The sequence below is a fragment of the Mucilaginibacter sp. genome (genome assembly GCF_041663085.1).
In the GTDB taxonomy this organism is placed as follows: Bacteria; Bacteroidota; Bacteroidia; order Sphingobacteriales; family Sphingobacteriaceae; genus Mucilaginibacter.
Window position 1 is genome coordinate 57,672 of the sequence record NZ_JBAZRC010000002.1, and the last position, 57,671, is coordinate 115,342.

Here is a 57,671-nt window from a genome sequence, read left to right on the forward strand (position 1 = left end):
GCAATTCCTGTTCGGCCAATGCGGCCTTGTTTCGGACTGCAGGCAGCTCATCGTCTAAAAAAAGGAAAGACGCACTGGTAGCATCATATTTAACAATAAACTCATGCCATGCCCTGACATCCGCTGGTCTCGCCTCCCCGGTACAAACCACCGTTATCTTATCAAATGACCGGCACTCGTTGACAACAGATCGCATTTGGGCTTCCTTGTCCCTGGTTAAAATCCCCTTTTCGATCAGGCTGCCTTTAAGTCCGGCAGCGAGTTTATCCAACTTGCCATCCTGGATCAGCTTCCGTTCGCCGGAAGTAAGGCTATGCGATCTTTTTGAAAGATAGCTGAACAGCAATGCGGGCGCACCTGCAGCAGCTTCGTCGCCGATGATCTGGCAATAATCCGAAAGTGTCCATGTTATAATTGATGATTCCATACAAAATGCTTATTCCGGTTCATTCGATTTACACCGGAGGCGTTATCATGCAGCCTGCACATATTTACGTACTTTCGCTGTTAAGGCTTCTATGCTGCTAAAAAAAGAGACGTCGACCTCATCATCCTGAAACTCTATCTCGAATTCGTCTTCCAGCGAGGTTACAAAAACCAGGGCAAGCATTGATTCGGAGGTCAGAAGCTGAAGTTTTTCATCGTTAGTGATATCCGGGGGGAACAGGTCTTCGTATTCCCCCTCCGTCACCTCGGATAATACTTTAATAATGCGTAATGTAACTGGTGTCATTTTATTTTAATTTGAATTTCATGGCCAAACTTAATCGCTGTACTTTACAGATCCGGGTTGGGATCGAGCCCATGTGTTCGATGTCCCCCGGAAAGAAAACCAGCCGGCCGGGCTGAGGCAGGATGGCCAGGCGTGAGTCCTTTTCGGAATAAAAAAGGGTTTCTCCGCCATATTTATAGTTCCACTCTTTATTGACATAATATAATCCGGTAAGATCATCCTGTCCGACAGGACAATCCCGGTGAGGATATTCCACATCCCCGTAGGAGCACAAGTTGATGTAGGAGCGCATAAGCCTGTAAGCGGACCCGTTTGTAAACAGTTGCTCAAGAAGGGTCCGGGCTTTCCTGCCGATAAAAGTTTCCGTTTCAAATTTCTCAGGAATGAAGTCGGCACTGAAGATGGGAAATTCATCATAAGAAAGACTCTTTTCCAGCCTTTTATAGGGCAAGGCAATAGCATATTCATAAAAAGCTTCGATCTCATCCGGGCTAAATGCGTTATTGATGATATAAATGCTCTTACCGTCAACGGTTTCAGATGAAATATCCATAATTATGCGGTAACAAGTTTTAAACTGTTGAATCCTTCGGCTACGACCGCTTCGATATCTTCGTAATTCTTCTGGCTGCTTCCGGACCTGAAATATCCTTTGACAAGATCATAGTTCGTTTCATTGATGAAATTCTCCGTTAAGGAAATGCTTTTTTCGAGGTTGAGCACCAAATGATAACAGTCTCCCGGAACGAAAACCATCTCGCCCGGCTGCTGGACACAGGTCATCGGTTTATATCGCAGTGCCAGATAAGACATCAGGTCAATGTTCTCCAGCGGCAGCCGGTAGTCCGGCAGCGATTGAGCGATCTGGCGCGTATAGACCGCCGGGTAGACTATCCATAATTTTTTGCCGCTGATCAGGTAATTCCAGGCGCTTGTCCACCATATATCACGGTGTAGCTGAGAGCCTGTTCCCGGATGCCCTGCATAAAGCCAGGAAAGCGTCGTTTTTGGAGGACCGAGGCCGGTATTTGCATACCAGCAGTTAAACGGTGAAGGACTTGCAAAATCGTGTCGCAGTGCTGTTGACAAATGGCGTCCGGTTTTATAATAAAGACTTGCAGTCGGATTGGCCATATATTGCTCCAGCGTCATAGTGGCGGGTAACGCTCCAGGCGTACTTTCCATCACTTCAGGATACTGAAGCGCCTGGCTGAGATATTCTTCAGACCACTTAGTTCTGATCTCCCAGTTCCGGAAAGCCTTGGTAAAATTCACCGGCCGGGCAGGGTAACCGTAATTGTCATTAAAGTATTTTTTTGTAAGCAGGTCAATGTCATCATTGGCAATCGCTGTTGTGTCTCCTAAAAATGCTGCTATATTTTTCATTTTAATTGATTGAAAAGGTTTGCTGGATAAGTTCAAGGATCCGGCCGTGGTTCTTCGCATCCATGATATTGAATGTTGGTGCCGGTAACCGTTCATTATAATAGTTGAGCTTCTCAAGATATTCCTCATCCTGAAGCCGCTTGTAATACACATGCATTTGATTCAGCGAGTTAACTTTTAAATGGTACTCCCACGGTGTCAGCACGAAACAGATCACCGTGCATTTCACATAAGCTTTGATAACTTCGACGGTTTTCATGATGAAATCGATGGTATCGTTTGGGCTGATGGCACAAACCAGCGCGTCCGGATAAAACGCTTTGACGAAACTGAGCATTTCGGCCGCATTGGAGTCGTTCATCGGATGACGCGGAATGATACAGCCCTGGCTTCCGGTAACGATCACATCCGGCTGTCTTTTCCTTTCCATCAGCTGCGTTAGCAAGCGCAGGGATTTATTCCAGTCCCTGATATCCGTTTCGACGGTACCCTGATGACCGATGGGAAAGGCAAATTCGGCACCGAGAATGATCCCCTGCGGTTCTGTCGAGAGATGTGCAACTTTATAGCTGTTCGTTTCCAATATCTGCCTCAGTACAAGCTGGGTGGTAAATTTACCTTGTTTGCTGTTGGTGCCGACCACGCAAATGGACGGCACCGTTAACCGGTCATATTCCATGAGCGAGTAAAGCTTTTCTTTGTGCGCGGCCGTGAAAGCGGTAAGGAAGACCTCCCCCCGGTATTCGGTGCCTGTTTCTTTTATCACGGACCAGATCAGATCGTATACGTATTTATCCCATACGATGAAGTTTTTTTGCTTGAGTACACAATTGCGTATGAGTGTATAGCCGAAGTACGAGTTCTGATCCAGCAGCTTATCCAGAAAATAGCCGATCACAATGGTATCAAAACTGCTCAGGTCATTCTCCTCGGGCTGCCCGAAAAGATGCCGGATATTCAGTTTTTCCATCATGGCGACCGTATTGTCAATCTTGAGCGACCTTGGATATCCGATGGCAAGCGTAAGCTGGTAAGGCAGCAGATGATGGAATTCCAGTATTGATTTCATTTCTTTTTCTTCGAAAGGAAAAATCGCTATTGCCTTACCGCTGCATTTTGGCCGGAGGGCGGCGACGACCTCTGTTTCGGTTATTTCGGACATCCCGGACTTTTTAAGCCCGCTGATGTCCATATCATGTTTTGTAAAGCTGATGATATCCGCTGAAGCGTTATGCTTTATCCATCTCAAAAGATTTTCCCTGTCGTTCCAAAGGCCCTTATTAAAAGCATCGGCCAGAATTCCGGTAAAATGTGCGGTCGCCAAGCTTGTGCCGACACTGAACCGGAACTGATTTCCCGGGTAGGCCACTCTTTGCAGGCCGCCTTTGGCCAGGACGTCTGCCAGTTTGTTTTCAAGATAGCGGAATTTATATTTACTGTCCACAACCCCCTGTCCTACGCCGATCACTGTGCTGAAATGTGCCGGGTAGCAAAGTTTGTTATGGAGGTAATGAACAGCGGCTACAATCACCACTCCCTTGTAAAATGCATCAGAGCAGATTTGCTGCAAACCGAAGGATGGTGTATTGGTTTTGATACCCATGCTGATGTTGATCATCCGGACGTCAGTTTTTTCCAGCAGATAACGGATTCCTTTCTCCACCATTTCCTCGGTAACGCCCCCCACGGCAGCTTCCAGTTTAACAATAAAAAGCTCAGCTTCGGGTACGTGCTGAAGAACGATAGAAGCCACCCCTGTTCCATGGCCCTTTTGGTCAGCGAATCTATCCGCAACGAAGCCAATGCTGCCTGTTTCGTCCTTCAGTACCGTTATGCCGCTTATACGGTGACTGCTCAGCCTTTTATGCGTCACATCCGCTCCGGTATCTATTATCCCGATCTTCATCATGTGATCATTTGTTGGAGTGCCCGGTGTTCAGCGCTGACGCATTCCGCGGCTCGATCATCATTTCCGGACTGCCTTTCATCCGCAGATACTGTTCTTTCAGGTAGCTCTCTGTTTTATATTTCCACTCGGTGCATTGAGGAACGAGGTTTTTCAGCGCTTCAAAGGAACAGGAAATTTTATCACATACCGGCAGGTACTTACAGTTTCTGCAAACATCGTTATGCGTATAGCGGTTAAATGCGCTAAATTTGTCAAACTTGCTCGGATCATAAGGCTCAAAGACAGAAGTGGGAGCAAATGAATCGTCGTGAATGGTTTCCCAGCATTTGTGGATGAATCCGTTAGGATCTACAACAAGGCTGATCGGTGATGCCCATGTTGCGCAGGTAGACTGATAGGAAGGAATATCCCATTTAAGTTTACCCGGTCTCAATCCATGGAAATCTGCATACCTGTTGAAGCGTCCCAGCAGGCTTAGCCGGAAATTTTGTTTAAAATCGAAAAAATCATCAACATGCATTCTTAAACCTTTTTCCTGCGCATTCAACTGAATTTCTTCGTACGATCGCAACCACGCCGGGTCGAAACTCACCTGATCGTATTTAGCAGGCCATACGCCGAATTTCTCAAAATCATCCAGCAGTAACTCCGCAGAATCTGCGACCTCACGGTCAACGTTAAGCCTCACCGCAACATTGATCCCTTTTGGCAGCGCGGAAAGGTTACGCAGAATCCGGTAGTAATTTTCGGCATTTTTCTGCTTTAACGGCCTTTTCCGGTCATGGACGTCCCTTGCACCGTCGATCGTCACCTGTATCAGGCTTACGCGGTTAGCGACGAGAATATTCATATTTTCCTCAGTAAGGTAAATTCCGTTCGTAATGATCTTTGCAGAATATTTGATGTTGCATTCCGCAGCCAGATCAATAAGCCCCAAAGACATATCACTGATGGCCCTGACATTTAATAAAGGCTCGCCCCCATACCAGGTGACGGACAAGGTATGTACGTTATGCCCGGCATGTTTGATGATTTCCTTAACATAGGCCACCGTCTGCTTTTTCACCCGGTCATCTTTCAGTGTGTGATTCGGCTTGACAAATTCGAAGCAGTAGGAACATCCCATATTGCAGGATATCGTTGTTCCGATCGTCAGGTGAATCGTTCCCGCGTTTTTAAACTGGTGGTGCGCGATGTTGGATTCAAAGATTTCCACCATGTTTTTTTGGGATGGTATCAGGTATTCCCTGTTGATCAGGTAATCCATCAATCCGTCTTCGTTTGGAAACATTTCCCTGCTGAATGCTTTTAAAGCGATCAATTCGGCCATGAGCATGCCTTCTGATTCCTTAAGCTCCTCGATTCCTCCGTTGAGTGTATTGAATAACAGAAATTCGTTACGCTCCTCAACAGGGATCAATACGTTGTAAGGGCTTGACTTATATGTTTGTGTCATAACAGGCTATTTAAATCGGTTTTTAATTAATCATGCTGAACAGTTCACTTAAGCGTACAGCAACAAAAATTTGCTGCTGTACGCATCAAGCATATCTTAAAATAAGATATCATTTTCGCTGCCGATGTCACCATTTGCACGTGCAAGGTTACCGGTACAATCGAAAGTTTCGCATAAAGACTCTACTTCCTGAGCAAGCCTTTCTTCAGTGCTGTTTGGTTTTACTAACTCTCTTTTTAGTAAATCCTCTTTCAACGAATCTTTGTTCATCTTAAAGAAATTAAAGGTTAAAAAAATATTAATTATACTATTTACATAGTGTCTTGCAGCAGGAACAATAATGCTGTCACCGCCTGATTTCATTCACCGGGTCCCGAATTTTCTTTTCCCGGCTTTATATTTTTCTCCTGCATGCAAAGCAACCTGCAGTAGTTTATCGTCGTAAGGCGCAAGATCTGATACGGTATCCAGATGAACCATGATGTCGGGTAATAAGCCGGACTTTTCAATGGAACGGCCGTCAAGCAGGATCTCACCGGGGCTTAGCGCATTTGTTGTAAAAGCAACGTCGTCGCCGCCGGGCAGTACTACCTGATAGGTAAAGGCCAGTGCACCTGCAGATCTTTCGCTGCTAATGCGCAGCGTGTTGCTCCTGTACTTCGACAACGCATATAGGAGGAGTTCCGCCACGCAGGCGGAGTTTCTGTTGTACAGCAATACTAACTGACCCTTTTGGGGATAGGATACGGGCGAGAGCCCGGCTTCAGCGACCACAGAATCCATTTTTCCGGTAGCGATGGCCCGGAAATCAAAAAGCTTGCGGGCGCCCGGCACAAAACAGGATAAAAGCCTTGCCCCGGCAAAGAAGTCTCCGCCTCCGCAATTTCTGAAGTCAAGGATAAGCTTACGGCTATGGCTGATGGAGTCCAGATTCGAAATGAAATCATTCACAAACGCATCGCTGATACTGCTCACCCTGTAATAAGAACTGGTGTCGTTGATCTGTATGAATAGCCTGCTCCTATCCCTGCGGCCGGGCAGCGCGGGATAAGCGGCTTTTGTCAGATAGCGGACCTGCCCTTTACGCCCGCCGGCGTCTTTCAGGCCAAGTATGACCTCCTCGCCTGCCTTTTTGCGCAGCCAGTTATTCACCTGCAGGGCGGTAGCACCGGTTAAAAGCTGTTTGTCGATACCGCTGATTTCAGTTATCACACTGCCCAAAGCCACCTGAGTCTGCAAATCCCGGTCATTTACCGCTGCGATCACACATTTACCGTTAAGATCGTAGCAAACAATTGGGCTGACCAGGCTTTTATCAAACCTGGGCTGACACCTGGAATAGATGTAAAAATGCGGGTCGCCTATGGCTGCGCCGAGGAATTCATTCATCGCGTTGACGCGGTTACAAAGTGGCTCACTGTATTGTAATAAGCGCCTCGCGCGGTCAATAACCTGTTCCCTGTCCAGTGACCTGGTTTTATAGAACGGATACCTGGTCACGAGGAACATAAACACACTGTCCAGGTACGCAGGCGTGTCGTTTTGCGCACCTTCGATGAATATCGTCGCTTTGTAATCCTGTTCGGATTGTCCGGAGGGAAAGTGCCGGTACTGTCCCAGGTCTTCAAAAACAGTCTTGGGAGCAACAGATTTAGACTGGTTCCGGAACGGAAGGGTGGTGAACAGGTCTGAAGGTGAGTAATGTTGTACAATGCTTTGCTGATCAATGGAAAGATCCCCAAGAATGAGCGAAGCCCCCTTAGCAGTATCTGCCTTATGATAGCTGATCCGCACCACGATGCTGTCGGGCGGCGTTCTGAACAGTGAATCCGGCTTCAGTTCGACATCAAGCGGGTACTGGTAACCCTGCCGATTCGGCGCGAACCGGGCAAGCGGCAGCTCCACTCCCCTGTTAAGCATGGTGACGGTAACATTCAGCACATTCCTTGTAAAGAATCTGCCTGTCAGGTGCCACCCGGAAGCAGGCACCCGGACTTTTGTATCCGACAGCCGCAGCGACTGACCATTCTTCAATGCATAACTTTGGCTTAAGGATGGGAAATCACTATAAACAGGGAACTTAAATGAGGTGTCTGTAAGCTGCCGGTCAGGCTGCAGCGCATACTTCCTTATTTTATTACCGGTCTTGTAATACGCATATATCTGTGCAGGAGCAGTTCCGGCACTGAGGCACAGCAATGCCGACAGATATAATTTATAAAGATTTTGCATAACCGGCGTGTTCAAAGGTGTGGTCTTTTGCTGGACGAAGTTCATTGATGCTGTGCAGATCAAGGTCATAGAGCGTACTCAGACCGAAAATCAACTGTGACTCGATCATCTCCCACTGATCTTCGGGTGTAAAGCCGCTGAAACGGGACCTGCAGATGGTAATGAGTTCCGGCTTGACCCTGTTATGCCGCAACCCGCTGATCAGTTCATTGATCAGTTCCTGTATGGCCTCAGCATCCAGCCGGCGTCTACTTTCATAAGAAAAACTGCTTTTGTTGAACAGGTAATAATAGCCATCTCCGTAACGGACGGCCTCTACCCTGGATGTGATATATTTTAAAGGATGATAGGCGTCCGCACTGAACTCTTCGAACTCCGCCCTGGTAATGGCAACAACGGTTTGCCTGGAGGGCTGCTCGCAGCAGGAAAAATAATCAAGATCGATATCCAGTAATATTTTGACGCCGGCTTCCGGTGGGTCCGTAAAAACATGGTCGTTGCCGCCCTTAAAGTAGCTGAAGGTTCTTGCATCAGCCGTTCTCTCTGACCCGTCGTCCTGCTGACAGATGAATTTCATCCCCTCCTGGTTGAAAGACCGGAGGGTTAAATTCATCCGGGATGAGTTGCTGCGGTCCCTTTTGATCCAGTACAATCCGTTAATAAATCCGGCATAGATGGCCGGCACGATAAAATTGTCAATGGCCAGGTTCTCATCAACCAGCTCCCTTACATATGCCGCTTCTTTCAATGCGATTTCTTTTACGGAACGGTTTAACTCCGGCGCTCTCATGTCAGCATGATCATCATAATGCATCAGCAGACATGGTCCGGCGATCTGACCTGACCTTCTGGCAAAGTCCCACACTAAAAATGCTTCGTGATGCTCTTCCACAATAAAAACAGGAACTTTCATAAAGTCAGATGATTTAAACAATATTAAATCTTAAATCTTAAAGAAACAAATATATCTTAAAATAAATCTTAATTATTTTTTAAGATATATTTATACCTTTAAAGGCTGTTTGGAAACAGCACTTATCCGATCATATGGGATTTTCAACTGACAACTACTATATAATATGAAGAAAACCGCTGCATTCCGTTCCCTGCAGGCCCTTGATCTTACATGGCTGACAGGCCGCGTTAACGCTAAACGAATCGCGTTGCTGATACCGCTCTATAATGAAGCATCATCAGCGAATTTTCAGGAGCGTTTAATTTATTTTGAGAAGTTTGCGGCATGCCATGCCGATATTGAGGTAATTCTGATCAATGACGGGTCGACAGACAGCAGTTTGGCTGTACTAATTGCTTACCTGGCCAGTTGCAATTCCCGCTTAACGGCCGCTTCCGTCTATCCGAATGCGCAAAAAGTCGGGGCGTTGCATCTGGTCGCCTCGCAGATCTCCCATCATCATGTTATCCTTTCTGATTTCGACACGGACCTGCTGGATGTTGCCCAGCTGAAAGAAACGCTGCCGGCGCTGGAAGCATTGCCGGAGACCATGGGCTGTTATTTCAAAATGATTCCTTATGAAGGATCCGGCGCGGTATTTTCTTTTCAGCAACTGGAATACGCTTTTGCGAGGTATTATTATCAATTCCACCTGAAAGATCAGAGTGTCCCGGTCATGCCAGGTGCAGGTTCCTGCTATAAACGGGAAGCGTTGCTAAGAATTTATCAGGAACACAGCGGTTATCGGAATGGCGAGGACCGGGAAGCGACCGTTATCGGCCTGAAGCTTGGCATGAAAGCTGTCTACGAGAAACGAACACTTGCCTTAACGCGCCCGCCATTAAGCCTGAAGAAATTGCTTATCCAGCGAAAAAGGTGGTACCTTGGTTATATCGAGACCATTTTTTTCCAGCGGTCATTTTACCGGGAGCAGATGACCGCGCGCACCGCCATTGGCCTGCGGACCTTACAGGACATTGTTTCCGTGACACTGCTGGTGAGTATCCCGCTGGATGTGCTTGTTGCCACAATCCTGCTGAAAGGGGGGGTCCTGTATCTGATCGGTCTTTCCTATCTGATCAGTGTAGGCTATTACAGCTACCTTTATATCGATCTGAAAGATGAAAGAAAAGGCCTGCATATGAAGGCAGGTTATCTGGTACCGCTCTATCCCGCCTTCTGGTTGATGGTTACCTTCATCAGCTGGTATAATGCGCTGATCAGTTTTTTTTGGGTGCCGGCAAAACAACCGCAGGAAAGGCCGGAACCCCGGGTCTCTGCATCGGTTTAACGCGGTCAGTCAGGTCAACCGCTAAAAAAGCTCCCGCCGCTTCTGCTTTATGGTCTAAAGGCCTGTAAGGCGTCTTACTCCTGATAAAAGCGGTATATTCCTGCTGAATGCCCTGGTAAATCGCTGCCTCATTCGTCGGCAACTTGTCTTCATAGGCATATAAAACCTCGTCTATAAAGCGGCTGTGCATGTTCCCGCACATTTCTATGATCGGATAAAGAAGGGCAGCGTCTGCCGCCACTCTGAAAAACTGTTCGCCGGTGAAGGGATCTTTGAGATCCTCCGGATCAATCAAACCGAATAGCCAGGCCTTACAAGAACGGAAATGGGAAACCGACCAGTACTGCCTGGAGGAATAAATGATATCATCGCCCGGTAAGGGATTCGAATAGCCGGTCTGACCCGAAGCTTTCAGTGCCGTAGATTGGTGCTGGGACCAGGCCAGCCAGATATCGGCGTCCCGGTATGCGTAAGAAAGCCGGGTTATTGCATCCGGATGCAGAAGGTGATCATCTCCGTCGACCACCGCGACAACAGCTTCCGGGTTGTGAACCCAGTTCATGACGGAATCATATGTATTTCCCCCGCCGTATAGTTTATTACTGTTTTCGATGTACAGTATTTCCTTTCCCGCATAAGTGGCAGAGAAGTCCCCCCCGGCCGTTTCAATACCAAACAGCCTGCGGCAGATTTTACCGGTATCGTCGGTAGAAAGATCATTCCGGATGATGATACCCAGGTCATCGAAGCGTTGCGTTGTCACCGAACCAATGGCACGCGCTATGGTCTGAGCGGCGTTATAGGCCGGTATAACAACGATAAAGCGGTTGGTTAATGGTCTTGGTGATGCCAGGGAGACCTGCATTATAAATTATCGGTTGATCAGTTCATCAGATGATAAGGCGCGTAGTTATACTGTTCGACGGAGTAAGCGGTGGGCGCTGAGTTGATGTCGTTTTTGCGGGCCACGGCCATCAGACAATCGATCAGTAAGATCTGTTCAGCATGGAAATTCCTCAACTGCTGCATTTCCAATATAGTTAAACACGTCGGCTTGTCTTTCATAAAATCTTTTTTGCTTGTTGAAAATTATCAATTCTTAAAATTTCCCCGCTATTTATTACACGAAACTGAAGATTACATATACGAATAGTTAAGATTACCCTTACATTTGTAAAAAAAGGCACTATGAAAATCGCTAGCGATCAGGATATTATAGACCAGCTGAAAGAAAAATTAAGATACCATCAGCAACAGTACAAAAGAATTGAAGATACCTTAGCGGCTTTTCTTACAGAACAGGCGCATCAGGATAGTATATCGTCAGATCTGCCGGCTTACCGGATTACTGAAAATGCGCCTGATTTCCGTCCTGCCGAACCGGAAACGGGCGGGGGCAAGGCAAAAAAAACATTGCAGGTTCCGGTGGTTTATAAAAACACAATGACCTTTACGAAAAAGATCGCATTTGCGCTGAAATCACTCGGGGAAGGTTTCCGCGAAGAAATAGCCGGCGTCATCGTCGGCCAGGAACCGGACCTGGACGCGACAACCATTGAAAAGACGATTTCAGGTGTGCTGTCATCGCTCAAGATCAGGGGCCTGATCGGTGCCCGGAGGGAAGGCCGGCGCGATAAGTTTTTCCTTATTTGACTGCTTCCGCAGGTGTAGTCAGAACTAACCTGTAATTACAGGCAAATTAACTATGCAGTATATCTGCACCGGCAACAATGCTAAAAATCCGACCTTAACCGATATCACCATGCCGGAATTGCAATTTCTTCCCGGGTTGATTTTCCGATCGCCTATACTAAGCCTCAGCGATTATCAGCCGGAAAATCTTGACCATATTTTGTCGGATGAAACATTCAGAGCAGCGCTCTACCTTGCCAGTCCCGCTTTTTTCCGCGCGCTTGAAAAAAAGGGATTCGCTGCAGCCCTCTTAAGCCCGGGCGAACTAATCACCGTACGCAAATACTACAACCGGATGAGTTTCCGCTGCACCCCTTTCGGTTTAATGTCTGCTTTCGGACTTACTTCCTGGCAACATTATAAAACGCATTTGCGTTTCCGGACACCGGAAGCAGCCCTGTCGCTGTATGCTGATCAGCTTGTACTGCACAAGATCGCCACGTCCATGGACCCGGATGCATCCGAACTAACCCTGAACCCGACACTTTACGCGGCCGGCAAAGATTACCGCTATATTAACAGCACATGGGACGAATCCAGCGGGAAAGTGCAGTATCAGCTTTTGGCGGTTGAAAACTCCGCAGTTCTCGAAAAGGTCATCGCCCGTTTATCCGATTCACCGCAAAATCCCTCATTTATCCGCGAAGTCATTACGGCACATAGCGGATGTACGGAACAGGAGGCAAAAACCTTCCTGAATTTCCTGACAGCGCAGCAGGTATTGGTTAAAAGACAGCAGCCGTCAACACTCGGGCAGGATTACCTTTTGCGGCTTGCGCAAGAAGTGACAAACCCGGACGCCGCAATCCGCAGCCGCATACAACGCATAAATACCGCGGTACAATCCGTGAAATCTGCTGACGTTGCCGGCATCATTAATGCCGCGGCTCTCTTGGCTGTGGAACTTCGCGAAGATCACCTGGCGGCACCTGGAAATCTCATTTACGGCGCAGCTGTAGCCGAAGCGGAAGGAGGAATAGATGCTCGTCATCAAAAGCATCTGAAGGAAGCAGTGCTGCTGCTTCAAAAACTTGCACCGGATAAAGTCCCGACCAGCCTGCCTGCCTTTGCCAAAGCTTTTACAGAGAAGTTCGACCGTCAAGCCATTCCCTTACTGCAGGCCCTCGATCCCGAGACCGGTGTGGGGTACGGTTCCGGATCCCAGATAACCGGGGATAATGATTTACTTGAAGGTGTGGATTTCCGCCCCCCCGGATCCGACCTTTCCGCTAAACCAGCATGGACGGACACACATCTTTTATTCATGCAGAAATGGACCGGCACTGGCGCAGCGGACAGGGAGCTGGCACTTACCGATGAAGACCTTGACCAGTTGCAGCACCTGCATCCCCTCCCCTTACCGGCGTCCCTTGCAGTGATGTTCAGTTTTTGCAATGAGGGACTTATTATCGAGGCTGCCGGAGGTTGCTCGGCGCTACCGCTGATCAGCCGTTTTAGTCTTTTCTCAACAGATATACACGACGCTGTGCAGGACCTTGCCCGGATCGAACAGGCGAGAAATCCGGATCTGCTGTTAGCTGAAATCAATTTCCTCGGAGATACGCACACAGACAACATTAACCGGCGGCTGAAAAGCTACGACTTCGCCATCAATATCAACCTCGCGGATCCCGTCTGCGGCGTGCAAACGATCCCATTGAGTGATCTGTATGTAATGGTGTTAAACCAGGAAGTCGTGCTGTATTCTTCCGCACTGAAAAAGCGCATAATCCCGCGCCTGTCAACCGCTTTCAATTATCATCACAACCGGCTGAGCCTGGTGAACTTTCTTGGTGACCTCCAGCATCAGGGTCACCAGACAAGCCTGACCCTGGATCTTCCGTCATTATTTCCTGGCATGCCTTACTACCCGAGGGTAAGCTATAAGGGTACTATTCTGTCGCTTGGTACCTGGTATCTTACGGCGGCTGTTGTTGGGGAACTAACGGCCGGTGAGGAGCAAAAGGCATTGCAGCAGCTGGCAGCCTGCAGGAAACGCGGCCGGTGGCCGAGGCACATCGCCTTATCGGAAGGTGACCGTCAGCTCGTTTTCGATATGGATACGCCGGCAGAACAGCGTTTTTTTTTAAATTGCCTGAAAGCAGTTAAAGGCAAGGTGATTATAAAAGAATACCTGAAAGCGGACGATGCCCTTTTTGCTAACAGTGAAAACAAGGCCGTGGCCGCGCAATTTGTCGCACTCATGTATGATGATGGCCCGGTAAGGGTTCAGCCACAAGTTTCTTTGCCCGCAGGGGGCGAAAAAAAAAGCGCCCGGTATTTCGCGCCTGGCAGTAAATGGCTGTACCTGAAAATCTTTTGCGCACCCTCCCTCGTCAACCCATTGCTTACGAAGGATCTCTACGGCATCATAAGCCGGGAGTTTGCGGGAGATATCCTGCAGTGGTTCTTTGTCAGGTACAATGAGGGAGGAAGTCATCTCCGGATACGGTTTAAACTTCGTGACAGCCGGCGGTACAGTATTGTGCTGAGCGCTTTAAACAAGCGACTGAACCCTCGTATTATACGGCATATGATACAGGATGTTCAGACAGCCATTTATCAGCGTGAAACGGAAAGATACGGGAAAGGAATGATCGCAGCGGCTGAAAAATCTTTTCACTTCAGCAGCTGCCTTGTCGTAGCGTTTTTAAAGCGCACAAACGATGCTCACCGTACGGACTACCACCTGTTCGCTTTATCAACGGCACATAGTATCGCTGACAATTTTTATCCGACATGGTTTGAAAAGCTTGAGCTTACCCGGATGGTGACCAGCAGACTGCTTTCCGAGAATGGCAACAGTAAGGCGTTGAAGTTTTCCCTGAAACAGAAGTATCGGCAAATGCGTGCGGAGATGCAGCAGCACATCGTAAATCCGGAAGGATTTTACCAAAGGTTAAAGATCACCGCAGAAAAACAGCATTTTGATAACAACCACCGCAAGCTGCTGATCCAAACAAAAAAAATGTCGCCGGCTGACCAAAAAAAATTCATTGCGGATTTGATCCATATGCACCTGAACCGTCTGTTCACCAGCCACGCAAGGAAGCAGGAACTGGTCATTTACTTCCTGCTCCACGAAATGTATACTTCCATGAACGCGCAGGCCGGCGGAAGCAAGCGCGCTACATCCGCCTGAAAAGCGTTATTTTCTTTTTGTCCTTACGGTGAGCTGGCTGATCACTTCCATAAAGTTTTCCTTGTAATTGACACCGACGGCAAGCGTAATATCGGAAATCAGCTTGACCATATTCCCTTCTACGGACTGGATCTGCCTGATGTTAATGATATACGATTTGTGTATCCGGTAAAACAAGGAAGCCGGGAGTGCTTCCAGCACTTCATTCAGCGTAAGGTAGGTGATATGTTTGAGGCCGGTGATCGTATGTATGATAATGTAATTCTTAAGCCCCTCAATATAGATGATCTCATCCACCTGAACCCTCAACACCTTTCCTTTAACACCCGGATTGATGAATATAGCACCCGGGATTACTTCGGCCGGCAAACGTTCGTTTGCTGAAATGAGGGTCTTCGCTTTCTCAACCGCCCTTAGAAACTTGGTGAAGGCCACAGGCTTGAGCAAGAAATCCGCGGCATTTGCGTCAAAGGCTTTTAAGGCGTAATCGGAAAACGCGGTCACAAATATTTTTACGGCGTGCGCCGGCAGCAATTCCGCCAGTTCTATACCTGTCAGTTCCGGCATATCTACGTCCAAAAATACGATGATGGCATCTGCAGAATGATTGTCAACCAATTCCCGGAGGGCAAGCAAGGGGTCTGTTGAAGAGCCGGCCAGCCTGAGATCGGGTACTTTGCCGATGTAGTTCACCAGTAAGTCTACAGCATGCGACTCGTCGTCAATCACGTAACAATCGATCATTATAATTGAATATTTAGGTGGAGTTTATAGCTGGTTTCATTTTCCTCAACTTCCAGCCGGTGCCGGTAAGGATAATGGAATTCCAGTTGCTTTCTGACGTTTGACATACCTACCTGATTAGAGTAGGCAGCCCTTTTTTTTGCCTTTAAATTCAAAATCAGGAGGCTCATGTTGTCTTTATCGATGTGCAGATGAATCTTGGCGGGGTTTTCCGGGCTGTCCAGCTTCGCATATTTAAAGACATTTTCCAAAAGCGTCAGAAAGAGCAGCGGAACAACTCTCAGCTGGCCGGGTTCACCATACACTACGAAATCGATCTTCAGCTGCTGATTGTAACGAAGCTGATTAAGACCGATATAGTTCTTCATTTGTTGTATCTCTTCTTTCAAAACCACTTTACCATCCTGATCCGTTTCAGTAAAAGCATAACGCATCATTTCAGAAAGGGTGATGATCACTTCTCCCAGCGGCTCTGAATGAACAATGATCCGGGTGTGAATATAAGATAAGATATTAAACAAAAAATGCGGATTGATCTGGGCCTTTAAAAAGGCATTTTTTGTAGCGAGCAGACTGTTTTCCGTTTGTTCTTTTTCCAGGCGCTGCTGCAGCATCTCGCGGTCCAGCCGGCTGATCCGGCCGAGGGAGCTGATGGTCAGCCGGCCGAAAGCGAATGCCGAACTGAGCACGATGAAATAGCCGGCGCGCCAGCTGCTGCTGACAACAAACCTGCTCAGTTTCTCGTTTCGGCTGACGTCATATGCGCCGATGAACATATACAGCTTAACGATACAAAATTTGACAGCGAGATAAACAAGCAGTTCCAAGATAATAAACAGCAGCATATTGAAGTAGCGCGTAGTTCCCTGCCGGGAAACAAAAAAAGTGATGGAGGTGTGCAGGTAGAATAAGCCGATGTTCAGCGGATAAAAGGTTATGATATCGATCCAGGAGGACAGGACGCCCCCATTGAAATAATAATTGACCAGAAGCTCATATGCGATGAATAGCGCCCAAAAGATAAAATGCGGCTCTGACGAACGTAAATTCTCCTTGATTTTAATCATGCTTTATTATCAGGGGATAAAGGAGTTTTCGTATCACTTAAATAACAGTTCGTGTAATAAAATTTCAGCCATAGCAGGACAGACCTAAATTAAAAGTTAAAACTGAAATTACATGAAAAAATCTTGCGTAAAATTGAAACTCCCGAAAACTAAGACCCTTTTCAGCTACGGCTCATCACAACGTCCGGATCAGAAATTTCCGACAGACACAGATCCGACCACGGTAACCACCGCTACGATCACTCATACTACTTATCTATAATCATCAGCTGAAAACCCTGCAGCCGGGCCGTCTTTCCGCCCGTTAGTCTTTCTGGTTAAGCGCATTCATTGCAGGTGCAGGGCGGCGGCGATTTCGTTAGCGTTTGAACGAGTCGCTGCCGCATTTGTCCTGTGCGCCTTTTTTGCTTCCGGCGGGCGCCTAGCACAACTAAAGAAAGGGTAAACTATGGCTGGCTTAATCGTAAAGTATACAGCTACCAGCACTTGTATGATCTGCCCCTATGCGATTACGGTATCCTTTTCGTCATAAACTAGAGCGACATGAAACAAACAATTTTACTAACCGGTACAAGCTTGGGCGTAAATAAGGCAACCGCAAAACCGTTTGTAAAAAAAGTATCACGTGTCATTGCCACTATGTGTACAAATATTGCCTAATGACAGAGTCAATTACCAGTCAGATCTTCTATAAAAGCACCAACACCTTATCACAAATTTAGCTCAGCCGTTCCATCGTCAAGGGTATATAAATGGCGCTAATAATAGTTACGGAACTTTTTCTGCCGTATTCTAAGACCTGTGCAAGTATTTCGATAAAAAAACAACAGGAAACCACTTAATTACAACGAATTTTTGCACAGGTCATCATTGTTACGGTGTGACTAATGGCTGATTATATAAAATGCTCCTGATAATCTTGGTTGGTTCGGCAGCATCGTAATGATTCTGTAAAACGATGATTGTTTTATCACTATCGGTGTGCCTTTCTATGTCGCTTTTATATCCTGGCCAGCCGCCACTATGCCGCACCACCTTGCCATAGTCAGTATGTTGCTCGATCTTCCACCCGAAACCATATTTGGTGAACGACCCATCATCAAGTTTGGCAGGAGAGAACACCTGCTGCATATCCGTTTTGGAGATCAGTTTATTGGTATAAAGTGCACGGTCCCATTTAAGTAGATCCAGAACGGTTGAGTTAACAGTGCCATCGCCAACTACGCCATCCAGCCAAAAAACTACTTTAGCCTTTTCAATGGAATCCGGCAGGAGATATTTCCCGAGGTACTTAGAGTAAATGTAGCCAAATGCGTAATTTTCGATCTTCCTTGGATGCAATCTTCTGTTAAAAACAAACGTGCGCTGCATATGCAGGGGATCAAAGATATTTTTCTTCAGGAAGCTGGCATAGCTTTCGCCGGAAGCTTTTTCGATGATGGAAGCCAGTAATGCATATCCGGTATTACTGTATTTGAACTGTGTTCCCGGGCTAAATTCAAGTGCCGGCCTGAGTCTGGCAAAAATGGTTATGATGTCGTCATTGACAGCAATTTTATGTTTGTCAAAAACAGTATCCATAATGCTCAAGTAATCTTGCAAGCCGCCTGTGTGATTCAAGAGGTTACGGATGGTTATCTTGTCATAGAAAGCAAGCTTGGGCAGATACTTCGCTATTGGGTCATCCAAGCTTAAGTTTCCTTGCTCTTTTAAGATCACGATCGCCATAGCGGTGAACTGCTTTGAGCACGAAGCCAGTTCAAAAATCGTGTTTTTATCAATCTTCTCCCCAGTAGCTTCGTTAGCTATGCCAAAGCTCTTAAGGTAGATGATTTTACCTTTTTCGGCAACCAGCACATTGCCGTTCAGTTTGCCTTTTTCATTAAGTGAATTAAGTAGGCTATCAATCCGGTTTATTTTAGTTTGGGCAAAGGAAGCCCTGCCCAGCACTATAAGTGCCAGGACAATCATTAGTCTTGATGTCATATCAGATTATTTAATATATAAATTTTAGAGGATCATGCTTTATCGGGTACAAATTCTAACATATCTCCCGGCTGGCAATTCAGAATTTCGCAGATCGCACTTAAGGTATCAAACCTGATACCCTTTGCCTTTCCGGTTTTAAGGATTGAAAAATTGGCTGGCGTAATGCCTAGTTTCTCTGCCAGATCCTTGCTTTGCATTTTGCGCCTGGCCAGCATTACATCTACGTTTACAACAATTGGCATAGCTTAAAAAATTAGATCCTGTTCGTCCTGAAGTTTAAGGCCCTGCTTAAAGATGGCAGCCATGAAGAAAATGAAAACGCCCAGCAGCAAATGCAGTCCTACAATGGCCCAAGCATCAAAGCTTGCCTCGCTAAGCAGTTCTGTTAAAAAGAGCATTATTACAGGAAGAGTAAAATTAGCGAGGTAGAACACGCGCAGGTAGTTATAGCCTCTATGTGTAAACAGTCGCTCTTGTATGAATACGTTAAATACATTGCTCAATAGCAGGAAGAACAAAGCATATAGTATAAAAAGTGGCAAAAACTCGACCCAGATATATACAGGGTTGTTAAATCCAAGCAAAAACGGGATATGCGTAAAAGGCAGGTAAAGGATAAACTGCCGGTTAGCATCATGCAGCAATACCGAGCCTGACTTGCCTTCAAGACTAATCAGCGTGTATAGGAAAGTAATAAAATAAATAAAAGCCAGCACCCTGGACAGGTGCAATAAAACTTTAGCGATAAGTTTAACAGAAGTCATATCAGTAATATTAGTACAAGGCAAATTTATAGATTAATTATCGTAAAACAATAATTAATCTATAAATTTATTTGGGATATATTAAATAAGTAATGCAAGAATCTTCACACTAACACAAAGTTCAGTTCCATTCAGAAACTGTAAAGGGTATATAAACAGCTACGTCTGCTACGCTACCTTCGCTGCCCTTTACAGAACCTGCCCGGAAGCTGCTTTGGTTGTTTAAGCGTAAGATGCTACCCGTCTAAGCTGCATATTCATATCCAGATTGCCGGTTAATAAGCGCGAACATGCGGGCGAGAATCTTATTACGAAGAACGTTAATTGTACTCATCTTGCTTTTGCCCTGGCCAACCCTTCTTAAGTAATAAGCCCTTAACTCTTTGTTATGAATGATAGCACTAATTGCAGCTAAATGAAGTAGCTTTTTAAGCTGTTTATTAGCCAAATGGCTAACCTGAGTTTTACCTCTAACGCTTGTACCGGACATATGTTCGAAAGGAGCCGTTCCAATATAACAAGCGAACTTTCGCCAACTTGCAAAGCGAGTAAAATTATGGGTACTCGTAATCATGTTAGCTGCAATGACGGGGCCAATGCCTTTCATACTGGTTAGCAGATCATAGGTTTTCTTTAAACTAACATCACTATCGATAACACTTAATATCTGCGCGTCTAAGCTTTTGATTTGTGTGTTCAAGTGACCGATCATGCTTTGATAGACTTCAAACATCTCAGCATTGTTAGCTATACCTAGTGACAAACGCTGTTCTTTACAGGTTGCCTCAAAGCCGCCCCGGTCTCTCACCAGCCTGTCCCGCAAGGTCAACAGAGTTTGAAGTTTGAGTATACTTTTGGTTGGCAATACTGATGGTTTGATATCGTCCCGGTGCAACCAGGCATAATTCGCTTTGCGCTTAGCATCAATAAAATCGCTTTTGCCACGGTGCATATCCAGTGATTTCTTAATCTCAAGTGGAGAGATCATTGCGAATGGAATATTAAGTTCCTGCAAATGAATCGCAAGCTTAATGCTATACATACCCGTATGCTCAAAGCAAATTAGAATAGCGTTCTGATCTACGTCCGGAATTAGCTTTTTACTCCATATCAGTAGAGCTGTGAAGCCTTTGGGATTATTAGCAAAGGTTTTGGAAGCATTGCTTCCTCGTACATGTGCATCAATAGTCAGTTTTGACACATCTACGCCCACAAAGTTTGTAAATTTCATCGGTTTTTAGATTAATGGTCAGATTAAAAGATATGTCGATGACTAATGCCTTTACAAGACCTTGAAGTCTACTATTCTAACTGGTCACGACATGATCTTGAGGTTCGGAGCAGAGACTAATACGGCGGATAGGTCATTAGCCTAGCCCTTGACTGAGTTCACCCTGTTCCTTATCCACAAGATAGTTTCTTTTAACTATTGGCAAATCTAAAGGCCCCCTTGACAATGGGGCGTCTTATCGCGGAATTGGATGTTTAAGGGGTGTATGGAGCGGAGGAATGTTCAGTTAAGGAAAGAGAACGGGGATGGCCGGACGGTCGTCCGTATGACCAAAGCAGCGCGCGGCGTATTATCCTGTTACCGCTCCAGTTCCTCTTCCACCCTTCTTTCTATACCTGTCTTCATCTCATCCAAAAACTTCGTATAACCCAATCGCTTGCGGTTAGCGATCCCTTGCCAGCGCCGGTGCGCCTTGCCTATCCGGATGCGAAACGCAGCCTCCAGAAACTCTACGATCTCCGTTATCGACACCTGCCCGTTATTCAGCTGGCCTGTTAGCCAGATTCCGTAAGCAATTTCTACCAGGTTGATGCTTTCGCCGGTCCACTTTAATGCGCCTATGGGTGCTACGGGTTGGGCGGGCGGTACGAGGGCAGCTGCGCCGCCGCCGTTCAGTTCGCTGATCTCATTCTGCAGCCATTTCTCCAGCCGTTCGAATGCCATAAACTTGCCCCATAGCATATCGCAGCAGGTGGTGAATTGCGGGTCAAGCCCCATCAGCTCAGGCACGGGGATATCCACGGGTTTGGCTCCCCGGACAAAAAGCAGGTGATCGAGTTCTTTGAGGTCGAACTGGTAATAGGAATACAGGAACTTGTTTTGTTCTAAAAACCGGTGGATGTACTTTAACTCCTGTTCGTAAAAGGCTTTTAACGTTGCCGTATCATTGAGCGGCCGCGCGGTTTCTATCGTAAAGATCTCCATGGCGTAGAAATGTTCGGCTGTAAATTTCGGCTTTTCGTATTTGAAAAAGACGATCTCATCATCCTGATTTCTAAATGAAGTGTCCGTAATAAAGCGTTTCAGCTTTTCAAATGCCGTTTGAATGCTGTGCATAGTGCCCGTCACCTTTCGGACAGGCAAAGTACCTAAGTCAGCGTAAACCGATAATTCCTCTGTTAATTCCGTAAAGAGTTTTTCCGTAAATTTTCTCATCATCATATTCTTTTAGATGAAGACGGTTCCGCAAATAATTGCAGAAACCATCTTCGATGTAAGCCAAAAGACACCCGTGCTATATCTTAAACTGTCTTTTGATATCCGACCAAACATTCAGCACCTCATCCAAATGCGACCGATCATGCAAAGCCGTTACGCCCATTCTTATCCGGGCATCCTTCATCGACACCGCAGGGTAGTTGATCTGGTTCGCATAGACCCCCATCTGCTGCATCGCATGGCAGATCCGCGCGTTCCTGATCTTATCCCCCACCCGCACCGGGAAAATTGCCGACTGCGTGTCACCGATGTTCAGGTCAAGGCCAAGCAGTCCTTGCCGGAAGTAATCTATATTATCATGCAAAGCCGCCATCCAGTGCGGTTGCTCATCTATCAGCTCAATAGCTTTGATAATAGCCAATGCTGCCGGGGTAGAGCTGGCGGAGAACAGGTGCTGCCTGCTTTGATATTTCAGGTAACTCACCATCTCTTTACCGGCAACGACATAGCCGCCGATATGCCCGAACGTTTTACTGAATGTCCCGGTAATGAGGTCGACATCACTCCAGGCATCACAGGTTTCGATCAGTCCCCTGCCGGTCTTGCCGATTACACCTGTACCATGCGCATCGTCAACCATCAGTTTTGCCCCATATTTTTTGCAGAGCGCAATGATCTCCGGTAAGGGCGCCAGGTCGCCGTCCTGCGAATACACGCCGTCGATAACGACGAGCACCAGCGGGTGCCTGCCCCTGGACATCTTCAGGATGTGCTCATAAGCGTCCAGGTCGTTATGCCTGACGGTCTTTCGGTTGGTCAGCTGGCAGCCTTCCATGACGCTGGTGTGCACACCGGCATCCAGGATCACGAGGTCTTCTTTGGTCAGGATGCATTGCAGGGAAGCGCTGTTGGAGGTATAGCCGGTCGTATAGATGATCGCGTGCTCTTTCCGGAAGAACCGGGCGATCTTTTGCTCCAGCAATTCATGGTAATCGTAATGCCCGCCGATGGCGGGTGATGCCCCGGCCCCCGCGCCGTATTTCAGGATCCCGTCTATGGCCGCCTGTTTGACGAGCGGGTGTTGCGTAAAGCCCAAATAGTCGTTGGATACGAGGCTGATCATTTTTTTTCCGCCCATTTCGGTTACGGGGCCACAGCCGCTGGTGGTGACGAGCCGGTAATTCAATTGTCCTTTTGCCGTCTGATCATCCAGGTACGCCTGGAACATTCTCGCCCTCCCCCAGGCATCCATGCCCGGGATGTACTCGAAATCCCGGAAGCTGTTATTATCAAAGTTTTGCTTCATCATCATTTGTTTTATGAATATGGAAGCAAAACAAAGTGGATTAATTCGTGGTAAAGAGTGTTAACACCCGGGTTACACTTCCGGAAGCGTTTTCTTAGGGGATCGTGTTATGCAAGAACACCTCGTTGAAAATAGTAGTTTTGGAATTTAAAGATAACGGTATAGCCCTTGCGCTGATGCTTTTGCAGGGAATTAGAGGTAGCAGTAAAGGCTATTTATAGGTTTGATATAATGGGTATTGCCATCCATCTCCGGCTAAATAACAATTCGATGCAGGAACCGGTACAATTTGATACTAAAAACCGCCATATCCAAAATAGGCGGTCTTCTAATAAGTGTTCAGCGTTGTCTTTCGAAAACCAATTTTATCCGGTTACTTTTAGAGAATCAATGAGCCCGTCCTTTGTTTCCAGGTGAAACTCCAGCACTATAGGGCTTCCGGGGAAAGTGCCCGAAACCTTCGCGGTCAGCGTTCCCTTCGATCCGTCCTCCTCATATTTAAGAGGTTTCATAGAAGATTGATATTTCGCATTTGCTTCGTCGATCCATTGGCGGATCTCCTCTCTGCCAGTATGGGTCTTGCCTTCGTCGTAAACGATGGCGGATTCGGTGAAACACTCCACGTAGGCCCTGATGTCCTGATTGTTCTGCGTTTGTACGAAACGCGCAACTAATTTTGGCAATTCCATGTTCGTTTTTTTTATTTTTAAATTGTTGGTACTGTTCCGCCGTCAATAATGAAATTTGTTCCTGTTAAATAATTGGCTCTTGGTGAAACCAGGAAGCCAACCAGTTCGGCTACTTCTTCCGGTTCGGCGGGCCAGCCGTAAGGTATGCCGCCCAATGCATCCATCACACCTTGCTGAGCTTCTTCTACAGTGCTATTTGAATTTCTTGCGATCTCGCCCAAAAAGGCTACCGATGCTGACGTATTTATCCAACCCGGAGAAACCGCTAACACACGGACACATTTTGGCGTAACTTCTTTCGATAAGCTTTTACTGTAATTGATCAATCCTGCTTTTGAAGCTGCGTACGGCAATGTAGAATCGTATAGCGGCAAAATGCCCTGGATGGAGGCGATGTGAATAATAACACCACTTTTCCGCTCGATCATTTGCGGTAAAAATCCCCTGTCAAGCCTGACAGGAGCAAGTAAATTAGCTTGCAGGGTTGATATCCAATCCTCATCATTCAATGCTGAAAAGCCACCGGCAGGTGTTGATGAAGCACCAAGGTTGTTGATCAGGATATCCAGCCTGCCATAGGTTGACAGGACTTCGCTATCACTTTTTGCGCATCTTGAGCCTTGCTTAGATCCGAAGGGATAAAATGCAGGTTGTTGTTTTCTTCTTCGGGAGCATTCCTTGCAGTTATAATTACCGTTGCACCGGCTTGCAAGAGCCTTTCTGCGATCGCCTTTCCGGCGCCTTTTGTACCTCCTGTTACCAGGGCGATTTTGCCTGATAATTCATTACTGTAATTGAACTGTTGTGTCATGATGTTTATTGTTATTTTTTTGTCCAAATTTCAGCAGTACACATATATCATACAATAACGGACTTACGAATCAGATAGTGATAAATTTATCCGTATTGCTCACTTACCAGGCCTGTTGTATATTTGTATTTATGTATGTAAAAAAGACTACTCCCTATTTAAATTGCGGACTTGACCTGGTCGGTGAAGTACTGTATGGCAAATGGAAGGTCCGTCTCCTTTGGTTCATTCACGAAGGCAACTTAAGGCCCAGTGAACTTCAGCGAAAGATCCCGGATGTTACCAGGCGTGTACTCAATGTGCAACTGAAAGAACTTGAAGACCATGAAATGGTCATTAAAAAGATCTACCCGGTTATGCCACCGCGGGTAGAATACACGCTAACCGATTTTGGCAAAACGCTTATCCCGCTTATCAGTTCCATTGGCATTTGGGGTGATGAGCATCAGGAGCGGCTTCGCAGGGTCATTCTAAAGCGAGCCGCACTGTCGTCAACTGAACATGTAGAAGCTCATACTGAAGGAGCAAAAATTCGCGTCTTAGCCTGACGTCCTGGTTTTTCACGATTTGCCTCAAGAGAGCGACTGATGATCCAGGTTCTTGCTGAGTTGGCCAGGTGGACCTAATAGTTCAGGTAATGCTCAGGAATACATGTAGTACCTGAAGTAGAATATCCTTTCGTCGTGATCGGTGAACCTCCTCTTCCCAGGCCATGGCTGCTACATGGGACCGGTCCCATGTAGCAGCCGGATATCGGTGCACCATATCTACGTCATCCTATCTTTTACTATTACTGTCATCGGTTTAAATTGGCCTTTTCCGTTGCCTGTCAGCGCAACAATTTATAGGATTGGCGCATCATGGTTATAGTTCAACTAACATCTTACCTATATTTTCACCATTAAAAAGTCCAATAAACGCATTGGGAAGTTGCTCAAAGCCCTTTGTAATTGTTTCCTGATAACGGATTTTATCGTCAGCAAGCCATTGTTGCAATTGAGTTCTACCCTCTTCAAACCGGTCTTTATAATCGCCAATGAGGAATCCCTGTAATAATAATTTTTTAAAAATGATAAGCGGCAGCAATCTTGGACCCATTGCCGGTTGACTATCATTATATTCAGCGATTGTTCCGCAAACTACTACACGCCCATAATTGTTCATACTGCTGAGCACTGCGTCTGATACATCGCCGCCAACGTTATCGAAATAAACATCAACGCCTTCAGGGCAAAGGTTCTTTATGGCAGCACCAATATCCTTACTGGTTTTATAGTTGATTGCCCCATCGAATCGGAAATCGGAAGTAATCAACTTTATTTTCTCATCGCTGCCGGCAATACCAATAACTTTACAACCAAAAATTTTCCCGATTTGGCCGGCAATACTCCCAACCGCGCCAGCTGCTCCGGAAACGACCATCGTCTCTCCTTTCTTAGGCTTTCCAATTTCGTTAAGCGCGAAATAAGCTGACAACCCGGTAGATCCTAATACACTCAGGTATGCGTTTAAGGGCAATCCGCTAGCCTCAAGGCGGTTGAGCTCATTTGCACTGGCTATAAGTCGGTCACGCCATTCCATATAACCCATTACAAAATCCCCTTTCGCGAAATTCCGATGAGTTGATGTAATTACCTCCGCAATACCACGTGATTTAACTATATCACCCACGTTCAAATTGGGCGGATGTCCCCCGCTCATAGCAGCTCGAAGGTATGGATCAACGGAAAAATATAATGGCTTTAATAACAACTCACCATTTTTTATAGGTCCCGGTTCGTCTTCTTCCAACTGGAAGTCAATGATCTGTGGCATACCTTCCGGCATGCGCGCAAGCTTGATAAGTCTGCTTTTCATACTTGAATGCTAATTAAATTCCGTAGTTACCGGTAAGGGCTTTTTTTTCTATACTTTTTGCAAACAGCGGTGTCTCCTCATGATTATGAGCATCGGATGCAACCTGCCGGTCATGAGCCGCTTGTGCTAATGTAATATTGTGCATTTTTATAAACTCAAAGAATTTCGGCGTGGCGGTTGCATGAATTTCATTGGTATATTCGCAGGTATTATCATCTAATTTTGTGGCCTTTAGTTCCCATAATACCTGAACTTTACTGCGGCCATTTGCTGAGATAGCATCAGACACCGATAACATCCGGCAATAATCTGCCCGATATTCTGTAGCCACATAATGCTGGATAATCAGCGCGCCACCAATAGTTTCCACATTGATCGACATAGGTTCCCCATCTAAAGTACGGGTAAAGCCGGCAGCGATATGAGCGGTAGAACATCTTTGATATTCTTCATCGGGCAGGTTGAACAGCCAGTCAGCAATGTTTACTTTTTCAATTGGAGCATTAATAATTGCTTTAACAATTGAGTGAGAAAGCGCGTTATCAGAGTTTTGTAGGATTTCCATAATATTGTTTTTGTTTGATATATCAAAGGTCCTACTTAATCACTAATCGTCTAAACTCTTATTTTCGATATAGTTGATCGGCAATACCGATCATGTTGCTATATTTAAAAATGGAACTTCGCCAACTTAATTATTTCATCAAGGCAGCCGAACTGCAAAATTTCACGGAGGCTTCCGGGGTATTATATATCACGCAAAGCACGCTATCCCAACAGATCAAACAACTGGAAGACGAATTGGGGATACCGTTATTCGACCGGATTGCAAAGCGGGTACGGTTAACAGAGGCAGGAAAAACATTTCTGCCTTATGCCATTAAAACCGTTAAGGACGCCAGCGACGGGAAAGACATGTTGAAGGATCTGATGAACCTTAATACCGGGACACTAACTATTGGTGTAACCTATGGGCTAACTGCCTTACTTACTAAAGCCATCATTGACTTTTCGCAAAAATGCCCAAAAATCCACCTGGATATCGTATTTGGTACAACTCAGGAATTACTGGAAAAACTGGATCAAAGCCGTATAGATTTGATGCTTTCCTTCTCACAAGAAGAAAAAAGCGGCAGCTATAAAACCCAGCGTCTGTTTTCTTCCTGCCTTGCGTTGATTGTGCACTCCAGTCATCCATTGGCGGCAAAAAAACAGATCGGCATTAAACAATTAGATAAGTTGCCACTGATATTACCATCGGGGGGATTTAGCATCCGCAATTATCTAAATCTATTACTGTCACGCCACAACTTAGAACCTATTATTCAAATGGAGATTAATGATATCAATATGCTTCTGCAATTAGTTGATAGCGGCCAGTGGGCAACTGTTCTGATGGGCTCCTCAATATTCAATCATCCTGATTTAAAAGCAGTGAAAATTACTGGAGATGGCATGACCCGGCTAGCCACTATAACCTGGCCTACAGGCAACTATTGCAAGAGATCAGCGACGATAATGGCTGAGTTATTAGCGGGCCATGCGAAGGATTACCATATGTTAGCATCTTAGCGCCATAATGAGATTAATTGTATTACAACTCCTAATATTCGAAATGAAGAGCATGTTGTACTTACATCAACAGGTTTTTCTTACTAAGGTGGTATTATAACGGACCACCATCAAACAATAATGCGTCATTAGAATACCGATAACGCATTCAATAATTGCATACTATCGATTGTCCAGCCAGGCCAGAAATGAAGTAGCCTTATCTTTTCCAACTAGTAATTTCTCGTCCGAAGGTATAACCAATTTGACCAAAAGCTTTCGGGCAAAGTATTGCTCCACCTCTTTAATCGCTTTAAAGCTGATCAGGTACTGCCTGTTTAATTTAAAGAAATTTAACGGGGACAGTTGAGCGGTTATTTGCTCCAAAGACTGATTGATATGAAATGTTTCGTTATCGAAGGTCACTATTGTTATTTGTTCGTTATGGACAAAAAAATAAGCGATGTCATCTGTAGGTATGTTTAAATATTTCCCGTGCTTGTAAACCAGGAAGCTTGATTTACCGGTGTCCTGATGTTGAAGTTTTAGAATTTGAGCGATCAGCGCAGGAGAAATGTCACCGGTTCTTTGCCCTATGAAACGGTCCATTTTATCGAAGGCCCTTCTGAAAGCATCTTCAGTAAACGGTTTTAAGATATAATCGATCCCGTTGGCCTTAAAAGCATCGAGGGCGTATTCGTCATATGCGGTACAAAAAATAACCGGTGAGTCTACTTTAACCTTTTGAAATATTTCAAAGGATATGCCGTCAGCCAGCTGGATGTCCATAAAGATCAGGTCGGGTGCGGGATGAGCCGACAGGTACTCTACTGATGTTGATACTTTCTGCAGGGGGCCGTCTACACGACTATCCGGACGGATCTGGGAGATCATTTTGATTAGCGCCCTGGCAGTTTTTAATTCATCTTCAATTACTAATATCTGCATTGGCCGGAAGCGCTACGGTGAAAAATTGGTGATTTGATTCGATAATAATCTGCTGTCCCATCAGGTGCAAATATCGCTGGCTGATATTTTCCAGACCGATCATGTTCGATGGTTCAGGATGATTTTTTAGCTGTACATTATTTTTAACTTTAATATATTTTCCATCCGAATAGATCGAAATATTTAAAGGCTGATCAAGGGAGACAATATTATGCTTGATCGCGTTTTCCACCAAAAGCTGCAATGTAAATGGGGGCGTAATTGCGCTTAGATGCTCCGGCGAAAGCTGGATTTGGAGATCAATGCCTTCTTCAAACCGCGACCTGACCAGGAAATAATAAGCATTCAGATTTTCGAGTTCCTTCTGCATCAATACCGAATCCTGTTGCCTGCTTTCCAGTGTATAGCGGTAAAAGTCAGACAATTTAACAATAAAATCAGCCGCACTTGCATCACCGAAATCGACCATTGACTTCAAGGTGTTCAGGCTGTTAAATAGAAAATGCGGATTGACCTGCTGTTTTAATACCTCGTATTTTGCGCTTAAGTAATCCGCTTTTGTCCGTTCGAGATCCATGCCGATGACCTGATTAGCGTAACTCTGAAAAAGCAAATACAAAAACATATAAATAGTCAAATTGATCAGGATGCCCCGGAACTGGTACATCATTACCATGGTACCAATAAGCTTATCGTTAAAGAAAAGTTGACCGCAAACTACCAATATTCCCATAACAAATATGCCCAATGAAAGGCTTTTGATCAGCCTGAGCCCAAAAAACCTGGTCGTTAACGCCTTGTTGAAGAATTTTGGCAATGTATATAAGTTGTAAAACCAGACAAACAGCGAATAAATAAACGCTATAAAACAGTCGATGACAACTTCAGCAAAACTGATCTTCAGCTGTAATATTTTTGGAATAGAGGCCAAAATACCCATAAAGACAGCAGATGCCCAGATCACTTTTTGTGATACCTGGAAAACCCTGGCAGTTTCTTTATGTATGTATTTTTCAAAAATCATGGAATGATGGATGGCTTTTGTGTCAATATAAAATGTATGCGTTCATTTTGTCCCGTAGTATCTGCTGATAACAGGAGGTTTTTGCCCGTAAACTTTTGATAAGTTACAAAGTTAGTATGATTTCCTATATTGACCGTTTCTGCGGAAACCAACTCACCTGGTATTCGTGCGCCAAACCAATGGGCGTCATCCTGCTGTTCCCATGTCACTAATGTAAAGGAATTACCCGGCACATTTAAATTTGATTCCTGCGTAGCGTTTTTAAAATGCTCATCCCCGTAGAGGATGCTCATGGTGCCCGCCTTTTTATTTATCAGGGAAGTAATTACCTTTTGATGCAGTTCTGACAGCCTGAAAGTTGAAGGAAGCGAGGCTTTGCTGTTAATGAGACGATCTGGATCCGTGGCTCCTTTGCAGCCGGCCATAAATAATGAGCCTGCTGCGATGATATAGAATACTGATTTCATTTTAATTCTTGATTGGAAAGGTAAATACATAATCATTGTCTTTCATGGGCTTATGACAGTTAATACATTCTGTCGTAAACATCGCTGTTTTGCCATAGGGGGATAATTTTGGTGTTTTGAACCGGGCAAAACCCCAGCCGTTCGTTGATCGGTATTTTTCAGCGTTTTTGATCATGTATTCAACCTGTTTAAAAGCCCCGGTCGTTACATTTCCGTTTTTATCCTCCAGTTTATCCCACGCAGCTTTTGCAAAAATAGTTCCGTTGGGCCAGGGATTGTTATGATGAGTTTTGACAGCATTGACCGCGATCTCATTTCCATATATCACGCGCATAGTGCCGTTATCAAAACGGTCCGATGTGCTGATGACCTGCCAGTTTTTGTAATCAGGAATGTAGGTGATGTCGTTTAACGTTTGGGGTAGTTTTTGACGATCGACAGATACTACAGCTTTTCGCTGATGTTCAAACGCGTTTATTTTGGCGGTGTCCCCCGGCAGATCGTGTATCATGCTGGTCAGGTATTTTTTAAGGATAACCAGATCCTGTGTAGAAACCCTGGCATTAGTATGAACGACCTGATAACTTTTAACCGGCATGGCTCCCTGCTCGATCTGATTGACAGCCTCCCAAAGTTTTGCTTTGCGATCCACAGGTGCCAGCTTATCCCAATTGGAAAAGTTGAGTCCCTTTCTGCCGTCACGAACATGGGCTGCAACCTGCCAGTAAACCGGTTGTACCTGATCATACCATCGCAGGTTAGTTTCATTGGAATGGCAGTCATAACAAGCTCTCACTAAAATATTTTTAACATCCTTTGGAGCCTGAAAGTCCTGTGTGACTGGTGGGTTGTCAAGTCGTGGACGGAAAAATTGAAGACTGACCAATAAAACGACGATGATCGATACAGCCGGAAGAAAATACTTTTTCATGATTATGATTTCTGGTACAAATAAATTCAACAAATCTCGGTCTGGCAATCTAAAAGCCCTGTAAGCGGCAAATTGGTTGCTGAGATCGGCCATTGAGCAGTTGAACAATAATTTGTATATTTTTAAAACTGATTTTGTTAACAAGCCTTAACAGAAGTAGCCTATAGGGCCGGCATGGATATTTAGGGCCACCGCTTACTGATGAGCAGGTCTCATCGATCCTAAACAAAGCATTAAAATGTGGCTATATTGGGCTTAACAATTAGCTCTCCACAACTCATTGTCTCCTTATAAAACTCCGCACATATTCCAGCATCCTCACTAATAAGCCTTCCATTTCCTCCAGCATCTTCTGATCCTTCGGGTATGCCTTAGAAATGATGGTCGACGCCAATATTTCTTCACCATCGGCCGACAAACAGGTGCTGGATATTTGCTGTGACAATTCTTTAAAGCTCGTATCGCCAAATACCTTTTGCTCGTGCAGTAACTTAAAAAAGAAAGCGATCCGATTGACATACATATTCAGGCGAAGCTTCAAATAAGGATTCTCCTTTTCATGCGTCTCGACAAAATCGATCTCCTCTCTGATCGGTGGAAATGGTGACCTCGGAAAGGGTGTGACCGGATGGCGATAATTCGGTGAGCAGGGTATCGCGCAGGGGCAGCCGGATGGTCTGTTCAGCAGTCTGCATGCCAACGAAGGATACACGGAGGGTATAGTCGCCTGCCGGGGCGTTGAGCCGGTAATGGCCGTCAGCACGGCTGAGGGTGCCGTAAGCCGTGCCCGCGAGGGTGATACTGGCGCCGGCTACGGGGCGTTTATCTGCCGCATGGCGAACGGTGCCGGCGAGGGACTGTGCGATTGCCCGCGGGCCTTGTAAAAGGCCCGGAAGGATAAATAGGATCAGGTAATACGGTTTCATGCTATTGTTTTAGGGTTTGGTTATTTAGTGTTGACCTTTGCGTCGCGGATAACGAGCACCTCCGCGGCTTCTTCCTGTTCTTTAAAGGCCAGGCCGTACGGGGCGAGCGCGCGGTTGAGGTCCTGCACGTTATCCAGCCTGGCGTCGATGGACAGGTCTACCCTGCCGGTATAGTGGGTGGCATCGACTACGGGCAATGGGGAATTCTGCAGGTATTGGCGTTCAAGCCGCATCATGAGCTGCGAGAGGTGCGCATTTCGCAGTACGGCCTTGAAAGGGCTGATCGCGACCTGGTGCTCACCGCCCCTCGACCGGAGTTTGTCATCGGTGCCGGTACGCACCAGGGCGAGGCAGCGCATCCTGCGCTTTTCGACGTCTGCCTGGTACTGGGGGAAAAGGCGGGCCAGGTCGGCCTGCATCATGGACCAGGCGGAGGTGGCGAGCTGTGGTGGCAATGCAAGTTCGTAACACCAGCCATTACCGGAGGCGAGCCAGCTGTTAAAGGCCTGCCCGCTGAGCCCGGTATCCATCTTTGGGGTGTCGCGGGTGAGTATCAGGGTCCTGGACGGCGGAAATGCACGGCCCTTCTCGCTGTAAGCGAGCCTGCAGAGCCAGGGAAAGGGCACGTTGCGGGCGGTAAAGCGCTGCCCGCTGGTTTCATCATACGGGGATATGGAGGTACCGGAGTTGAGGCCGGGTTTGTAACGGGTGAGCAGGGAATGGTAAACAAAACCGGTACCGTCACCGCCGTTACCGGCAATGAGCAGGGGCTGCGCGGGGCTATACGGGCTGACGGAATCGCGTTTGGTTAACATGGTGGTGTTTTCTCCGGAAAGCATTTTTTGGATATTCCGGGCGTTTACTTCTTTTTCTTCGGTGATGGCTTTGACTACGCCATCGCGGTCGATCCAGACGAAATGCGGGAGGCTGCGGTGGGGAAAAAGTTGGTTGAGTACGACGTCGCTGGTTACGGACGGCAGCTGGTAGGGCTTTATGCGCTGCATGGCGGCTTGTACGGGCGCTACGGTGGTGGCGCTTTCGTAGGCGACCTGTATAAACAGGACCTGGTCTCCGAACTGTTTTTGGAGGCTGTCGAGTACGGGTGCCATTTTGCGGCATGGGGCGCACCAGGTGGCCCAGAAGTCGAGGATGATGAATTTGCCTTTGAGCTGGGAAAAACGGAAGGAACGGACGGGTTTGTTTTTGAGTTGTAACCCGGATACGTTCGTGATGAGTATGTCGGGTACGGTCTGGCCGATCCGGATGCCGTTGTTGGTGATATTTTCCTGTGCGTTTGCGTTTAGAAAAAGGCAAAGCGCGGCCAGGAAGCTGTAAAATGGCTTCATATTGGGTATTTAGCGGTGAATGATTAAACGGTTGTTATGCTTGTCTTTCGGGCTCCTCCCCTTTTTTGTTTTTCCTTTTATTGCCGCAGACGACGCAGCTGATGGCTTGTGTGTTTCCGTTCTTTAAGTTTTCGAGTGCTTCTGTTAATGCGATGAGCTGGTCGAAGAGTAAGGCGACCTGCGCTTGCTGTTCGTCCGGGATGGCTGTTTCTTTGGCGCGGGCTGAGGCCCAGTTGCCGAAGTGTTGCCAGAGCTGGGTTTTGATCTTGCCGGCATCGTATAGTTTGAAGAAGACGCGGATCACTTGTTCGGGTGTCCGGATGGTAAAATCCTTGAGGTCTATAACGGTAGCATTCATAAAATAAAGGCAATAGTGGTCACTCCGGCTTGATGGCCGGTTGATGAAAACTTAGGGAATAATTGGTAAAGAGGGATTTGTCAGAAAAGACAAACGGCAGCCTTGAGCATAACTATTAACTGGTGGGCTGCCGTTTGGCGTTATTTATGTGGGGCGTTGGATGATGTTTTTGATGGGGTTCTGGAGGGAGTGGGAATGAGCGCAGCCAATTCTGTCAACATGCAAATCAGTAGCCCCGCTCCTGTCTGCTTGCAAAACTCCTGCGGAATGGATGAAAGCGACTGAGTAATTGATAGCATCTATATCGAAGGTGGAGAACGCGTGCAATTCTTCAGCAACCTTAACGTTTGTTGAAGAGCTTTTTTCAGGAAAGGTATTATTCAGCACGGCTTCCATATTCTAATAAGTTAGTGAGCCGGGTAACGCAAAAAAATAAGGCGTGGAACCCGACAATTCGTCACTGTGGCCCTAGGAAGCCATGAGAACGAATAAGCCAGGCCCACGCCTATGGCGTGAGCACTCCACTTATTCTCCTGTTCTCTTTAGAATTTCCTAGGTTCCAGTGACAGAAGATTTTAAGTGCAATGCTTCAGTATTTTCGAAGTATCGCAAATCTACAGCATTTAGCTATATCAAACACTAAGTTAAGAACAATATATCGTTGTGTCAATACTGACACAACGATATTCAATATATTTTTTGATTTTTCTCGGAAATATGATTGACGAGTCGCAAAGAGAAAATTATCGGAAAGTTGCATTCAATCTTTACACACTTAGAATTTCTAAAAACCTGTCTCAACAGGCTTTAGCTAATAGAAGTGATGTAGAGCGATCAAAAATTAGTAGAATTGAAAATTACTCCGAAGACTTTTTATTTTCGACCATTCTAAAACTGGCCCCTCACCTTGATACTACAACAGAAAAAATACTTAATCTAAACGTCGAAGTGCCGGACACATTTGAAGCGAACAAAGAGAAAGTCAATCTAAATAGTTCAAAAAAACAAAAAGACCATCTATAAATGACTTTTTTTTTATTTAACTATGGTCGGATGCCATATTAATCACCTAGTTGATAGAACCCTATGGACGTTTTTCGAATCATTTTATCTCAGAACTAACAGTTTTTACCACTGGAAAATCTTAAATGATTCGAGTCCTGCTCAGGCTACCACGTAATCTTATATTACCAATTTTGGTAGCCCCAATCGGACTAAACTCAAATCGTTTTTCTGCAGGATCTGCAAATTTTGGCTGCCATATAATTGTGGTTCGAATCACATGGGGGACACAATTAAAGCGAACCCTATAGGATTTTTTCGAACCATTTCTTAGATGACCTAGGGAACTTTGCTACCATTTAAGTAGGGGTTCGATTCCCCTCTGGGCTAACGTGTTTAAAAAACGCCCTGTGCTTGTATCATATAAATGTATTAAGTAGATTTAATACCTCACCTTTACAACCATGGAATCATCACAAAAAGAAGTTGAAGAAAAAATAGTTCATTATATAAAAAAATGGGACTGGCTTTCAAAGCTAACCCATTTTGGGATTTGTGTTTTAGGTATATCGGCCGTTGCAGGAGGCCTATTTGTGTCTGTCTTTTTAGGCTTTGATAATAATATACCACAATGGCTATTTAAACTATCATCCTTTCTTTCCTCAATTTCAATTGCATTACTAACTGCATTTGACATGGTTAACAATAAAAATAAATACAGAAATGCTTGGAGGCTTTTAAATGCTAAATATTTGACCTACAAAGCTGGGAAAATTAATATTTATGAACTCATAAATTGGTATGAAAGATCTGAGGAAATAATCGGAAATATTAATTTTAATTATTCCTCTGTAAAGAATGGTGATAAAAATGATTAATACCTTAAGGATGATTCAGTCCGTAGGGGAAACTTGTCGAAACCCTTTTTGGACGACTTACGGCTATTAGCTGCTTCTTAATTCACTGTAATTGTCTATATATCGAATATATTAATTGATTGGCTAGGCTTGATAAGCTTTGCTACTGCTTAACATAATATCGGAATGTGGGCGCTTCGTTTGCATATCGTCTGGCTAAAACTTCATTTCTTTGTAAAGAAAAGAAGCAAAAGAAACAGGGATAATTCGTTGTTGGGCATTACCCAATGAGATTCGACGTTCGATAGACCAAAGTAGTTTTGAATTCTTAAATGAATTTGGTTCGAGTCCTGATCGGGCTAGCCAGATCGGTAGCCCCAGTAGGACTGAAGTCAAACCGTTTGATGACGGACTTGCAAATTTTGCGACAATATAATTGTGGTTCGAATCCAAGTGGGTTCGCAAAACTATCGAGAACCTCATAGTTGAAAGCGTCCGGCACTTACACGTAAGTACAAGATTTCCCTGGAAGATCTTACATCTATTAATATTACAGATGACCGGCATAAAATAAACTAAAGGCATTTATGGCGTAAATGCTCGTATTGATAGCAGACCATAGGCTATTAAGTTAGATGTGAATTACTATTAAGATTCAACAAGCCATTGCTAATTTTCTGGCAGGAAACAGTTATTTTTAGTTGGAATAATATTATATTGCAAACTAAACATTTAAACATGCAACTTCCAGCCACCGATACGTCCCCAGAAACGTCGCCGCTGCTATGTCACGTTAAGACGCTTCCGCAAGAACTTTGGGCTGAAGCTGCCGCTTTGGCGGTAAAGATTAACCCGGCTAATGCAGCCTCACCGCACCGTCTAAAGCAAGCATTTCCAAACGCTACACCGCCTCATTCGTTTTTAGTAATGTCGACATCAAAATATTGGGGTTCAAATGGTGTTCATTTGCGAGTGAGGTTTTTAAATAATCCTGCAGCTGATCTAAAGGCTCGTATTCTCGATCATCTAAACGCATGGAGCGTGTACGCTAACATATTGTTTTCCGAGAGCAATGACGAACCCCAGGTGAGGATAAATCTTGACGGACCTCCTGATTACTGGTCATATGTTGGCACTGATATTTTATTAATTGATAAGACGCTACCGACTATGAACCTTGGGGGATTCACTATGAATACTTCCGAAGCCGAATTTCGACGCGTAGTCAGGCATGAGGCTGGCCATACACTTGGTTTTCAACATGAGCACCAGCGTGCAGAAATAATAAACAAGATTGATCCTGCAAAGGCTATCGCTTATTATGCAGCTCCCCCGAACAATTGGGACGAAAAAACAACCCGGTCGAATATCTTGACGGCACTGGATCCAGCAGGATTACGTGCAACCGCCCAGCCCGACATCGTCTCAATCATGTGCTACAATCTTCCTGGTGGAATTATGAAGGACGGTATTGCAGTTACCGGTGGGGTTGACATAGACCAAAAGGATGGGGAGTTCGCTATAGAGGTATATAACCGCATAAAGCACCATAAATTTACCGTTTTATTGGGAGATAAACAGTATGTCAGTCGTATTGTGCAAGATGGCACAACACAGGTCGCCTTACTTGATGCCATTCAGGTAAAATTGGTAGACTTGATTGACCGGCCGATTCCAGACGTCGAAATAATCTTTGACCCATACGACAACATTGATCATCCATCTGTCTACTTCACTACAGAAAAGAAGCCTAGTAGTCTATTTCATATTAAGACAGACGCTAATGGCATAGCTACGCTGAACGGCTACAATGGGCACGCAGCCATGATCACAACTGACAAAAAGGCAAAAATAGTTGCGGTGTTGGGTCAATATGAGTATGTCGAGATTGATTACGAAGTCGGCCCTTTACTCTATCCAGTTGTATATGAAGACTTCAACTTTCTAGGTCGTTATCAGGAGTTGAAAAGGAAGCTTAACTATTTAAATGATTTATCTGTAGTTGGAAATGACACGATAAGTTCAATAAGGGTTCCTTACGGATTCTGTGTCACATTATATGCGGATGACTTATTAAAAGGTAAATCACACACTTATATTTCTGACGAGCCATATATGTTTGATTTTAACGACCTTACCTCATCCATTATTGTCAAGCGCGTAGCATTTTTTTATTCAGACAGGGATTATAAGGGCACATCAATGTATTTGACTGAAGGAAACTGGAACGATAATCACCTCTCACCAGTAGGCAACGACAACCTAAGCTCTGTAAGAGTGCCTAAAGGCGTTAAAGTAACATTGTACGAGGACGCAAACTATCAAGGAAAAAGTAGGACGTTAACTGACGATTGCCCATATTTAGAGGGTTTCAATGATATAGTATCTTCTATACGTGTAGAATCCAATTAATAGATAAAAGCAATTAAACTTAAATTCTCACGTTTAAATATATCAATAAATCTATATTCTGGGCAAACTGTTAATCTCTATCGCTGTTTTCTCCATGTTGACAGCATTAAGCTTAGAAAGTTGATAAGGTAAGACCTAATAGCGATATAAGATATATTGTCGTTAGCCAAAAAGCAAGGGACGACTTAGCCCGAGGTCATGGTAAGACCAAGTAATGGTTTTAAGCCCTTGCTTTTCTTCTCTTATGACAACCATCAACCCAAAGCTTAATACCTATTTCATTGGTATGTTGTTTCGAAAAACGAGTTGGATTTGCAGCGATATGTAATAACACGTTCTTTTGACACGGGATCGTTGATTTTGTATGAGTAGTTCGAGTCCAGACTGGACTCGAACCTCATAAATTCAATTGGAAATACCTTTTAAACCCTCCAGAAACTGGTTCGAAAAAAGTCCAATAGGGTTCGCTCATGACGTGAACCCAACAGGACTTTTTTCGAACCTGTTTCTTAATAAACTAAAGCAAATAGCCGACGTATTGTAAGTGGTTCGAGCCAGTCTCGGAAGCAAAGCCCCCTCACATCCGCGAAATTTTTCTACATGAAATTGCATTGACATCTATGTAGGTGAAATGACGTTTAAGAATATGAAATGTTCAGTCTATGCTTTTGACGGCGATCGGAAGTTTCACTAGCTTTTTACTTACTTCGATAAGTAATTTGTTTGCTCCACTACTTAATTGTTCTTTCGAACTTATCTCACGAATGAAACTTTGTGCATTTGATTGAAAATTCAGAATTTCAGAATTGGTAGGCGAACGGTTAAGAATAGCTGAAAGAACGTCTGTTGGATTGTATGTATACGCTTTTAGCACTATATCTAAATCAGAATTTTTGGCTACAGTGTTTTGGATATCTTTTTTCAAAGGCCAAGGCGCTTCAATTCGACAAATAAGTCAACACCTTTATCGTGCTGTAGTTCGTCCCTTAACTCAAAAAGCTGGATAGAAAACAGGGCCGCTAACTTTTGGCGGGATTGCGTTTCCAGGTTTTCATTTGCCGAATCCTTCGGCAGCGATAATTGGTCAAATTCTTCTTCGTTCATAGTTGGTAATGCAAGATACAGTGTTTCGGCACTTCAACTAGGAAACCTGAAATCATTTCGAACGGTGTTTAACAGATAATTAAGTAAGCATTGAAATGGATTTACGATACTCAAGCTAAACACAATCACATCATAGTAATTAGATACGATACATATAACGTATCTTGGGTCAACCCTAATATAGTTGTATTTACCCGCTAAGCAAATTGCAATTCCTATGGAAATAAAAAAATATTCTATTGAAGAAATCTATGAAATTGTTGGGCGGGACGATAAGACCGCACAACTTCAGTTTATACCAGGAACCGGGTCATTTGAGAAATTCGGATCCGATCTTACAGTAACCTTTCTTTATACACAAAAGGAGCGAGAAGCAATGGATAAGCTCGTTAAGGAAAAATCCCAAACACCGGGCTTCATAAAAGCTGAATACTTACTATGGGAACTTAACCCTGAACTTGTTCAAGAGTTACGTGAAACTGGCATTGATTCAAATGACATCTCAAGCATCAGTTATTTTAAAGGAAAACCGGATAACACTTTTCATTCTAAGGAACTCCGTTCTATTAAAAAACTTGAAATCCCAATGAAAATTCAGGGAAAAGGCAGAGACTGCGATTGGGTATATGGATTCAAAAAGAAGCTCGTCAAGGAAAACGTTGGTTTGCCGCCAAAGGATCGAAATCTTTACCTAGCCTTAAAAATTTACTTTGATAAAGCGGATTTAACGGAAGCGGAACGCTTAGAGATTTATAAAGACGATGATTTGATGTACGCAGGAGTAGAATGGGAATATCTAAAGATAAAACTACAACGTGAAGAAATTACTGATGACGAGGTAAAGCGTCTGGCGGTTCTTTTAAAAGAAAAAGAAGCAAATGATAGATTTATACTTGATAAGTATCTTCAAGAAGCCGGCAGCAGTCTTCAAAAATTAGTGAAAAACAATATCGACCAGGCCGTGGACCTTTTGTTAAAAGTCAGCCAATTTCATGAGCGCAAATTTAACGCTTCAGGTACAGTGCCGGTATATTTGGACATCGACGGATTTTTACACATTTATATGCGTCACGCCGCTGAAATGAAAATCAACAAGCATTTTGAACATAAAGATAATTTTCAATGGGCGATCGACGATATCACGACTGTAATGGAGAATGTTATTAAAGAGATTAATTCCGAACTACAGGAATATTTCGCTAATAATCCTAATAAAAGGTACAGTAAGTACGGCGATCAGTCAATATATTTCCAAGGAGACTATTATACTTTGCATATAGAGCCGAGCGGTCGTATTAGCACATTTCACAAAAATAAAAAGAAAGCTCAAGCTGTCGACGATGTCAAATAAGCGCATGATACCCCCTTTCCCAACGAGACCTCAGCCGCGCAATATTTAATAGGTAGACGAACGTTTCGGCGTAGTTATCACGATGACCATAGGCAGTAGAATGCGCTCTTCTGACTCTTAAAAGCAATTCACTAACTTACAAACATTGTGGCTCATTAATTACTTCTGACTCCCAAGCTGACAACCTATGGACGCTTAGTTCTGAAATTAATCACCTATATTAAGCCAATAATGGATAACTGAACATTATCATAGATGATGTAAAGCAAGCTATATTTTGGTATGATCAACACCGCTGGCCGGGAAACCCGGTTGTGAATTACTTCACTATGTTTAGTAGATTAATCTTTTTTGACATGGCGTTTACCCTATTTATTGGATATGGTTGATTTTAGGTTACAGCCCTAACAATTTCTTTTTCTTAGCATCGTAATCTTCCTGTGTGATGGCTCCGGCAGCAAGGAGCGCTTTGACCTTTTTATTTTGTCTGCTGCGCTAAGTGTTTGATTGGTTGTTTCGAGTTGGATTTGAACTCGTCGGACACGGCAATTTCGCCAAACTTGATGGCGTTTCTACGTCAATTCCGTATCTGGGGAAAGCTGACAGAAGGATGTAGTAAGCAAAACCGTTTTTTCCTTTTCCCCTTTTCTGGAGTTTTACGATTTTCATTAAAAACTGGACTTTGACCTGGGCAAGGCGTTGGCCTGGTTGGCAAGCCCCTGATAGCCGGTTAAAGAATAGTTGTTGAACAGGGGGGGCTGAATTGATCCCGATGTATTTGAAATCGCCGTCGGTCATCGTGCACTCACCGATCTTTAAGGATTGGTCTTTAACTATTGTAAAGCCGCTATTGGTATAGAGAGTGTCACCCTTGATCATGGGAAGGTCCAGGGCGAAGCAAATAACTGAGTGGCGATGCTAATGAATAGCAGTTCATTACCTGAGTGATGTTAGAATCTTATAACTGAAATTAAATTACCCAAATCGATGTTTCCGTCCGTTTTTGTGTAGAGTAACGATTGTCTGCATGGCTTCAGCAGGAAGTTGTTTTTTTTGAGTTGTCAAATAGCAATACAGGCTTGCATATTCGTTATAAATATTTGTTGCAAAGATGCCCGGATCGTCCGTACCCAAAACTATCAGAGGAACGTTTCCATCTTCTGCAGCCCATTTATTCCAGTTCCAAAGTTGATAGGTACTAAAATCTCGGTGGTGTCCTATCCGTATGTTGCTTGACGGCAATGTTTCAATGATGATATTTTTATCTTTCATTATTTTCAATACGGCGCGCTGTAATCTTTGCAAATTTTCAGCATCAAATAAACCTATATTTTCAACCGTAGTGATTGTATCATATGCCTCACGGTTCGATTGGTTATGATAATGTTCCAGAATAGTTACAACGTTATTATTTTGTCTAACCAATGCAAGGTCATTCCATTCCGTTTTATCAAATGTTATGAGGTTTATAGCATCCCTAATGGAACGCTCTTTCAAAAGAATCGGACAGTACCTTCTGGCTAGCCATGCATTTTGTAAATCTTCGGCTGGAAAAGCTATACCGAGTTTAGCGGATAAACGTTGAATATCGATGTCAAGTTGGGTTAAATAATCTGCGGGATCATCGATGTGGCTTCTTAATATAAGATACCTGCAAAATAAAAGATTATCCAACCACTCTCCTTGCCTGATAAGTAAAGTTGAACCAATTGCGTTTAACCAAACCATTGGAGAAAGACCTGTTGCGGTAGCATGTCCGATCCGGTCCCCTTCTCGTAAGTCGTTAAATTCAATCGCTTCAAATATAGAGCGGAGACCACTAACTAAATGATGAAAGTCCTCTCCTGCATGAAAAGTAAAATGCTTGAATTCTTGTCTGCGTAGCATTCGGAACGCAGGCGCGAATACTTCCGGAGACGCATCAAATTCACTCGCCGCAGCATCAATTCCAACAATTCTTCTCACGAGCTTTGAATCTTTTTTCTTCAGATAACCAAGCACCTTAGCTTTCAACCAAACTTCCTTTCGTAACTCTTTGTGCCTGACATATCTGTCAGAATTTAAGTCCTTACGTTTGATAAAATGGGCGACTAGTCGAACTTCTGGGATTACAGCCCCTAGCCTGCTACATTCCTTTTCAAACTTTTTCAGATCCGCAGTGAATGCTGTAAGGAATTCTATTGTCTTCCCTTCTGAATTCTTCGGCGAAAATCTCCCTTCCAAAAAATGCAGATTTCTCGATTTATTACCATGAAGTTGAAATAAACGATTTTCGAAACGTAATTCGCTCGTTTCTCGCAGACTGTTTAAAGTATGTTTCTGAAACTGTTCAAATCCAAACTGATGTTTTTGCTGGACAAGCAACCGGTTCGCAAGACCTAAAATCAATAGATAGAAATGGAATAACTTATCACGAAAAGCGTCCTGATTATTCGCCATATCTTCAAAGAGCATAACGTACAACAGTCCTTCCTCTGCGACCGGGTATTGACTTTCAATTAATGTTGATGGGTTAAGTATTTTACCTAAAGGATGTCGGTAACTACCACCCTCTATATTGACAGATCGAATCAGTCCTGTAATAAAATGTATTTGGTTCTTCCTATTAAGTTTTCTTTTTGAAATTAGATTAAAACATAATTCTGCTCTAATCTTTCTGGCGATATTTAAAAGTCTAAAAAACTTATTAGGCGTCAGAAAGTGAGACTCCTGCTCAAATTGCTCTCGAACCCCGGGGACATTATAAACCTTTAATAGTTCATCATGAATCTTTTTAGGCGCAGTAAGAAAGCCTTGCCAGACGATATCAGTTTCTGTAGTTCCGTTTAAATGTATATGAAGATCATCGAAACCATTTTCTTTCTTTAAGAAATCAGAAAAGGGTGTTATATCGGGTTCACACAAAGCCGTATGCCTAACATTGTCTAAAATATGATCAGAATAATACTTTTCTAAATCATCTTTTACTGAAAAATTTAAGGGATGTTTTTTTTGTAACAAAACCATTTGCAAGATCAATGGCGGCATATAGGTGATTAAATCCTGCCATTGATTTTGCTTATCAATCTTCACCTTGATTGTACCATTTGTCACTTCAAGATGCTCCTCGGCTAATCTCAATATACCTATTGAAAGAACATCTCTTATAGAATTAATGCTCTTAAAAGTTAATTCTTCCTGCAGGCGATAATGGTGGTCAGGTATGGATCGATCTTCATCTCTTTGTTTCAAAAACATCCTGCGTCTTAAATCATCTATAGAAAGATCACCAGACCGAAAATATGCCATTAATGATTCATCGTCGCAAAGCAGGTGCTTTAAGATATTTTCTGCGACCATGAATTAATATTAAGTTTTTTCAAATATTTTCTAAAGTCCCGCAGGTAAGCCGACGATAAATTATCCTCACCAAAAATATCTTTTGCATTAATTCTGATATTTTTATTTTTAGTGGCAGACGACATTGATGTATCGAATGTAAACCAATTGAACGGCAGTTTGCGTTTGCTTAACGCCCGATATTTACCCGCAAAATCTCTTCCCGTTGGCATCGGCTGTAAATTCTCATTTTTAACCGTATTACCCCAAGTAGAGACATTACATAATTGATCAAAAATGTTAATATGCGTTTTTGCACTATATAAACGCCCGTTGAATAGCGAAATAGATTCTAATAAATTTGGTTTTAAATAAGCGGTTAATAACGGACATGTAAATAACCATTGTGCAACAGGAAATTTTTGTGGGCCGATTCGATTTGCGGCATTTAAGTTGTCAACAAAAACCTGGTCACTAAAGTTGGTATTGTTAAGATTTAATTTGATGTTAATGCCAACTATTTCCCTCGATTCTTCTATGAGCACGGCGTTCATAAAAGTAACAATCTGATCATGAAACATTTGTCCTAAACTTGCATAATTTCCAAAATTCTGCGTGTTAGCTAAAGCGTAAAAAAAACGTGTAACAATTTTCCCGATCAAATATGGTGCAAATACCAAGTCGACATTTTCGAATTCTTCTTTCCATTTTATTACGCTCCAAGGCAAATCATCAAAAACCGAGTCATGTTCAAAAGTTCGAAAATCTAAGTTGACTGTGTTACCTACTTCCCCTTCAACAATTATTCTCTTAATGAAATCCGGCATTGTATAAGATCTTATTTGGGATAGCTCTGAAAGGGCGACTGGTATAAAAATGCTTTCCTTGAGCAATTCCCCAATTGTGCCTAAAAGCCCAAATATGGAATAGCTTAAAACAGTGGTATTTTTTGTAGAATATCTATTTATCGACAAAGGTATAAAAGCCAACGTTTGTTCATCCGCGGAGCTATCTCTAAAAACAAAATCGATACGGTCTTCAATTTCGTTTCTTTGCTGTTTTGCGTTGGTTGCCAGCCCCGGTAATATAATTGTACCGCCCCAAGGTTGCCTATTATCTCGATCCATATCTAAATAGCCCCTGAAGTAAGCAGTTATATCACCGACTACATCCCTTAAGACGCGGTCCTGTTGAAGTCCTGCATATTTTATCAAGCCTTCAATGGAAGGAGATGTATCAGACTGAATTGAATTTAAATTATCTTCTAAATATCCAAATGTACCGTGCAAGTTACGGACATAACCTATTTTGATAAAATAATCGAAAAACAACCCTCGAGATTTCCTGGAAGCATCAGCAAAAGAAAAAGCAAGCGCCGTTAAAGAACTATTGAGACTTGTGTCCGTGGTAGTTGGTTGCAACTGGTAGGCTTCGTTTAAAACCCTTTTACTTAACAACAATTTCAAAATAACGACACTCAGCAATTTAGGCGTACTAGAAACCAGCGTCGTATCTACTCTTAACTCATAGAGATCGTTCAAGAAAGGGTCTAATATATTAACCGGATACGGATTGACAACTGAGTCAAAAGCTTGATAGAGACGCATAAACTGTATCTGTGTTCTAAGCGGCAGACCCAGAATAAAGGTGATGTAAGTATCAGCTTGGAACGCATTATTTACGCCATAGCGTTTTAAAATGTCAGTATAATATTGCTCAAGAGTAATAGATTGTTTAGAAAGAGTTTTATTAGGTATTAATCGAAAATATCCTTCTCCCTCCTGCTTAAGCTTTTCGGCCAAACTCATTAGGTGAATTCGTCGTTCCGATTTCATAACCTTCTGCATATATTGCCCCTCCATCACTGTTACAATATCATTAAAATCAGCAATCTTATCTAAAGCCTCCCCCTCATTTTTTAACAAAGCCTTACCAAAGTTTTTCCATTGCTGTTTTCTGATTTCTAAGGAGAACAGTTTAAGATCACCGCTAATTATCGTAATGATCTTGGGAGTTGTAAAATATTTGCGAATCGTTTCTAATACGCGCCAGCCTTTGAGAAAATCTATATCAATGTCATCGAATACTATGATAAACGCATTGCGTTCTAAGATCGTTAATGCTTCCGTAATTAGCAGATGAAAGTTCTTTTCCAAATTTATGGCAGCCATTACAGATCTTTTCCCACTATCCATAATGTATTCGGCATCTTGCCATGATTGTTCTGTCATTGTACCACCAAGTCCGTCCAACATTGGAAGCCCGTCCGCAAGTTTTCTCATTAATGCGTCCCATCCCTCTTTTTCGTTATCGCTATCAAAAGTAAATCCATTATTTTTTTTGAACAATTTCTCTTCAACCTTTTGATCAATGCGTGATATGATATCCAAAAATACGTGCCCTTTTTCCTCAATCAGTGTTGGATCTATCATCGGCAGAACTTCAGCTTTAATACTAGTTTGATATTTTGACATCAAACTTTCAAGAAAAGACGTCTTACCGCTTCCCCGGGAGCCCAGAACGGATATGGTCTCATGCATACGTACTGCTGCATTATTATCGGTGTCAGCTAAGATTAGTTGCTCATCTATGTAATTAGAAATCTTTTTAAATTCATATTGATGAACCAAATTATCTTCTGAAAAAGATCGAGGGTTTGAACTATTTTGTAAATCGAATGTAATATGGGCCATGTGGGTATTTTATGTATGATATTTTCGTATTACAATATTATTTTGTCGGATTAAGTGACCAACGATTAGACATCATTGTGTGTCTGGTATTTATCCTTTTGACATTGTGTTTTAGCGAAGTAAGGATTTGACAATAAATCCTTGAATTTCCATCCACATTCAAAATATTGGTAGGGAGATTCTGATGACGGCTTTGTAATACTACCAACCACTTCTATGACAAATGATAACTAGGCGTTTTCATTAATACGCATATCTTACTCAAGAACGGGAAATCCTCTACGACTCCATAGCCATAACGGGGTGTGAATGTCTATTGGTGCAATATTTGACTCTTCTAATATTTCTCTCCAAGCATTAGAAACTGCAATCCTGTTTTGGGAGAATTCATCAAAACTACCTGAAATCAACCCCAATTTAATAGAACCTTGAATAATGTGTGTATCTGGTGCCACGGTAATTTCTGACCTGTTTGATAGCTTTATGGGCGTGTAGCACTCAATAACATATAACCAGTAATTAAAAATTTTATGGCCGCTTAAATACGGAAAGTTTTTTTTATAATTTGACTGGAGATCCACTCTTATTTTGATCACATCATTGTTATTTCTCAGGAAGATATTTCTAACATCACCTTCAAAAAAATCAAAAACGGCATCGCTTATTGTTTTCCAAGTATTAATGTGTTTGTTTGGCTGCAAAGCCAATTTATGTTTTAATAATTTATAACGTAATTCATCTTGGTTCATCCCTTTCACAAGTACCGGATTAAAAACATCATGTGTTTCGATGTCCAGAAAGGTTTCAGCCGCAGACTCCCAGAGTTTGTAAGAGTTGCGTTGATAATTTAACGCCATCGGCAGTGTAAGAAAATGAAAGTTTTCTGCTGATTCCTGTTTAATTATTTGCGGTCTGGCGTCTTCAGGCATAATCTCTCCACCCAACTTTCCAGTTTTATGCATATTGATAAGTAATAATATGTTTTTGAGAATATTCTCTTTAGGGTATGATTCGGTATATAATTTAAGACTTAGTTGGTTTTCTTTCATTATAAATATGTATTTCTTAACTTCAAATAACGTGATTCGCACTCAGGAGTATTGCAGCCGTGATCAATGCAAGCCTTATGATAAACGACCCGAAACAATTCAGCCCAGTATTCGGGTAATTTTTTTAAGCTATCAATATCGAATGCAGACTCGCCATTAAATGATTCCCTCATTTGTCTTTCTATTTGTATTAGATCATTTATCACTTCAAAAGTTGTGCTATCCATTGAAGGCATACTTTTGTTATAAAATCCCTCTTTCACAATTCTTTTGACAAGCTCTTCTTCCTCCTTGTAATAATGAAAAGAATTACAATAATAATGAAATCTGCCGATTGGTATATTTAACTGCTGACTAAAGAACTCGTGAAGCATTGTAAACAAAAAAATATCGTAAGGAAAAACCATCGCCGCTGATTGTGATCTCATATGCAGAAAGAATTCCAGTTTTCCTCCTCTGATCATCAATTGTATGCTAGATGCACAGGGGGTATCGTTAGGTAGATCCTTTAAATCTGATGGGATGAATATCGGCAAAAGCGCTCGTCTGGAATTAATATCCATATTTAAAAGTTGTTTGGCATCATTCCACAAATTGAGGTGCCCAAATATCCTGTTACCAAATGCCGCCTCGTAATAAGTTCCATCGCTAGAATACGCCGACCCAAACCGATTATAAAAACTGATAGTAGCTACATCTTTTCGCCCCGATATCAACCATATAAAATTTGCAATGCCAAATCCTAAACTCAATTTCCGATTACGTGAGAAAATTAATCGGTTCAAAGGATTATTTAAAATAAATGAATATCCAAGGATCTCTATGAAGTCCCTATCTTTCGATCCAAAATAGCTTCCAACAGAATTTTTATCCTTAACTGATTTGACAAGTTTACCATGATTTAACACCTCTTTTAAGGATGTCGTATATGCCGTTTGAACAGTATTGAATGATCTCATTAGATTTTCTTTTTCATTTTGATCCCCAAAACAATAGGTAATTCATATATCGTTTTGCCAGCATTCCTTGCTGAATCAAATATTGCTTTTGAAATATTCTGCTCGTAACATTTTTCGAGACGCAGTTCTGATACCTCTTCGATTTTTAAATCCGAAAATGCAGCAATACTTAGATGGATACTTAACGCATTACAAAAGGAGAATACATTTACCTTTTCGCCGGATAAAAGAGTAAATGTCGTTTGATTTTTGTTCTCCCTATCATTTAAATTATTTGCCCAGTCTGAAGATGGAACTGTAAATATAAACTCTCCCCCAGGCTTTAAAATCCTTTCGACTTCTATGAATACTTCTGCATTTAAAAGCGGATCAATTAACGAACCGACAACCAAATCAAAGTAAGATGCGCTGGTGGGTATATTCCTCGCATTGGATATAAATACTTTTTTGTCGCTACAAGCATTCATTTCGGGGGCTATTTCCGCGAAAAATATATTATCAGGCAATATTCCTATTGAATTAAAAAGCCACCCATTACCAGGACCAAGTTCCAAGACATTTTTTTCTTTACCAAATTTTGCTATTTTTTCCAAATGTCGATGCCAGAAGTTTAGAGAGGCGTCGTGAAAGTTTTTCGTTGTTATTCTTAACTCATCGTGAAACTCTGAAGCGATTTTTGAATAGCCAATCCTATTAATACAATCAATTTCTGAAGGATGGGGGTAGGTGGATAAATGAATCTTATAAGCCAAAACTCTCTTAATAAGATAGATAGCCGCATCACAAGGACTTAAATTGTTAATATTTATAGCTATGTCGTAGTCGCTGAATCCCTCAAAATCAAAATCGTCTTTATTTCTTCCGCTTCTTAATAGGAACGGACTACTTTCTTGCGTAAGATGTCTATTCTGGATTAATATCCTAATTGAATTTATCCCAATGGTAGAGAATTTATGAAAATTTTCTGGATGAATTTCCTTTATTGGAATCATTCCTTTCTCTATTATTTCCACTATCCCGTTTTTTGAAATTCCGTAATAATTATTGTGAACATAATCAAGATTTAGTAGTTCTCCTATGTTGTACATCGATATTAAGGAACCTGCATCAATAAAAATATACCTATCATAATCATTCCTTTTTGCCCTGGAAGTAAAGCTTATAGGCTGTGCAAAAAAATCCGGATAGGCCGAAATCAATTCGTCAATAAGAGTGGTTTTTCCAACACCGCTCATTCCTCCCAGCATGACAAAGGGAATAGGATCTTTAATGTAATATAAAATAGATGTCTCCATTATTTTTGGCAATACAATAGTTACATGTGGCACAATTTGGACTTTTCCCCGACTGTTCGGGGCAAATTATTCCTTTGTTATGCAGTATTTCATTTTCTGTATATACAACTGATGTTCTCCACCCATCGGGGGAGATTGGCATTGTGTTATCCCAACTGGCAAATAGTTGCAAATTAGGAGCGCTTTTTAACTCCGTCAAATCTGCCATTAGTTCCGGGATTACCCATGACCTTGTATATGCCCAGTACTTCACATGAGGTGTTTGGTTAATTATTCGCAGCCAAAATTTTATATAATTACTTGAAAAGAAATCTCCTGAGGAGTGTATTCTTACTGCTATGGGCATAAGATTTACCTTAAGGATATTTACTAACTTTCTTTCTAACTCCTCTTCGTCGCTCAAAAAATGCTGTAGATTCTTATTCCAAATGTCAATCGGGAATTTTTCAACTCTTGAATCTGCATTGTAGCAATGTCTCAGGCACCATTTTGATGAACCAGGACAAGTAACTACAACTGGTAAATTCCATACAAACACTTTATTATACAAGTGGCTACTTTTGCCTATTTTAGAGTTCCCTATTTCGAGTAAAGGGGCATTTTCATTAGAATTACCGAGATCAGCTGGCTTTATGCTCTTTAGGTATTCCTGCCTCCAGTCAAGCAGTTCTTGAGAAGGAGACATCCGCTTGGTCATATTTTGATTTCTTTTCATTACATGAAAAAATAGTTAAATATATTTACTTGACACCAAGTCTCAAGCTGCCTGAATTCCCTCTTAGCCAAGGAATTAAGGTTAAATAAAGATAAAGGCGTAATACTTTTGAGTAGAGTTGACTTCATGTGGGTGTGATTTAGGTTTGGTTAAATATAACATAATTAAACACTCCGGGAGCAGGCTTAATTCTTCCTCTTTTCCAGCCTTGTTATGGCCTCCAGTAACGCGTCTGCGTATGGGTAGATCTCATCGAGGGTTTGGATCTCGTGTTTGATCTCTTTTTTGTTTTCGTCCGGGATGGCCAGGTATTGTTTGGTGGCGCCGAGGTAGAGGCGGCAAATGGTCTTGCGGTTGTTGTCGTCCAGGAGAATGGCGAAGTAGGACTGGGCGTCACGGTAGGTGATGCGTTTGGCGTCGATGTGTTGGCGGAGCAGGGATTTGACGATGTAGAAGCCTTCGAGTTCTTGCTCGGTGGTGACGATGAGGGAATTGGTTTCTGTGCTTGCTGTTGCTGTTAAGGTTTCTTCGGTTTTGGCTTCGGCTGCTTCGAGTTGTTTTTCCTGGTTGAGGGCGGATTTGAGCCTTTCGTTGATGGCGTCGCTGATCAATAGGTTGAAGGAGCGTTTAATGATGGGCCCGAATTGTTCTTTGATTCTAGCGGTCATGACGCCGGAGTAGACTTGTTTAGTGAAGAAGGACACGAAGGTTTCTGATGGCGCGAGGAGTTCTTTGAGCAGCAGGTTTTTGAGCTCGTTGAGGTACTTTAACTCGCTCGCAGTATTGGTGATGCTTTCGACGTCAAAATAGGACTTATGGAACTTTTTGAGTTCGGTGATCTCGGTTTCTTTGATCTCGGTGATGTTGAATTCGAAAAAGGGCGTGCTGTCCATCTTGTTCCTCTCTTCCAGGTCGGTATAGAAGCGGTAGTTCAGGCCGTTGGTGAGCAGGCCGAATTTGGCTTTGGTGGTATGGAAATAGCGGAACAGTTGGGAATTGTGCGGGTCGAGTTTTTCGAGGTGGTGCTTGCATTCGATGAGGATGGTGGGCTCGCCTTCTTTCATGATGGCATAGTCGACCTTCTCCCCTTTCTTGATGCCGATATCGGCGATGAATTCCGGGTTGACCTCGAAAGGGTTAAATACGTCGTAGCCCAGTACCTGGATAAATGGCATGATGAGCGCGTTCTTGGTGGCTTCCTCGGTTTTGAGCTGCGGCAGCAGTTTTTCTACGCGTGCGGCTAATTGTAATATCTGATCTTTAAAGTCCATGGTTGCTAACTAAAGGCAGATCAAATTTAGGTGATGTAAACTGGCGTAGTTTACGGTTTCCCGTAAGCATCAAAGGGCGAGCAACGGACTGAATATCCTTGTGTCGTTGGTTCGATCCCAGCTGATACCACCACACTGGACAGGTCAGATAATTCTGAATCTGTCCAGTTTTTTTACTGCCAACTTTTTGTTAATCAGCAAGATAGCACCAACAGTTTCGTTAATCCGATTAGTTCGATGTTCTAATCAACAGTATCTGTTTCGGCGGTATCCGGCGAGGCGTAAAATATTTTTACAGGGTTTGGCTTCTGAGTTCCTCAAGCAATGCGGTTCTTCTGCCAATAATACCTAGGGTGAGTTTCTCTGTGACAGTTGTAAGGTAAGCGCTTTACTGATACCGAAAGAAGCGCCATCGATGATCATTTTTGTTGCTGGAACCCATTTGTCTGTTAAAGTTTATCAGAATATTAGAGTGAATCTTAGGTATATTACATGTTACAGGATAGTGTTGAATCGAGTAAACAAGTTCCACACCATCTTTCTGCGCGTAAGCATTCACGTTTGCCATAAACTAAGTTAAATCTTTTAAAGCCGTTAAGACCTCTGATGGTTCAACGCGATTTTTATAGTCGCCCCCCTCACTTTTAGCAAATGCGATTTGATGATCTTTGGTGATAATAAAAACAGCGGGAACAGGAACCTCGCCACTTTCCGACTGATTAATTTCGTCTAAATCAATGCCGATGTCTTTGAGACGCTCAGCTGATTTTTCATTGTATTTTAAAATCTGGGTAAACTTTTCAGCAACTTTATTGCCTGCATCACTTAATACCTGAAATTTCAGGTCGGCCTGCTCTTCTTCCGTTAATATCCGATCAGGTACTTCCGGAGAAATGGCTATTATTTGGGCACCATAATCATTAAACTGAGCAATAGCATTCTGATATTGCCTGAGCTGTAAATTGCAGAAAGGGCACCAGCCACCTCTGTAAAAAATGAGAATTACATTATGTCGAAGGAGTACCTGATCAAGGCTTATCATTTCGCCATACACATTAGGTAATTCGAAATTTGGTGCTATGTCACCTTTTACCAGCCTCAGATCTGAACTGTATTGGTTACCGAAACGATAACTATCCAATAGTATCGGAAATAACTTAAAGAGATTATAGGTTAAAACTTTCCCGTTTTTTCTCGGAATAAGTTTAAATATATTTTTTAACATCATTTCTGCGTGTGTTGTAAGATTAAACCTGCGCTAAGCCACCGTCTACAGACAGTTCGATCCCCGTTATAAAACTGGAAGCTTCTGATGCGAGAAACAATGCGGCGGATGCAATTTCTTCCGGCTGACCTTTTCTGCCCATGGGTACCATGGAAATAAGAAAGTCCTGTACTTCCTGTGGCCCCGAATTGAAAAATTCTGAATCAATCGGGCCGGGATTAATAACATTCACCCTGATTTTCTTAGATTTAAGTTCACTTGTCCAGCTTCTTGCGAATGAACGTAACGTAGCTTTACTGGCACCGTATAAGCTTATACCCGCAAAACCCTTCACCGCAGCAATGGAGCCCGTCATTATAATAGAGCCGCCATCATTGAATAGTGGCAATGCTTTTTGCACCGCGAATACTACGCCTTTAACATTCAGGTTAAATAGTTTATCATAATGTTCTTCCGTGATCATTCCCAATGGCCCAAAATCCCCTGCTGCGGCATTGGTAAAGAGAATATCGATATGTCCTTTTTCCGCTTTAACGATCGAAAATAACCGGTCAAGGTCGGCAAGATTGCCAGCGTCCCCCTGGATTCCCCTTACATTTGTTCCAATAGCCTTAACGGCCTCATCCAATTGTTCCTGCCTGCGCCCGGTGATATAAACAAAAGCACCTTCCGCTACAAAGAGTTTCGCTGTTGCCAATGCCATTCCTGATGTAGCACCAGTAATGATAGCTACCTTATTTTCTAAACTTTTCATCTGCTTTATTTTAAAAAGCAAATTTCGCTTTACCGCCTTTGGTTTTATAGAAGGAAAAGGACTTTGAATGGTAATTTTAGGACAAGCGGTAAGCTTGTGGCGTCTGTCCCGTCTCTTTTTTGAACAACTTGGTAAAATTAGAATGATCAGGATATCCTAAAGCGTCGGCTACTTCAGCTATATTCAGGTCCGTAAAATTCAAAAGCCGCCTTGCTTCCAGAACTAACCGGCCACGGATCATTTCCACCGCTGTCTTGGATGTTGTTTCTTTCAGCAAACGGTTAAGATGCCTTTCACTGATATGCAACAGATCAGCATAGAATCCCAGCGTCCTGTTCTCCTTGTAATGAAGTTCCAAAAAATGTTTAAACCGTTTATAAACTTCCATATTCCGGTTGGATGTGATGTTGACAATTGCACTATCAATAGCTTGCTGGATGGATATCAAAAGGGCAGAGAATAATGATTTAACAATCGCCCAATTGATGGATGTGCTTTTGAGTTCCATGAAAAGGACTTTGACGATACACAAATACTTTTCAAATTCAGGTGCCGGAAGATGGATATGGGGATTTGAAAAAATGTTATCGAGGAATGTCAGCTCTGATATTTCGTTTCGTTCTTTGAGCTGGTTCATAAATTTAGTGGTAAATAAAATGGCTCCGCCTTCGATCTTTTCAGGCGCATCTTCAAAATCATTTTCGTGAACCTGCCCGGGACAGGCAACAAAAACGTCTCCCTCTCCCAACTGGTAAACTTCGTCATCCAGTTTTTGAAGCATTTGTCCTTTCTCCATATAAAAGATAGCATAGAAGTCGTGCCTGTGAAATTGATGCACACCTGCATTCCGCTCATCAGCGATAAGATCGAATATTTCGTCACTCCTGAGTATCGCAAAATCAATACTTTCATAAGGGGTGCCAAATAACTGGCCCAATGGATATTTTTTGATGCTTTTCAATTGCGAATTTCCTGATGAATGTTTATGATCGACCTGTTTTTTGCAATTGGTCGTTTTATCCGGTGATTTTTTCCCTGAAATGGCCTGGTGTAACCGCTGTGCAATTTTTAAAAGAACGAATAAAGTAAGAAGTGTCCTCGAAGCCCAGGCAATAGCCAATTTCAGATATATTCCAGTTGGTATAGGTTAATAAAGCCCGCGCCTCCAGTATAAGCCTTTCCGTGATCAATCGAGAAGTTGTCTTACCTGTTGTTAGTTTGATTGCCCTGTTCAGGTGATTGATATGAATGGATAATTGATTGGAGAAATCCTGAGCGGTGCGTATTTTTATGGATTGCTGCGGATTGTCTATCGGGAATTGCAATTCTAACAATTCAGTAAACAGATTATAAATCCGGGTATTGGCGTTTGAATCTTTGTTAACAGAAACATCAGCAGGGCGAAGTTTCATGGCTTTGTGTATCAATTGAAACAGGTACGTACGGATCAGATCATATTTGAATTTATAATCTGAGCGTATTTCGCTTTGCATATCAAGATAAAGCTTTCTGAAAACGCCGGCATCTTGCGGTTCAACGGTAAAGCAAGGATTAGCACCGGGCTGATAAACGGGATAATCTTTTGTGTGACGAAAAAAATCAAAAAAGTCTTCTTTGAAAATACATAAATACCCCGTTACCTGTTGTTGTACAAACTCAAATTTGTAAGGTATATAGGGATGGACAAATATTAAAGCGGTTCCGTTAATTTCGACAGATTTATCAGCATAGTGAAAAATAAAATGCCCGCTGAGCATCTTGATTTTGTAAAAATCCTTTCTTCTGTAATTGGTATGATTATGCCTGGGGGAAATCTGCTCTGAAATATCAAATACATTGAAATGTCCCAACTCATTTTTCAAGCCGTAAGGAATGAGCGTTGGCCTGTTTTTATAAAACTCTTCAATTGTTTCCCTTTCTTCTCCAATTTCATTTGCTTGCTTTTTACTATTCATATAGTCAAATTAAACTTTAGCGATTGTTAAGTAACGAATACTGATAGCTTCACTCAAAGGTATGAAATAAGCAAATCGGGTAGGGTGATTTTTAATTAAGATTTCGCTTTGGTATTTTATTTCTGCTATTATTTGTTTGATTTATCCTACTGTCGTCTTTCAAAGCCCGGTAGATTTGTATAATAAAATCCGATCACATGAAATACAGAAACTTGGGGAAGACAAATGAGCAACTATCAGCCATCGGTTTAGGCTGTATGGGCATGTCTCAATTTTATAGCGGCAGGAATGACGCGGAAAGCATGCTCACCCTGCACAAGGCATTAGATTTGGGCATCAATTTATGGGATACTGCCGATTACTATGGAAATGGCACAAACGAGGAGCTCATTTCGAATGTCCTGAAAGAAAACAGGAGCAAAATATTTTTGGCAACAAAATTTGCCGCACGTAACAGCATACTAAACGACCCGACCTCTCCACCCGTTATTGATAATTCACCCGAATGGATTCGCGAAGCAGTAGATATGAGTTTAAAAAGGTTGAAGATGGACTACATCGACCTTTATTACCTGCACCGCTATAATCCTGCCTGGCCGCTAGAGCAAACGATTGGTATCATGGCTGAATTGGTACAACAAGGCAAAGTGAAATATCTAGGCGTTTGTAATTTAACAGCAACAGAATTGCAAAGGGCAAATGCAGTTCATCCCATCGCTGCAATTCAAAGCGAATATTCCCTGTTATTTCGCGAAGCTGAAAAGGAAGTGCTATGTATGGCAAAAGATTTAGGGATTACTTTTGTGCCCTATGCCCCATTGGTACGGGGCATATTCTCCGAGAATTTCGAACTTGATCATTTGGAAGCCGGCGACTTCAGGCGGAATAACCCCCGGTTTCAGGAACCTCATTATACTAACAACCGTAAGCTGGCCAAAGTTATCCATCAGCTTGCCCGGAAAAAAAACATCAGCGCTACACAGCTTGCCCTTGCCTGGATGCTCAATAAACACACGGATATGATTCCCATCCCGGGAACAAAAAAAGTAAAATACTTAGAAGAAAATGCCAGTGCTGTGGATATTGTATTAAGTGCGGATGAAATAGAAGCGATCGAGGATGTGGCGGCTGAATTTCCTGATACGGGTGAGCAATATTAATAAAGCCATAACAAAGTTGAAAATATGAGCTACAGATCAATAGTTAATAGCAGCTTTCTTGTCTGCCTGATCCTCGCTTCATGTGCTTCAAATAGAGGTTTGAAAAGGCACATTAATGCCCTCAATGCCATAGGTATGGAATTCGTACTTATCCCAGCCGGAACGTTTACAATGGGCGCGAACAATAAAAGGGAAGAAGCCTATTACTTTGAAACACCCCGGCATCAAGTAACCATAAGCCGATCTTTTTATATGGGTCGTTACGAGGTCACCCAGGCGCAATGGGAAAGTGTTATGGGAAACAATCCAAGCAGCTTTAAAAATCCAAATAACCCTGTTGAAAATGTCACGATGGAAGATGTCCGATCATTTATTCAGCGTTTGAACGAGAAGGAGGCAACAAAAAAATATAGACTGCCCACCGAAGCCGAATGGGAATATGCCGCAAGGGCGGGCAGCAATTCTGCCTATTTCTTTGGTGATCATGATGACGAACTTGAGCAATATGCCTGGTATGAAAAGAACGCC

The 57,671-nt window shown here is 43.2% G+C and carries 54 protein-coding genes and 2 pseudogenes (2 of these 56 cut by a window edge); 11 read left to right on the top strand and 45 right to left on the bottom strand.

The features are described 5' to 3' along the window. The 9 genes from WC615_RS01310 to WC615_RS01350 form a co-directional block, all read right to left on the bottom strand. Positions 1 to 427, bottom strand: the beginning of a protein-coding gene (locus tag WC615_RS01310) for a hypothetical protein (RefSeq protein WP_372976342.1). 1,436 nt of this gene lie to the left of the window's left edge; the window shows 427 of its 1,863 coding nt (coding positions 1–427); its start codon is at positions 425 to 427; the stop codon falls past the left edge of the window. Positions 428 to 472: 45 nt separating this feature from the next. After that, positions 473 to 733: a hypothetical protein gene (locus WC615_RS01315; RefSeq protein WP_372976343.1), complete on the bottom strand. Its 261-nt coding sequence runs from the start codon at positions 731 to 733 to the stop codon at positions 473 to 475. A 1-nt stretch (position 734) separates the two neighbouring features. Next, positions 735 to 1,286: a 2OG-Fe(II) oxygenase gene (locus WC615_RS01320; RefSeq protein ID WP_372976344.1), complete on the bottom strand. Its 552-nt coding sequence runs from the start codon at positions 1,284 to 1,286 to the stop codon at positions 735 to 737. Between the two features lie 2 nt (positions 1,287 to 1,288). Next, on the bottom strand, positions 1,289 to 2,119 hold the full coding sequence (locus WC615_RS01325) for a cupin-like domain-containing protein (protein WP_372976345.1): 831 nt from the start codon (positions 2,117 to 2,119) through the stop codon (positions 1,289 to 1,291). 1 nt (position 2,120) lies between these two features. Then, entirely contained in the window at positions 2,121 to 4,025 is a 1,905-nt protein-coding gene (locus WC615_RS01330; RefSeq protein WP_372976346.1) for a S8 family serine peptidase, read from the bottom strand. 7 nt (positions 4,026 to 4,032) lie between these two features. Beyond that, positions 4,033 to 5,484: a radical SAM protein gene (locus WC615_RS01335; protein WP_372976347.1), complete on the bottom strand. Its 1,452-nt coding sequence runs from the start codon at positions 5,482 to 5,484 to the stop codon at positions 4,033 to 4,035. A gap of 96 nt (positions 5,485 to 5,580) precedes the next feature. After that, the gene (locus WC615_RS01340) at positions 5,581 to 5,847 is read right to left on the bottom strand and encodes a hypothetical protein (protein WP_372976348.1); all 267 of its coding nucleotides are present in this window, start codon (positions 5,845 to 5,847) and stop codon (positions 5,581 to 5,583) included. Further along, a complete protein-coding gene (locus tag WC615_RS01345) occupies positions 5,848 to 7,761 on the bottom strand; it encodes a S41 family peptidase (protein ID WP_372976349.1) in 1,914 nt (637 codons plus the stop codon). Then, positions 7,700 to 8,629, bottom strand: coding sequence for a UPF0489 family protein (locus WC615_RS01350; protein WP_372976350.1), 930 nt, complete (start codon positions 8,627 to 8,629; stop codon positions 7,700 to 7,702). Before WC615_RS01350 ends, WC615_RS01345 begins: the two co-directional genes overlap by 62 nt. Positions 8,630 to 8,795: 166 nt before the next feature. Between WC615_RS01350 and WC615_RS01355 the strand changes: the two genes are divergently transcribed. Further along, positions 8,796 to 9,962, top strand: coding sequence for a glycosyltransferase family 2 protein (locus tag WC615_RS01355; RefSeq protein ID WP_372976351.1), 1,167 nt, complete (start codon positions 8,796 to 8,798; stop codon positions 9,960 to 9,962). On the opposite strand, the gene WC615_RS01360 is transcribed toward WC615_RS01355, so the two are convergent. Then, a complete protein-coding gene (locus WC615_RS01360) occupies positions 9,892 to 10,827 on the bottom strand; it encodes a glycosyltransferase family 2 protein (protein ID WP_372976352.1) in 936 nt (311 codons plus the stop codon). The two genes, WC615_RS01355 and WC615_RS01360, sit on opposite strands and share 71 nt — an antisense overlap. Before the next feature lie 323 nt (positions 10,828 to 11,150). Between WC615_RS01360 and WC615_RS01365 the strand changes: the two genes are divergently transcribed. Both WC615_RS01365 and WC615_RS01370 read left to right on the top strand, forming a co-directional pair. Continuing rightward, entirely contained in the window at positions 11,151 to 11,615 is a 465-nt protein-coding gene (locus WC615_RS01365; protein ID WP_372976353.1) for a hypothetical protein, read from the top strand. Between the two features lie 52 nt (positions 11,616 to 11,667). Continuing rightward, complete coding sequence (locus tag WC615_RS01370; protein ID WP_372976354.1) at positions 11,668 to 14,796, top strand: lantibiotic dehydratase; 3,129 nt, start codon at positions 11,668 to 11,670, stop codon at positions 14,794 to 14,796. Between the two features lie 6 nt (positions 14,797 to 14,802). Here the strand turns inward: WC615_RS01370 and WC615_RS01375 are convergent, their stop codons facing one another. The 10 genes and pseudogenes from WC615_RS01375 to WC615_RS01420 all read right to left on the bottom strand — a co-directional run bounded on the left by WC615_RS01375 (position 14,803) and on the right by WC615_RS01420 (position 24,615). Continuing rightward, positions 14,803 to 15,540, bottom strand: a complete 738-nt coding sequence (locus WC615_RS01375; RefSeq protein WP_372976355.1) for a LytR/AlgR family response regulator transcription factor — start codon at positions 15,538 to 15,540, stop codon at positions 14,803 to 14,805. Next, on the bottom strand, positions 15,540 to 16,607 hold the full coding sequence (locus WC615_RS01380) for a sensor histidine kinase (RefSeq protein ID WP_372976356.1): 1,068 nt from the start codon (positions 16,605 to 16,607) through the stop codon (positions 15,540 to 15,542). Before WC615_RS01380 ends, WC615_RS01375 begins: the two co-directional genes overlap by 1 nt. Positions 16,608 to 17,480: 873 nt before the next feature. Further along, the gene (locus WC615_RS01385; RefSeq protein WP_372976357.1) at positions 17,481 to 18,593 is read right to left on the bottom strand and encodes a serine hydrolase domain-containing protein; all 1,113 of its coding nucleotides are present in this window, start codon (positions 18,591 to 18,593) and stop codon (positions 17,481 to 17,483) included. A 32-nt stretch (positions 18,594 to 18,625) separates the two neighbouring features. Further along, positions 18,626 to 18,838 carry a helix-turn-helix domain-containing protein gene (locus WC615_RS01390; RefSeq protein ID WP_372976358.1) on the bottom strand — a complete coding sequence of 71 codons (213 nt, stop codon included), beginning with the start codon at positions 18,836 to 18,838 and terminating at the stop codon, positions 18,626 to 18,628. A gap of 3 nt (positions 18,839 to 18,841) precedes the next feature. Beyond that, on the bottom strand, positions 18,842 to 19,360 hold the full coding sequence (locus WC615_RS01395) for a hypothetical protein (RefSeq protein WP_372976359.1): 519 nt from the start codon (positions 19,358 to 19,360) through the stop codon (positions 18,842 to 18,844). Positions 19,361 to 19,604: 244 nt separating this feature from the next. Next, positions 19,605 to 20,591 (bottom strand): IS110 family transposase, encoded by a 987-nt coding sequence (locus tag WC615_RS01400; protein WP_372976360.1) that lies wholly within the window; start codon positions 20,589 to 20,591, stop codon positions 19,605 to 19,607. Between the two features lie 357 nt (positions 20,592 to 20,948). After that, the gene (locus WC615_RS01405; protein ID WP_372976361.1) at positions 20,949 to 21,806 is read right to left on the bottom strand and encodes an RteC domain-containing protein; all 858 of its coding nucleotides are present in this window, start codon (positions 21,804 to 21,806) and stop codon (positions 20,949 to 20,951) included. Positions 21,807 to 21,885: 79 nt separating this feature from the next. Next, the gene (locus WC615_RS01410) at positions 21,886 to 23,121 is read right to left on the bottom strand and encodes an aminotransferase class I/II-fold pyridoxal phosphate-dependent enzyme (protein WP_372976362.1); all 1,236 of its coding nucleotides are present in this window, start codon (positions 23,119 to 23,121) and stop codon (positions 21,886 to 21,888) included. A gap of 359 nt (positions 23,122 to 23,480) precedes the next feature. Beyond that, the gene (locus WC615_RS01415; protein WP_372976363.1) at positions 23,481 to 23,804 is read right to left on the bottom strand and encodes a nuclear transport factor 2 family protein; all 324 of its coding nucleotides are present in this window, start codon (positions 23,802 to 23,804) and stop codon (positions 23,481 to 23,483) included. Positions 23,805 to 23,821: 17 nt separating this feature from the next. Continuing rightward, positions 23,822 to 24,615, bottom strand: a pseudogene (locus WC615_RS01420) (SDR family oxidoreductase). Between the two features lie 77 nt (positions 24,616 to 24,692). Between WC615_RS01420 and WC615_RS01425 the strand changes: the two are divergent. Beyond that, entirely contained in the window at positions 24,693 to 25,163 is a 471-nt protein-coding gene (locus tag WC615_RS01425; RefSeq protein ID WP_372976364.1) for a winged helix-turn-helix transcriptional regulator, read from the top strand. A gap of 316 nt (positions 25,164 to 25,479) precedes the next feature. On the opposite strand, the gene WC615_RS01430 is transcribed toward WC615_RS01425, so the two are convergent. Beyond that, a complete protein-coding gene (locus tag WC615_RS01430; RefSeq protein WP_372976365.1) occupies positions 25,480 to 26,472 on the bottom strand; it encodes an NADP-dependent oxidoreductase in 993 nt (330 codons plus the stop codon). A gap of 13 nt (positions 26,473 to 26,485) precedes the next feature. Then, the gene (locus tag WC615_RS01435; RefSeq protein WP_372976366.1) at positions 26,486 to 27,037 is read right to left on the bottom strand and encodes a hypothetical protein; all 552 of its coding nucleotides are present in this window, start codon (positions 27,035 to 27,037) and stop codon (positions 26,486 to 26,488) included. Positions 27,038 to 27,147: 110 nt separating this feature from the next. On the opposite strand from WC615_RS01435, the gene WC615_RS01440 reads away from it, so the two are divergent. Further along, a complete protein-coding gene (locus tag WC615_RS01440) occupies positions 27,148 to 28,044 on the top strand; it encodes a LysR substrate-binding domain-containing protein (RefSeq protein ID WP_372976367.1) in 897 nt (298 codons plus the stop codon). 162 nt (positions 28,045 to 28,206) lie between these two features. On the opposite strand, the gene WC615_RS01445 is transcribed toward WC615_RS01440, so the two are convergent. The 9 genes from WC615_RS01445 to WC615_RS01485 all read right to left on the bottom strand — a co-directional run bounded on the left by WC615_RS01445 (position 28,207) and on the right by WC615_RS01485 (position 34,419). Continuing rightward, a complete protein-coding gene (locus tag WC615_RS01445; RefSeq protein WP_372976368.1) occupies positions 28,207 to 28,971 on the bottom strand; it encodes a LytR/AlgR family response regulator transcription factor in 765 nt (254 codons plus the stop codon). Further along, complete coding sequence (locus WC615_RS01450; RefSeq protein WP_372976369.1) at positions 28,952 to 29,995, bottom strand: sensor histidine kinase; 1,044 nt, start codon at positions 29,993 to 29,995, stop codon at positions 28,952 to 28,954. Before WC615_RS01450 ends, WC615_RS01445 begins: the two co-directional genes overlap by 20 nt. Continuing rightward, positions 29,992 to 30,462 (bottom strand): hypothetical protein, encoded by a 471-nt coding sequence (locus WC615_RS01455; RefSeq protein ID WP_372976370.1) that lies wholly within the window; start codon positions 30,460 to 30,462, stop codon positions 29,992 to 29,994. Before WC615_RS01455 ends, WC615_RS01450 begins: the two co-directional genes overlap by 4 nt. A gap of 1 nt (position 30,463) precedes the next feature. Further along, positions 30,464 to 31,393, bottom strand: a complete 930-nt coding sequence (locus WC615_RS01460; protein WP_372976371.1) for a heme-binding domain-containing protein — start codon at positions 31,391 to 31,393, stop codon at positions 30,464 to 30,466. 277 nt (positions 31,394 to 31,670) lie between these two features. Then, positions 31,671 to 31,934 carry a hypothetical protein gene (locus tag WC615_RS01465; protein WP_372976372.1) on the bottom strand — a complete coding sequence of 88 codons (264 nt, stop codon included), beginning with the start codon at positions 31,932 to 31,934 and terminating at the stop codon, positions 31,671 to 31,673. Positions 31,935 to 31,950: 16 nt separating this feature from the next. Continuing rightward, positions 31,951 to 32,319 (bottom strand): carboxypeptidase-like regulatory domain-containing protein, encoded by a 369-nt coding sequence (locus WC615_RS01470; RefSeq protein ID WP_372976373.1) that lies wholly within the window; start codon positions 32,317 to 32,319, stop codon positions 31,951 to 31,953. Positions 32,320 to 32,339: 20 nt separating this feature from the next. Next, positions 32,340 to 33,665, bottom strand: a complete 1,326-nt coding sequence (locus WC615_RS01475) for a TlpA family protein disulfide reductase (RefSeq protein ID WP_372976374.1) — start codon at positions 33,663 to 33,665, stop codon at positions 32,340 to 32,342. A gap of 34 nt (positions 33,666 to 33,699) precedes the next feature. After that, the gene (locus tag WC615_RS01480; RefSeq protein WP_372976375.1) at positions 33,700 to 34,023 is read right to left on the bottom strand and encodes a hypothetical protein; all 324 of its coding nucleotides are present in this window, start codon (positions 34,021 to 34,023) and stop codon (positions 33,700 to 33,702) included. Between the two features lie 144 nt (positions 34,024 to 34,167). Next, a complete protein-coding gene (locus WC615_RS01485) occupies positions 34,168 to 34,419 on the bottom strand; it encodes a hypothetical protein (protein ID WP_372976376.1) in 252 nt (83 codons plus the stop codon). Between the two features lie 321 nt (positions 34,420 to 34,740). On the opposite strand from WC615_RS01485, the gene WC615_RS01490 reads away from it, so the two are divergent. From WC615_RS01490 to WC615_RS01500, 3 genes are all read left to right on the top strand, one after another. Further along, entirely contained in the window at positions 34,741 to 35,046 is a 306-nt protein-coding gene (locus WC615_RS01490; protein ID WP_372976377.1) for a helix-turn-helix transcriptional regulator, read from the top strand. Positions 35,047 to 35,489: 443 nt separating this feature from the next. After that, on the top strand, positions 35,490 to 35,903 hold the full coding sequence (locus WC615_RS01495) for a hypothetical protein (protein ID WP_372976378.1): 414 nt from the start codon (positions 35,490 to 35,492) through the stop codon (positions 35,901 to 35,903). Positions 35,904 to 36,620: 717 nt separating this feature from the next. Continuing rightward, positions 36,621 to 38,294, top strand: coding sequence for a beta/gamma crystallin-related protein (locus tag WC615_RS01500; RefSeq protein ID WP_372976379.1), 1,674 nt, complete (start codon positions 36,621 to 36,623; stop codon positions 38,292 to 38,294). A 655-nt stretch (positions 38,295 to 38,949) separates the two neighbouring features. Here the strand turns inward: WC615_RS01500 and WC615_RS01505 are convergent. Beyond that, positions 38,950 to 39,219, bottom strand: coding sequence for a hypothetical protein (locus tag WC615_RS01505; protein ID WP_372976380.1), 270 nt, complete (start codon positions 39,217 to 39,219; stop codon positions 38,950 to 38,952). Further along, complete coding sequence (locus tag WC615_RS01510) at positions 39,216 to 39,398, bottom strand: hypothetical protein (RefSeq protein WP_372976381.1); 183 nt, start codon at positions 39,396 to 39,398, stop codon at positions 39,216 to 39,218. Before WC615_RS01510 ends, WC615_RS01505 begins: the two co-directional genes overlap by 4 nt. A gap of 217 nt (positions 39,399 to 39,615) precedes the next feature. On the opposite strand from WC615_RS01510, the gene WC615_RS01515 reads away from it, so the two are divergent. Beyond that, positions 39,616 to 40,749, top strand: a complete 1,134-nt coding sequence (locus WC615_RS01515; RefSeq protein WP_372976382.1) for a hypothetical protein — start codon at positions 39,616 to 39,618, stop codon at positions 40,747 to 40,749. A 396-nt stretch (positions 40,750 to 41,145) separates the two neighbouring features. Here the strand turns inward: WC615_RS01515 and WC615_RS01520 are convergent. The 12 genes and pseudogenes from WC615_RS01520 to WC615_RS01575 all read right to left on the bottom strand — a co-directional run. Next, positions 41,146 to 41,217 (bottom strand): annotated as a pseudogene (locus WC615_RS01520) (SHOCT domain-containing protein); the annotation flags it as partial. A 507-nt stretch (positions 41,218 to 41,724) separates the two neighbouring features. Next, the gene (locus tag WC615_RS01525; protein ID WP_372976383.1) at positions 41,725 to 44,088 is read right to left on the bottom strand and encodes a hypothetical protein; all 2,364 of its coding nucleotides are present in this window, start codon (positions 44,086 to 44,088) and stop codon (positions 41,725 to 41,727) included. Next, the gene (locus tag WC615_RS01530; protein WP_372976384.1) at positions 44,067 to 46,760 is read right to left on the bottom strand and encodes a hypothetical protein; all 2,694 of its coding nucleotides are present in this window, start codon (positions 46,758 to 46,760) and stop codon (positions 44,067 to 44,069) included. Before WC615_RS01530 ends, WC615_RS01525 begins: the two co-directional genes overlap by 22 nt. Before the next feature lie 257 nt (positions 46,761 to 47,017). Next, entirely contained in the window at positions 47,018 to 47,809 is a 792-nt protein-coding gene (locus WC615_RS01535; RefSeq protein ID WP_372976385.1) for a hypothetical protein, read from the bottom strand. Beyond that, positions 47,809 to 48,768 (bottom strand): thymidylate synthase, encoded by a 960-nt coding sequence (locus WC615_RS01540; protein ID WP_372976386.1) that lies wholly within the window; start codon positions 48,766 to 48,768, stop codon positions 47,809 to 47,811. Before WC615_RS01540 ends, WC615_RS01535 begins: the two co-directional genes overlap by 1 nt. After that, positions 48,768 to 50,063 carry a methyltransferase domain-containing protein gene (locus WC615_RS01545; protein WP_372976387.1) on the bottom strand — a complete coding sequence of 432 codons (1,296 nt, stop codon included), beginning with the start codon at positions 50,061 to 50,063 and terminating at the stop codon, positions 48,768 to 48,770. Before WC615_RS01545 ends, WC615_RS01540 begins: the two co-directional genes overlap by 1 nt. Beyond that, positions 50,035 to 50,778, bottom strand: a complete 744-nt coding sequence (locus WC615_RS01550) for a hypothetical protein (protein ID WP_372976388.1) — start codon at positions 50,776 to 50,778, stop codon at positions 50,035 to 50,037. The genes WC615_RS01545 and WC615_RS01550 overlap by 29 nt, the downstream gene beginning before the upstream one ends. A gap of 185 nt (positions 50,779 to 50,963) precedes the next feature. Then, entirely contained in the window at positions 50,964 to 52,049 is a 1,086-nt protein-coding gene (locus tag WC615_RS01555) for a type I restriction endonuclease (RefSeq protein WP_372976389.1), read from the bottom strand. Between the two features lie 571 nt (positions 52,050 to 52,620). Continuing rightward, positions 52,621 to 53,277, bottom strand: coding sequence for a peroxiredoxin-like family protein (locus tag WC615_RS01560; protein WP_372976390.1), 657 nt, complete (start codon positions 53,275 to 53,277; stop codon positions 52,621 to 52,623). 19 nt (positions 53,278 to 53,296) lie between these two features. Then, complete coding sequence (locus WC615_RS01565; protein ID WP_372976391.1) at positions 53,297 to 54,028, bottom strand: SDR family NAD(P)-dependent oxidoreductase; 732 nt, start codon at positions 54,026 to 54,028, stop codon at positions 53,297 to 53,299. Between the two features lie 76 nt (positions 54,029 to 54,104). Beyond that, positions 54,105 to 55,148 carry an AraC family transcriptional regulator gene (locus tag WC615_RS01570; protein WP_372976392.1) on the bottom strand — a complete coding sequence of 348 codons (1,044 nt, stop codon included), beginning with the start codon at positions 55,146 to 55,148 and terminating at the stop codon, positions 54,105 to 54,107. Next, the gene (locus WC615_RS01575; RefSeq protein ID WP_372976393.1) at positions 55,045 to 55,983 is read right to left on the bottom strand and encodes a helix-turn-helix domain-containing protein; all 939 of its coding nucleotides are present in this window, start codon (positions 55,981 to 55,983) and stop codon (positions 55,045 to 55,047) included. Before WC615_RS01575 ends, WC615_RS01570 begins: the two co-directional genes overlap by 104 nt. A gap of 197 nt (positions 55,984 to 56,180) precedes the next feature. Between WC615_RS01575 and WC615_RS01580 the strand changes: the two genes are divergently transcribed. Together WC615_RS01580 and WC615_RS01585 are read left to right on the top strand one after the other, a co-directional pair. After that, positions 56,181 to 57,143, top strand: coding sequence for an aldo/keto reductase (locus tag WC615_RS01580; RefSeq protein ID WP_372976394.1), 963 nt, complete (start codon positions 56,181 to 56,183; stop codon positions 57,141 to 57,143). Between the two features lie 24 nt (positions 57,144 to 57,167). After that, positions 57,168 to 57,671, top strand: partial view of a formylglycine-generating enzyme family protein gene (locus WC615_RS01585; RefSeq protein ID WP_372976395.1) — the 5' portion only. It continues 282 nt past the right edge of the window; only the first 504 of its 786 coding nucleotides appear in the window; it begins with the start codon at positions 57,168 to 57,170; the stop codon falls past the right edge of the window.

Bases quoted from the DNA above. Each gene is read 5' to 3' on its own strand.
- WC615_RS01315 (WP_372976343.1), bottom strand. From the start codon at position 733: ATGACACCAGTTACATTACGCATTATTAAAGTATTATCCGAGGTGACG.
- WC615_RS01320 (WP_372976344.1), bottom strand. From the start codon at position 1,286: ATGGATATTTCATCTGAAACCGTTGACGGTAAGAGCATTTATATCATC.
- WC615_RS01325 (WP_372976345.1), bottom strand. From the start codon at position 2,119: ATGAAAAATATAGCAGCATTTTTAGGAGACACAACAGCGATTGCCAAT.
- WC615_RS01330 (WP_372976346.1), bottom strand. From the start codon at position 4,025: ATGAAGATCGGGATAATAGATACCGGAGCGGATGTGACGCATAAAAGG.
- WC615_RS01335 (WP_372976347.1), bottom strand. From the start codon at position 5,484: ATGACACAAACATATAAGTCAAGCCCTTACAACGTATTGATCCCTGTT.
- WC615_RS01340 (WP_372976348.1), bottom strand. From the start codon at position 5,847: ATGAAATCAGGCGGTGACAGCATTATTGTTCCTGCTGCAAGACACTAT.
- WC615_RS01345 (WP_372976349.1), bottom strand. From the start codon at position 7,761: ATGAACTTCGTCCAGCAAAAGACCACACCTTTGAACACGCCGGTTATG.
- WC615_RS01350 (WP_372976350.1), bottom strand. From the start codon at position 8,629: ATGAAAGTTCCTGTTTTTATTGTGGAAGAGCATCACGAAGCATTTTTA.
- WC615_RS01355 (WP_372976351.1), top strand. From the start codon at position 8,796: ATGAAGAAAACCGCTGCATTCCGTTCCCTGCAGGCCCTTGATCTTACA.
- WC615_RS01360 (WP_372976352.1), bottom strand. From the start codon at position 10,827: ATGCAGGTCTCCCTGGCATCACCAAGACCATTAACCAACCGCTTTATC.
- WC615_RS01365 (WP_372976353.1), top strand. From the start codon at position 11,151: ATGAAAATCGCTAGCGATCAGGATATTATAGACCAGCTGAAAGAAAAA.
- WC615_RS01370 (WP_372976354.1), top strand. From the start codon at position 11,668: ATGCAGTATATCTGCACCGGCAACAATGCTAAAAATCCGACCTTAACC.
- WC615_RS01375 (WP_372976355.1), bottom strand. From the start codon at position 15,540: ATGATCGATTGTTACGTGATTGACGACGAGTCGCATGCTGTAGACTTA.
- WC615_RS01380 (WP_372976356.1), bottom strand. From the start codon at position 16,607: ATGATTAAAATCAAGGAGAATTTACGTTCGTCAGAGCCGCATTTTATC.
- WC615_RS01385 (WP_372976357.1), bottom strand. From the start codon at position 18,593: ATGACATCAAGACTAATGATTGTCCTGGCACTTATAGTGCTGGGCAGG.
- WC615_RS01390 (WP_372976358.1), bottom strand. From the start codon at position 18,838: ATGCCAATTGTTGTAAACGTAGATGTAATGCTGGCCAGGCGCAAAATG.
- WC615_RS01395 (WP_372976359.1), bottom strand. From the start codon at position 19,360: ATGACTTCTGTTAAACTTATCGCTAAAGTTTTATTGCACCTGTCCAGG.
- WC615_RS01400 (WP_372976360.1), bottom strand. From the start codon at position 20,591: ATGAAATTTACAAACTTTGTGGGCGTAGATGTGTCAAAACTGACTATT.
- WC615_RS01405 (WP_372976361.1), bottom strand. From the start codon at position 21,806: ATGAGAAAATTTACGGAAAAACTCTTTACGGAATTAACAGAGGAATTA.
- WC615_RS01410 (WP_372976362.1), bottom strand. From the start codon at position 23,121: ATGATGATGAAGCAAAACTTTGATAATAACAGCTTCCGGGATTTCGAG.
- WC615_RS01415 (WP_372976363.1), bottom strand. From the start codon at position 23,804: ATGGAATTGCCAAAATTAGTTGCGCGTTTCGTACAAACGCAGAACAAT.
- WC615_RS01430 (WP_372976365.1), bottom strand. From the start codon at position 26,472: ATGAAAAGCAGACTTATCAAGCTTGCGCGCATGCCGGAAGGTATGCCA.
- WC615_RS01435 (WP_372976366.1), bottom strand. From the start codon at position 27,037: ATGGAAATCCTACAAAACTCTGATAACGCGCTTTCTCACTCAATTGTT.
- WC615_RS01440 (WP_372976367.1), top strand. From the start codon at position 27,148: ATGGAACTTCGCCAACTTAATTATTTCATCAAGGCAGCCGAACTGCAA.
- WC615_RS01445 (WP_372976368.1), bottom strand. From the start codon at position 28,971: ATGCAGATATTAGTAATTGAAGATGAATTAAAAACTGCCAGGGCGCTA.
- WC615_RS01450 (WP_372976369.1), bottom strand. From the start codon at position 29,995: ATGATTTTTGAAAAATACATACATAAAGAAACTGCCAGGGTTTTCCAG.
- WC615_RS01455 (WP_372976370.1), bottom strand. From the start codon at position 30,462: ATGAAATCAGTATTCTATATCATCGCAGCAGGCTCATTATTTATGGCC.
- WC615_RS01460 (WP_372976371.1), bottom strand. From the start codon at position 31,393: ATGAAAAAGTATTTTCTTCCGGCTGTATCGATCATCGTCGTTTTATTG.
- WC615_RS01470 (WP_372976373.1), bottom strand. From the start codon at position 32,319: ATGAAACCGTATTACCTGATCCTATTTATCCTTCCGGGCCTTTTACAA.
- WC615_RS01475 (WP_372976374.1), bottom strand. From the start codon at position 33,665: ATGAAGCCATTTTACAGCTTCCTGGCCGCGCTTTGCCTTTTTCTAAAC.
- WC615_RS01480 (WP_372976375.1), bottom strand. From the start codon at position 34,023: ATGAATGCTACCGTTATAGACCTCAAGGATTTTACCATCCGGACACCC.
- WC615_RS01485 (WP_372976376.1), bottom strand. From the start codon at position 34,419: ATGGAAGCCGTGCTGAATAATACCTTTCCTGAAAAAAGCTCTTCAACA.
- WC615_RS01490 (WP_372976377.1), top strand. From the start codon at position 34,741: ATGATTGACGAGTCGCAAAGAGAAAATTATCGGAAAGTTGCATTCAAT.
- WC615_RS01495 (WP_372976378.1), top strand. From the start codon at position 35,490: ATGGAATCATCACAAAAAGAAGTTGAAGAAAAAATAGTTCATTATATA.
- WC615_RS01500 (WP_372976379.1), top strand. From the start codon at position 36,621: ATGCAACTTCCAGCCACCGATACGTCCCCAGAAACGTCGCCGCTGCTA.
- WC615_RS01510 (WP_372976381.1), bottom strand. From the start codon at position 39,398: ATGAACGAAGAAGAATTTGACCAATTATCGCTGCCGAAGGATTCGGCA.
- WC615_RS01515 (WP_372976382.1), top strand. From the start codon at position 39,616: ATGGAAATAAAAAAATATTCTATTGAAGAAATCTATGAAATTGTTGGG.
- WC615_RS01525 (WP_372976383.1), bottom strand. From the start codon at position 44,088: ATGGTCGCAGAAAATATCTTAAAGCACCTGCTTTGCGACGATGAATCA.
- WC615_RS01530 (WP_372976384.1), bottom strand. From the start codon at position 46,760: ATGGCCCATATTACATTCGATTTACAAAATAGTTCAAACCCTCGATCT.
- WC615_RS01535 (WP_372976385.1), bottom strand. From the start codon at position 47,809: ATGAAAGAAAACCAACTAAGTCTTAAATTATATACCGAATCATACCCT.
- WC615_RS01540 (WP_372976386.1), bottom strand. From the start codon at position 48,768: ATGAGATCATTCAATACTGTTCAAACGGCATATACGACATCCTTAAAA.
- WC615_RS01545 (WP_372976387.1), bottom strand. From the start codon at position 50,063: ATGGAGACATCTATTTTATATTACATTAAAGATCCTATTCCCTTTGTC.
- WC615_RS01550 (WP_372976388.1), bottom strand. From the start codon at position 50,778: ATGAAAAGAAATCAAAATATGACCAAGCGGATGTCTCCTTCTCAAGAA.
- WC615_RS01555 (WP_372976389.1), bottom strand. From the start codon at position 52,049: ATGGACTTTAAAGATCAGATATTACAATTAGCCGCACGCGTAGAAAAA.
- WC615_RS01560 (WP_372976390.1), bottom strand. From the start codon at position 53,277: ATGATGTTAAAAAATATATTTAAACTTATTCCGAGAAAAAACGGGAAA.
- WC615_RS01565 (WP_372976391.1), bottom strand. From the start codon at position 54,028: ATGAAAAGTTTAGAAAATAAGGTAGCTATCATTACTGGTGCTACATCA.
- WC615_RS01575 (WP_372976393.1), bottom strand. From the start codon at position 55,983: ATGAATAGTAAAAAGCAAGCAAATGAAATTGGAGAAGAAAGGGAAACA.
- WC615_RS01580 (WP_372976394.1), top strand. From the start codon at position 56,181: ATGAAATACAGAAACTTGGGGAAGACAAATGAGCAACTATCAGCCATC.